Here is a 43,885-nt window from a genome sequence, read left to right as displayed (position 1 = left end):
ACCGCCGGCCGCGGCCCCCGTTCCCGCCCCTTCCGGTGGTCGCCGCCCGTCCCCGTCCCCGGGCGGCGGGTCCGGCGATCCGGACCTCGACGGACGGCTCAGTACGGGCCGTTGACGTTGTCGATCGAGCCGTAGCGGTGGGCGGCGTAGTTGGCCGCCGCCACCAGGTTGGCCACCGGGTCGTACAGGTCGTGGGGGGTGCCCGGCACGTGGTAGGCGTCGAAGGTCGGCTGGATGACCTGGAGCAGGCCGATCGACGGGGTGCCGTTCTGCGCGTTGATGTCCCACAGGTTGATGGCGTTCGGGTTGCCGCTGGACTCGCGCATGATGTTGCGGTGCAGGCCGTCGTAGCTGCCGGGTATGCCGTGGAAGGACATGATGTCCAGCGCCTCGAGGATCCAGCCGTCCAGGTCGTCGGTGTAGACCTTGTAACCGGTGGAGTCGGTGGACACCCCGGTCGGAACGGCGCCGGCGGTTCCGGTCGGGGCGCTCGCCGCGACCGCGGGCACGACCTGCCGCGACGCGGAGCGGTCCGCCGCCCGCTCGGCCTCCTCGGCGGCCCGTGCCTCCTCGGCCTCCTCGGCGGCCCGTGCCTCCTCGGCCTCCCGGTGGTCGGCCGCGTCGGCGTGGGCGATCACCGCGTGCCGCTCGACGGCGTGCTCCCGGACGGCGTCCGTCCACTGCCGTTCCACCGTCTCGCGGTGCTCCGCGATCGCCTCGGCGTCCACCAGGGCCCGGGCGACCGGGGAGGTCGTCGGGGCACCGGGGTCGTTCCCGGTCACCGACAGCAGCGGCACGGTCAGGGCCAGGGCGGCCACGCCGAGGGCGGTCGCGGTCACCCGGCTTCCGACGGACCCGGCCGTGATCGCGGGAACGGTGGGAAGGCCGGGGACGCGGCGGTGTCGCGGGGGGCGATGAGCGGGCATGCGGGGTTACCTCGTGTTCGTCGCGTTCGGGGGCGAGGGGAATCCACGGGGAAGGTCCGGGGACGTCGCGAGGAATTGGTAACAGTGCGTCCAAGAGGTGGTAAAGCGGGCTTTTTACTACGCGTGATAGTCGCGCAGGTGCGTTCGGCGGCATGCCGGGGAAAGTCGGGACGAAGGTCCCGGAGGGTGCGGAATTCCCGTCCGGGGCGGTCCGGGGCGGGGTCGGTCGGCTCCCGCACGGCGCGGCGGCGCCGTGGTCTACGTGCCGACCCCGGCCGGACGGTCACGGGGAATTCCGTCGCGGGGGCCCGGGTCGGCCCGGGGTGGGAGAGGGCGCCGCGTCGAACGGGGGAGGCGCGGCCCCCGGTGCCCCGTGGTCGGCCGGGCGGGCCGGGTCGACGGAGAGGCCCGGGGAAACACCGTGCCGTGGGTCGACCGGGACGCGTGGCGGGCCACTAGGCGCGGTCGTAGGTGACCAAGGTCCCTGTGGTCGGGATCACGGTCCCCCGAGGTGCGCCATGGGAATAAATGCGCTAATAGATGCCCTTATCGGACAAAAATGGTGATGGTGGAACCTTTAGGGACGGATCCCCCGCTGTGCACGGACTGGTTGAAGACCGTGCCGAAGAAGAAGACACGCTGGACCTCCACCTCGAAGCCGGCCTCCTCCAGCACCCGGATCGCCGCGTCCTCCTCCATGCCCCGCACATCGGGAACGACGATCATCTCGGGCCCCTTGGAGATCTCCAGGGTGATCGTGTCGCCCTCGCCCACGCTCTCCCCGACCTCCGGGCTCTGCCCGGCGACCGCCCCCGCCTCCCGCTCCGAGTGCACCCGCTCGCCCTCGACCTCCACCTCGAGGCCGATCTCGCGCAGACGCTGGATCGCGGTCCCCTCGGGCAGGCCGAGCACCTCCGGCACGCTCACCTCGCGTCCCCGGCTGATCGTCAGCGCCACCGCCGAGTCCGGACGCCGCTCGACACCCGCGGCCGGCTCCGTCGAGATCACCGCTCCCCGGGGCACCGTCGGGTGGAACTCGGCGGCGGAGTCCCCGGGGGTCAGCCCCACGTCACGCAGGGCCCCCCGGGCCGTGTCCTCCGGCATCCCGCTCACATCCGGGACCTCGATCACCTCGGGTCCCCGGGACAGGGTCACCGTCACCGTGCCGTTGCGGCGGATGCGGTCCCCGCGCTCGGGCACCGTGGAGATCACATGGTCCGCCGCCACGACGGGCGAGAACTCCTCGCGGAACTCCACCCGCAGCCCGGCGTCCTCGATGAGCTGCTGCGCCTCGGCGCGCGGCAGGTCGTAGACACCCGGCGTGCGCAGGAACTGCCCCGCGTTGACGTACCAGAAGAACGCCCCCAGCCCGAGCACCGCCAGCAGTACCACGGGCAGGGCGAACCGCCCGCGCCGCCCGCGCCCGCGCGGGCGCTCGTACCCGCCGGGTGCCTCGGGCTCCCCGTGCACCGGTCCGCCGCCGTCCCCGGTCGGGGGCAGCTCGATCACCGCGGTCCGCTCGATCCGGTCGGGCGCCTCCGCGCCCAGCACGGAGCGCACCGGCACCACGCTGGTGGGATCCTCGGACCCCACCTTCCGCATGTCGATCCGGGAGGGCCACCGCCCCGGCGGAACGGAGTCCAGCTCCGCGTCGGTCATCCCGGCCCGGATCGAGCGGACCAGGGACAGCAGCACGGCCGCGTCGGCCGGCCGGCGGTTCGGGTCGCGCTCGCACGCCACCGCCACCAGTCGGTCCAGTGCCGGGGGCAGCCCCGGCACCAGCAGGGACGGGGCCGGGATGTCGGCGCGCACGTGGGAGAGCAGCACCTGCGCGGGGGAATCCCCGGGGTGCGGCTTGGTGCCGGTCAGCATCTCGTACAGGGTGATCCCGCAGGCGTACACGTCGCCGCGCGGCTCGACCGTGCCGTGTTCGATCTGCTCGGGCGCCAGGTAGGAGACGGTGCCCAGCAGCGAGCCGGAGCCCCCGGTCCCGCCGACGCCCGTGGAGGTTCCCGCGTCCACGCCGCGCACCAGGCCGAAGTCCGCGACCTTCACCCGGCCGTCGTCCCCGATCAGCACGTTCTCCGGCTTCACGTCGCGGTGCACCAGTCCGGCGCGGTGCGCCGCCCCCAGGCCGGCCAGCATCGGCTCCAGGATGTCCAGCACCGCCCGGGGGGTCAGCGCCCCGCCGTCCCGCAGCACGTCGCGCAGGGTGCAGCCGGGCACGTACTCCATGGCGAGGTAGACCCAGCCCCGGTCCCGACCCTGGTCGGTGACCCCGACCACGTTGGGGTGGTCCAGACGGGCGGCGGCCTTCGCCTCCCGGATGAACCGCTCCACGAAGCCGGAGTCCACGGAGAGGGAGGGGTGCATCACCTTCAGGGCCAGCCGCCGGTCCAGGCGGGTGTCCAGCGCGCGATAGACCGTGGCCATGCCGCCGATCGCCACCCGTGCCTCCACGTGGTAGCGGTCGTCCAGCAGATGCCCGATCAGCGGGTCCCGAACGGTGGTGTCCACAGCGGGAAGTCTACGAGCCGACGCCCGGGTGAGGGGCGTGCGGCCCGAACCGCTCCGGGGTCGGAGCGAAACGGTGACGTGGCGGAGACATCGCCCCGGCCGGATCCGTTCGGCGTGTCCGACCCGGGGCGCGCCCACCGACGTCCGTCGCGCCCGGCGGCGCCGGTCCCTCAACCGAGCACCGAGGGGGTGCCGGTACCGAGGCCCAACGCCTCCCGCAGTTCGACCTCCTCGGCCCCGACGAGGAGGGTGGCCTCCTCGTAGTGCTCCCAGAAGAGGTCGGGGTCCTCCGCCCCGGCGGCCGACTCCCACGCCCCGGACTCCGTCGCGTACCGCTCGGCGAGCGCCTCGGCCGCCTCCGCGACCCCGGCTCCGGTGCCCCACTCGGCGGCCCGGAGGTCCTCGGCGGCCCGCCGGGACCCGTCGGCCATCCGCCCCGCCCAGTCGATCAGCGCCGAGACGTCCGCCTCCTCCTCGGCGGTCGTCGGCACCCCCCACCACAGGTCGTCGTACGGGCCGACGGCGTCGAGGTAGGCCAGCTGCTCGGGGGTGTGGTCGACCCGGAAGCCGCGCATCGAGTCGGTCGTCCCCCCGCCCGGGGTCGCGATGACGCAGGTGACGATGTGGTCGCCGGCCGCCCAGCCGGGTCGGGAGGGGTGGTAGTACTCCAGGATCGCGCTGCCGGCCCACGGGTCGATGGCGTACCGACGGGCCTCCTCGGCGCACCGCTCGTAGGCGGTGGTGTCCCACCATTCCTCGCCCGGGTACTCCTCGAGCTCCCGGCCGACGTCGAGCAGCGCGACCACCTCGGCGTCGTGCGGCTCGGCGCAGGGCACCGTCTCGACATCGGTCACCTCGCCGTCGGCGGAGAGATCCTCCGCGGAGGGGGAGAGGAAGCAGGTGCCGACGGCCAGGTCGGTCATGGCCGTCCCGGAGTTCCCCCACCTCTCGGAGTCGGGGTCGATGAGGACCGGGACCACCACGGCGGTGATCATGACGACGGAGTAGCAGCCCACGACGATCGCGGCGATGGCGAACCCCCGGCCCCGGACCGGGGGTCGGTGGCGCCGCAGTCGCACCAGGGCGACGATGCCCAGGATCAGACCGATCGGCGCCATCGGGAAGGCCAGGACAAGGGCCGCGATCGACAACCGGTCGGTCCTCGGCGGGGCGGGCGGGGCCCACGCTCCGGGCGGACCGTGCCAGGCGCCCGGTGGCGGGGTGTGGGGGCCGGGGCCCGCGTGCGGCGGGTACGGTCCCACCGGCCCGGTCGGGTACGGGCCGGTCGGGTACGGGTCGGTCGGTCCCCCGGACGGGTACGGCCCGGACGTCGGCGGGGGCGCCCCGGTGGAGCCGTGCCCGTACGGGCCGGTCGGGGGATCCTTCCGGCGGGAGTGCGCGGCGGCGGACGGCTCGGTCCCGTCCGGTGACGGTGACGCCGGTGGGTTGGTGGTCAAGACGGGGTCCATCCCGGGTCGGGGCTCCCCGGACGATCGGGGAGCGGTGGGTCCACGGGGCGGGGGGCTCCCGCCCCACCGGGGCGGTGCGGGACGCCCGACCGACCCCGGGGCGGCGGCACCGTGGCGGGGCCGCCGAGGCCCGGTACACGTCGTGTCGACCGGGCATCGGAGCGGGATGCCGGGAGAAGAACGAGAGGGACATCCGGCCGATGATCGTCGGATGGTATACCGCGCTTCCCCCGGAGGCCGGGCACCCCCGGGGGTACACCCCGGAAGGGGACGCGCCGGCCTCCCGCCCGATTTCCCGGCGTTCCCCGAAATCGCTCAGTCCCCGAACGCGGGCCGCTCCGGGTCGAGATCGGCCCGACCGTCCATCGGCGAGGACGCCTCGGCGAAGAACCGCCGCGGGATCCGTCCCGCCCCGGCGGCCAGGAACCCCGCCTCCACCGCCAGCCGCATCGCCCGGGCCATCACGACCGGCCGCTGCGCCCGGGTGACGGCCGAGGCCAGCATCACCCCGTCACACCCCAGCTCCATCGCCAGCGCGGCGTCCGAGGCGGTGCCCGCCCCGGCGTCCAGGATGACCGGCACCCGGACGTGCTCGCGGATCAGCCGGAAGTTGTGCGGGTTGCGGATCCCCAGGCCGGAGCCGATCGGCGAGCCCAGCGGCATCACCGCCGCGCACCCCGCCTCCTCCAGTCGGCGCGCCAGCACCGGGTCGTCGTTGGTGTACGGCAGGACGGTGAACCCGTCCTCCACCAGCGTCTCGGCGGCCTCCAACGTCTCCACCGGATCCGGCAACAGGGTCCGCTCGTCGGCGATGACCTCCAGCTTCACCAGGTCGGTGCCCAGCGCCTCGCGCGCCAGTCGGGCGGTCAGCACGGCCTCGCCGGCGGTGAAGCACCCGGCGGTGTTCGGCAGCACCGCGATGCCCAGATCCTCCAGCACCGACAGCACCGAACCCCGAACCGAGGGGGTCACCCGGCGCATCGCCACGGTGGTCAGCTCCGTGCCGGAGGCCACCAGCGCGTCGCGCAGCACCCGCGGACTGGGGGCGCCGCCGGTGCCCATGATCAGCCGGGAGTCGAAACGGTGTTCGCCCAGTACCAGCGGCTCCGTCGCCGGTGCCGAACCCTTCCCGGAGCGGGCTCCCGGGCCGCTGGCGGGAGTGTGCGCGACCCCGGGAGCCACCCGGGTCGGTCCGTCGGGCCCACCCGGTCCGTCCGTCGTACGGGACGCGTCGGTCATCCGTGATCAGCCTCCCTGCACCGCGGTCAGGACCTCCACGCGGTCGCCGTCCCCCAGGGGGGTCCGCTCCCACGCGGAACGCGGCACCACGTTCTCGTTCAGCGCCGCGGCCACCCCGCGGCCGGTCGGTTCCCCGCCGGGGACGATCGCGGCGACGGCCGCGGCGAGCGTGCTACCCGCCGGCAGGGCGCGCGGCTCCCCGTTCAGGGTGACGGCGACGGGCCGATCGCGGCCCGCGACCCCGTGCGGGGCCGAGGGCCGCCCGGCGGTGTCGCGCCGGTCACGCCGTTCGTTCCGGTCCGTCATACGCCCTCCTCGATCGGCGGCACGGAGTCGTGCGCCGCCCGGCTCCCCGGCACACCCGCCCCGACGGGTGCGAACCGCCCCGGCGAGAAGGGCCGGGCCCGTTCCGGCAACAGGCCGGTGACCAGGTACTCCGCCATCAGATCACCGGTGATCGGGGCCAACAGGACGCCGTTGCGGTAATGGCCGCCGGCGATCAGCAGACCGGGGACGCCGGTCCCGCCGAGCAGCGGCGCGTTGTCGGGTGTGCCGGGTCGCAGCCCGGCCGTCGACTCCACGAGCGGCAGTTCCGTCAGGCCGGGGACCAGTTCGTGGGCGTCGCGCAGGAGTTCGTAGACGCCGCCGGCGGTCACCGTGGTGTCCCAGCCCTGCTCCTCGGAGGTCGCGCCGATCACCAGTTCACCGGAGGCCCGGGGCACCAGGTAGACGTGTGAACCGCGCACCACCGCCCGCACCGTGCGGGAGAGGAACGGGATCCCGCCCGGCATCCGCAGCCGCAACACCTGACCCTTGACCGGGCGCACCGGGGGCAGCAGTCCCTCCGGCACTCCTTCCAGCAGCCCGTTGCGGCTGCCCGCCGCCAGCACCACCCGGCCGGCGGCGAGGAGGGTACCGTCGTCCAACACCGCGCCGACCGCCCGTCCCGAGCGGATCCACGGGCCGCGCGCCTCCCGACGGGTGAACGTCACGCCGGCCCGTTCGGCCGCGACCAGCAGCGCGTCCAGGACCCGTCGGGGATCGACCTGGTGGTCGCCGTCCACCCGCAGACCGCCACGCACCCCCGGCGCCAGCATCGGTTCCAGGCGGCGGCACTCCCGCCCGGTCAACCACCGGGCCTCCAGGCCGCACCGGGTCTGCAGGGCGTGCAGGTCGCGCAGTTCGGCGCGGTCGTCGGCGTCCAGCGCCACCGCCAGCGTCCCGCCGCGCCGGTATCCCAGGGCGGAGCCGTCCGGGAGTCCGGCCGCCTCGGCCAACTCGTCGGCGAAGGCGGGCCACAGGGCCGCCGAGGCGAGATTGAGTTCCAGCAACTCCTCCTCGCCGTGGTGGAGTTCGGTGACGGCCGCCAACATGCCGGCGGCCACCCGGGCGGCACCCCCGGCGGGTTCGGGGTCCAGCACGGTCACCCGCAGGCCGCGTTCGGCGGCCCGTCGGGCGACCACCAGGCCGATGATCCCGCCGCCGATCACCAGGACGTCCGGGGCGTGGCCCGGACCCGGCGGGGTGTCGGCGCGGACGCCGTCACCGGAAGCCGGGACGCCGGGGCGCGGCGGTCGAACGCTCGTCACGAGGGCTGCTCCTCCCTTCGCCGGCATGACCCGGATCAGGTGCGTACGGTCGGGGGCCGGTCAGCCCCCCTCTCAGCCCGGTGCGTCCGGACTCCCGCGGGTGCTCTACGGTCATCAGCGTAGTACGACGGGCCCGTCGGCGGACCGGCGGGGCTTTCCCCGGGTGCGCGCCCCGGGGTGTCCCGGCGAACCGATCGGGCGAGTGACGTGCGAGACGCCAGGAGGCCGCCGTGTCCACCACCCCGTCCGGACCGACACCCGAACCGAAGCCCGGGCCGACGCCGGAACCCGCCCCCTCGCTCGACGGTCGGGTCCTGTTCCCGGTGGCCGATCAGGCCGCCGGACAGGTCGGCACCCGCACCCGGTTCCGCTACCGGGAGCGGGACGGCCGGGTCTGGGCGGAGTACGACGGGGGCGACATTCTGCGCGGACACCTCGTCGGTACCCGCGTCGGTGATCGACTGGACTTCCGCTACGTCCAGTTGCGCGCCGACGGCACCACCGCCTCCGGACACTGCGTCAGCCGGGTGGAGGCCCTGCCCGACGGCCGACTGCGGCTGCACGAGACCTGGCGGTGGGAGTCCGGCCCCGGCTCCGGGAACAGCGTGGTGGAGGAGCCGCCGCGCGGAACGACCCCCACCGCGCCCTAGGCTGAGCCGGGTGAGCGAACAACGGGACCACGGGGTGGACGGGGAACACCGGGGCGGGCCCTCCGGGGGGCGCGTCCTGATCGTCGGGGGTGGGCTGGCGGGCGTCCGCACCGCCGTCGAACTGCGAGAGCGCGGCCACGACGGCCCGATCACCCTGCTGGGCGCCGAGCCCCGTCTCCCGTACGACCGCCCGCCGCTGTCCAAGGCCGCCCTCCTCGGCGAGGCGGACGGCGACGAGCCGCTGGTCCCCGCCGCCGACCTCGCGGCCGCCGGGATCACCGTCCTGACCGGTCGACGCGCGGAGGGCCTGCGCCCGGCCGACCGGGAGGTGGACACCGGGGCGGGCCCGTTGCCCTGGGACCGGCTGGTCATCGCCACCGGCGCCGACCCCGTCCCGCTGCCCGGCCCGGCCGCCGGAGCCCCCGGGGACACCGGCGGGGACGGGGGCGTCCACACGCTGCGCACCGCGGAGGACGCCCGGGCCCTGCGCGCGGTGCTCGACGCCCGTCGACACCTGGTGATCATCGGCGCCGGATGGATCGGCGCCGAGGTGGCCACGGCCGCCCGCCGCACCGGATGCCCGGTCACCGTCCTGGAGGCCGGTCCGCAGCCACTGGCCGGCACCCTCCCCGCCGAGGTCGCCGCCCCCATGCGGGCCTGGTACGCGGAGATCGGCGCCGAGTTGCGCACGGACGCCCGGGTGTCCGGGATCGGGACCGACGCTGTCGTGCTCGCCGACGGCACCACGGTCGCCGCCGGAGCCGTCCTGGTGGGCATCGGGGCCCGCGCCGCGACCGCGTGGACCGCCGGCTCCGGGCTCCCCCTGGGATCGGACGGCACCGTCACCGTCGACCACGCCCTGCGTGCCGGCCTGCCCGACATCTGGGCGGCCGGGGACTGTGCCGCGCACCCCTCGGCCCGGTACGGCCGGCGCATGGCGGTGCAGCACTGGGACGACGCGCTGCGGGCCGCCGCCACGGTGGCCTCCGGGGTGCTCGGGGAGCCGGTCGCACACGATCCCGTGCCGTACTTCTGGTCCGAGCAGTTCGGACGGATGCTCCAGTGGTTGGGGGCGCCGGGTCCCGACGACCGGATCCTGTACCGGGGCGACCCGGCGGACCCGACCCGGACGGTGGTGTGGCTGGATGCCCGGAACGTGCCCACCGCCGTCCTCACCGTGGACCGGCCGCGCGACCTGGCGCAGGCCCGTCGGATCATCGAACGCCGCACCCCGCTGGATCCCGACCGCGCGGCCGACCCGGAACTCCCGTTGAAGGCGGCCGTCCGAGCCCCCTGAACCGCCGGCCGACACCACAGCCCTTCCGATTCGCTTCCGATCCCGTCCCGATCCGCCGATCGGGACGCCCGGCCGGCGGTATCCCGGTGACGGGTGTCGGTCCGGGATGGCAGGCTTGAGGGGTGACCGAGATCGATCCTCGAATTGACGCGCTCATCCCGTCCTGGCTCAACCTCCCCGAGATCGCCGAGCGACTCGACGTGGAGGTGACCCGGGTCCGGCAGTGGGTCAAGGAAGGCCAGCTCATCGCCGTTCGTCGGGGCGAGAACCGCGCCCTGTACGTCCCGGCCGATTTCATCGCCGCCGACCGCATCGTCAAGGGCCTCACCGGCACCCTCACGCTGCTGCGGGACGACGGCTTCACCGACGAGGAGATGTTGGAGTGGCTGTTCACCCCCGATGACAGCCTGCCCGGCACCCCCGCCACGGCGCTGCGCGAGAACCGCGGTACCGAGGTGAAGCGCCGAGCGCAGGCGCTCGCCGTGTGAGCCGGGGCGGGACGCGGCCGGCCGTGACCGACCGCACCCCGCCGTCCCCGGCCGATCCGCCCCCCGGGACCATCACCGGGGCGGCACGACGAACGATCGACACGGGCCCGCCCATCCGCACCGGAACGTCCGGCGCGGGTCGGGCGGGTCCGGCACGTCCGACCGGCACGCGTCCGACGGGGACGCGTGCCGGTCGGAGGCGCCGGACCCGGTGGGACACGGACACGGAGACGACCGATGCAGGGGAGCGGAATGACCGAGCGGGCGGGACACCACGGCGACACGGTGGACGGGACGGCCGCGGACCGGCCCGGCGGGCCCGCCGGGCTCGGGAACGCCCGGCTCTACCTGTGCACCGACGCCCGCGCGGAACGCGGGGACCTGCCCGACTTCCTCGACGCGGTACTGGCCGGCGGCGTGGACATCGTGCAGTTGCGGGACAAGTCCCTCGAGGCACGCGAGGAGCTGGAGGTGCTGGAGGTGTTCGCCGACGCCTGCCGACGACACGGCCGGCTGCTCGCGGTCAACGACCGGGCGGACATCGCCCGGGCCGCCGGCGCCGACGTGCTGCACCTGGGCCAGGGTGACCTGCCGGTGCCGTTCGCCCGGCGGATCGTCGGCCCCCGCGCCGTCATCGGCCGCTCCACGCACGCCCCCGGGGAGGTGGACGCGGCGCTGGCCGACCCGGAGACCGGGTATTTCTGCGTCGGTCCGTGTTGGCCCACCCCCACCAAACCCGGCCGTCCCGCCCCCGGCCTCCCGCTGGTGCGGTACGCGGCCCGCCGCGCGGCCGAGGAGGCGTCCCCGGGCGGGCAGGACCCCGACGGGGTCCCGTGGTTCGCGATCGGCGGCATCGACGCCGACACCATCGACCAGGTGCTCGATGCCGGCGCCCGTCGGGTGGTGGTGGTCCGGGCCCTCACCGGGGCGGAGGACCCCGGCGCCGCCGCCGCCGACCTCGCCGCCCGGCTCCGGGAGGCCGGCGGGGGATGTCCGCCCGCCGGTGACCGTCCGACTGCCGGAATGTGACGTCGCTCCCGTCCCCGCCCGGGTAACCTGCGGACATGGCCCTTGGACTTCCCTCGGTACGAACCGACCGGGCGCGGACGGTGCGCGAGCTGCTCGCCGCCGGTGAGCGCTCGTACTCCTTCGAGTTCGCCGCCCCCCGGACCGAGCGCGGGGAGCAGATCCTGTGGGAGGCGATCCGGCGGGTGGAGGCCGTGGGGCCGACCTTCGTCTCGGTCACCTACGGTGCCGGCGGCACCTCGCGCGACGGCACCATCCGGGCCACCGAGCGGATCACCACCGAGACGACCCTCACCCCGGTCGCGCACCTCACCGCGGTCAACCACTCCGTCGCGGAACTGCGCAACATCATCGGCCGCTACGCCGACGCCGGCATCCGCAACCTCCTCGCCCTGCGCGGCGACCCGCCCGGCGACCCGATGGGCGAGTGGGTGCGTCACCCGGAGGGTGTGACCTACGCGAGCGAGCTGGTCGAACTCATCAAGGACTCCGGTGACTTCTGCGTCGGCGTCGCGGCCTTCCCCGAGATGCACCCCCGCTCCGCCGACCGGGACACCGACATCCGACACCTGGTCGCCAAGTGTCGCGCCGGCGCCGACTACGCGATCACGCAGATGTTCTTCCGCGCCGAGGACTATTTCCGGCTCCGCGACCGGGTCGCGGCGGCCGGCTGCGAGACCCCGATCATCCCCGAGATCATGCCCGTGACCAGCGTCAAACAGATCGAGCGCTTCGCCCGGTTGAGCAACGCCACGTTCCCGTCCGACCTGGAACGCCGCATTCTGGCGGTGGCCGACGATCCGATCGCGGTACGCTCGATCGGAATCGAGTACGCGACCGAGCTGTGCGCCGAGTTGATGGAACAGGACATTCCGGGCCTGCACTTCATCACACTCAACCGCTCGGTGGCCACGCTGGACATCTACCGCAATCTGGGCTTGCATCGGCGATCGCATCGCTGACGAGGCACTCACGAGAGGGCGAACATGGGCTGGACGGTCCTCTACATCGCGTTCGGGATGGTCGCTCTCTGGCTCCTCGGTGAGGTGCTGCTGCAGTACAAGGCGCGGTTGCGCTGGCGGATGTTGGCCTTCTTCGGTTTCCTCGGGGTCGTCTTCGGCGTCCTGCTGCCGTCCGTGCCGGTGATCACGCTGGGCGCGCTGGCCTTCGCGACCGGTCAGACCCTGGTCACCCTCTCCTACCGCAAGGGCTTCTCCACCGGTTGGGCCCTGGGCGGCAATCCCGGCAACAGCGCCCGGCGGCGCGAGGTGCGTCCGATGGACCCGCTGCCCGACGGTTCCGGCGGAGCGGGCGCCGACCACTCCCGCGCCGACGACCTCGATGACGGGTACCCGCCGCGGACCGAGGGGCGTCGCGCGCCGGCGGCGGTCGGCGCGGGTCGGGGCGGGCGGAATCGGGAAACCGCCGACACGACCGTCATCCCCGGAGTCCTCGGCGGCTGGGGCGAGACGCCCGCCGAACCCCATCAGGATCCCCTCGTCCGCCCGTACGGGCAGGACGACAACCACGGTTACGCCGACTGGTCGGACCCCGGCGCGGGCGCCGCCGGGGCGACCGGCTCCGACACGACCTCCGACACGGACACCGGCTGGGACGGTTACGGTGGCCCGGCGACCGCCGATCCGTCGGCGGGCTCCCGTTCCTCCGAGTGGGGCCACGCCGGATACGGCGGCACCGACTGGGCGGGGACCGGCGCGCCGGACCCCGCCCCCGCCTCCTACGGTGTGGACGACCCCTACGAGACCGGCGGCTGGTCCACGGTCGGTTACGGCGGGATCGCCGACACCGGTGCCCAGCCGGTGGCCGGATGGGGCGTCGGCCCCGACCCGGCGACCACCCCGGGCCACGGCTGGGGGACCGGCCCGACCCCGCCCACCGGCGGGCAGGGTATGGACGACACCTTCGTCGGTGGCTATCCCGGCGTTTCCGATACCGGCTCGCAGGGCTACGGCTATCCCGCCCCGGAGCCCGGGTACCCCTGGGCGCAGGCCGTCCCGCCGTCCGGTGGCGCCCCCCGGGCCCCCGAGGGGCAGCAGTACACCGAGACCCCGCCCGGCGGGGTCTGGATGCCGCAGCAGCGTGAGGGAGAGGTCCCGCAGGGCTTCCCGGGGCCGGCCGGCGGCCGGCCGGAGGAGCAGCGGGGCTGGTGAACCGCCGGGTCCGGACCGCCCGGTCCGCGCCCCTCCCGGGGCGCGGCTCAGTACGAGCCGTGCCAGTCGGGTCCCTCCACGATCAGACCGGCCACCATGGCCCCGGTCATCCCGGCTTGCGCGAGCCCCCCGCCCGGGTGGGCGAGGCCGCCCACCCGGTACGTCCCCGGCAGGGGGCCCGGGTTGAGGGCCGCCGAACGCCCGGTGACACCCCCGGCCAGCGCGGGACCGGGGACGGCACCGCCGGGCGCCCCGGTCTCCCGCTCGATCTCCGCCGGGGTGCGGAGTTCCCGCCACACCTCCCGATCGGCCCGGTTCGGTACGACCGCGTCCGCCGCCGCGTCCAACCGCGCCGCCGTCCCGGCCGGCAGCCCACCCCCGGAACCCGCCGGGACGGGCACCGTGACCACGGCGGTGGCGTGTCCCCCGGCCGGCCACAACGACGGGTCGTCCGGTTGCAGCACCGTCACCGGTGGCTCCTCCGGCGACGCCCCGTGCACCACCGTGCGGTGGGGGGTATCGGTCGGCCGCGGACCGCGCAGGGCCAGCAACAGCGTCGCCCGGCTCCAGGCCCGGACCGCGTTCCCGGGCGGCTTCCGACGCGGGTCGCCGCACCCCGCCCCGGTGGTGTCCGTTGCCCTCGTCTCCGCGGGAACCCGGTCCGCCGGGAGCAGTGGGGGTGACCAGCCGCCCACCACCACGTGCTCGGCCGGCAGCACCGTGCCGTCCGTCAGCTCCACTCCCGTGGCCCGTCCCGCCCCCTCGGTGACGGCGATCACCCCGACATCGAACCGGAACTCCACCCGACGCTCGACGCACCGGGCGTGCAGGGCGTCGGCGAGCGCCCGCATCCCGCCGAGCGGATACCAGGTGCCGAAGGTCTGCTCGACGTAGGGGAGCACCAGCGCGCCGGCCGGGGCGCCCACGGGGTGGACCCCCCAGTCCCACAGGCCGGCGGTCAACAGCGCCACCAGACGCGGGTCCCCCAGTTCCCGACCGGCCGTCGCGAGCAGGTCCTCCGGCGGGGCGGGACGGCGCAACAGCCCCCGGCGCCGGGGCACCGCCGGATAGGGGTCGCGCCGCAGCGGGCCGGTATCGGTCCCGGCGGTCAGCGGCTCCTCCATCAGCGGGCGGCGGGAGACCTCCCACGCCTCCCGGGCCCGGCCCAGTACGGCGGTCCACCGCTCGACGCCCCTGTCGCCGAACGCCTCACGGACCGCTCGCACCGTCCCGCCCCGGGAGAGGCCCGGCAGCCGCACGCGGCTCCCGTCCGGCAGACGGTGCTCCACCACCGGATCGGCGGGTCGGACCAGGTCGACGCACTCCTCCAGGGAGCGCTTCCCGGTCTTGACGAACAGGTCGCGCCAGACGGCCGGCAGGTACAGCAGACCGGGACCGGTGTCGAAGCGGAAGCCGTCCCGGACACGGCTGCCCACCGCGCCGCCGTGGGTTTCCCGGCGTTCCACCACCGTCACCGAGTGCCCCGCCACGGCGAGCCGGGCGGCCGCCGCCATCGCGCCGACGCCGGCGCCCACCACCACGATCCGTGCCATGGCCCAGCACCCTACCCGGGCCGGTACGGGCGGGGAGGACCGGGACGGAACCACTCCCGGGGACGGGATGAGTACATCGTCTGAGTACCCGGACGGATGGGTCGACGGCCGACCCCGGGGCACCGTGGTGAACGACGCGGGCGCCGCGACACCGCCGGCACGGGGCGGCGGAACGCGGTGGCCCGGGTTCGACCCGGGCCGGGTGACCACCGGTCCGGGGCAGGGGGTACGGGGGCAGGGGGAATCGGGCGGGTCGTCGTCGGGGGGCGGCCCGCCCGGCCCCGTCGGCCCCTCCCGCGGGGAGGGGGAATCCCCGCGGGAGGGGCCGTCCGCCCGGGGCGGGGAAGCGGGGACCGGCCGGGGTGTGCCCCGGGCGGCGCGGCCGGCGAACGGTGCCGCGTACCGGTGCTTCCCGTGTTCACGGTGCCCCCGGCGAATCCCGCGCGCCGTGACGGGCGGCGCCGCACGACCGGACCGCGTCGCGGCGCGGCGCGACTAACCGTCGCGCAGCGTCGGCAACAGCGCCCCCAGGGTCCTCTCCACCTCCTCCGCGGGCACCTCGGGCGCGAAGGACCGCCAGTCCAGCGCGGCCACCAGCAGGGCCCCGGCCAGTGCCGAGGCGGCCAGCCGGACATCCGTTCCCATCCGCAGTTCCCCGGCCTCGGCACCGATCCGCAGTTGCTCCTCGATCGCGGCGTGCGCCCGACGTCGCACCGCCAGAACCGTGGGGTGCCAGACGCTGTGGGTGCGCCACACCTCCCCCAGGTACAGCCGTACGAGGGCCGGATGGTCGCGGGTGAACCGCACCCCGGCCCGCACGATCGCGTTCAGCGCCGCCCGGGTGTCGCCGCCGGAGGCCCGGCATTCCGAGGCGGCGCCGCGCAGCGCAGAGGCGAGCATTCCGACGTTGTGCCGCAGTAGTTCCTCGTACAGCTCGGTCTTGCCGGTGAAGTTGTAATAGACCGTCCCCTTGGAAACGCCGGCGCGTTCGGCGATCCCGTCCACGGTGGTGGCGGAGAAGCCCTGCTCGGCGATCAGGTCGACGGCCGCGTCGAAGAGTTTCAGCCTCGTGGCGCGCCGCCTCGGGCTGTCGGTGGATTTCATCGGTGGAGTCGCCCCCCAATAGGCGTGGTTTCGCGTCATTGTGCCCCTGCCGTACCCCTCACCCGCCACGTTCGTCCCCCGGGCCCGTCCCTTTGCGTCCATTACCGCCGCCGGGGAGGGAAACGGGCCGGCCCGGTGCCGATTGTCAGTGGTATGCGTCAGCATGAGTTCCGGATGCGAAGACACGCACGGATTCGCACGAATCACGAGGAGGCTCGCCATGGTCGGACCCCCCGCCGATGTGCACCCCGTGCTCCGCCGTGCCCCCGCCCCGCCGGCGGCGCTCGACCTTCTGGCCCAGGCGGAGCGGGGGCTGGAGGAGGCGGAGACCCGGGAGGACCCGGGGGACGCGTACATCGCCGCCCACATGGCGGCGCTGCGCACCGCGGCGGCCGTGCTGGCCGTGCACGGACGCCCCGAGACGACCGCTCGCGGTCGGCGTCGGATCCGCAGCGTGTGGGACATGCTCCCGGAGATAGCCCCGGAGTTGGGGGAGTGGAGTGTCCTCTTCGCGGCCAGTGGTGCCCGGCGTGCCAGGCTGGAGGCGGGCATCCGTCGGGAGGTCGGTCGGGACGACGCCGAGGAACTGGCGAAGTCGGTCGGGATGTTCCTGCGCCTGGTCCGGGCGCGGATCGCCCCCCAGCCGGTGCTGCCGCGCGACCCCAACCGGCCCGGGCCCGGCGAGCGCACGGCCTGATCGCGGTCGGGGCACCGGCTCGGCACTCCCCCGGGGGGCCGTGGTAGGCGGTCGAGGCCGTTTTCGGCGTGCCCGCCCCGCTGCCCGCCCGTCCGACCCCGCGGGTTTTCCCCCTCCGCGTCTCTCGGTTCCCTTTCGCCCCCTCCCCGCTCTCCCCGCTCTCCTCGCACCCCCGCCCGCCCGCTCGCCCATCCGCCCGCTCACCGGACGGGGTCCGGGCCCCACAGGCCATAAGCTGGGTCGCGCGCCCGACCGGTCACCCCGACCACCGTGGTCGGGCCGTCGCGCCCGTCGCACGAGTCCCGAGGAGCCGTCCCGGATGTCCCCCGAACCGAGCACGCCCGGCCCGCACACCACGCTGCGCACCGGGGTGGTCTGGGAACTGCTCGAAGAGGCGATGACCCGGCGCGTCGCCGCGACCGGCCGGCCCGGGCTGACCGTCCTCGACGCGGGGGGCGGCAGTGGCAGCCTGGCCGTGCGGGTGGCTGCGGCCGGCCACCGGGTGACGGTCGTGGACCCCAGCCCGGACGCGCTGTTCGCCCTCGAGCGCCGTGCGGCGGAGAAGGGTGTCGCCGAGCGGATCCGTGGTGTCCAGGGCGATACCGGTGACCTGTTGGAGGTCGCCGGTGACGGCTACGACCTGGTCCTGTGCCACGGCGTCCTGGAGCACGTGGAGGACCCCGCCGCCGGGATGCGCGCGGTCGCCCGGGCACTGGCACCGGAGGGGATCGCCAGCCTGCTGGTCGCGGGTATGGGCGGCGCGGTCTTCGCGCGGGCCCTGATCGGCCGCTTCGCCGAGGCCCGCGCGCTGTTCGCCGAGACCCCCCGGGAGCCGGTGACCGGGGCCGGTGGATCCGTGCCGCACCGGTTCACCGAGCCGGGCCTGACCGGACTGGCGAAGGCCGCCGGCCTGCTCCCGGCGACGGTGCACGGCGTGCGGATCTTCGCCGACCTGGTGCCGGGCACGCTGGTGGACAGCGAGCCCGACGCCCTGCGCGAACTGTCCCGCCTGGAGCGGGAGGCGGCCTCCCACCCGGCCTTCCGGGCCGTCGCCGCGCATCTTCACCTGCTGGCCGCGAATCCCGCCGGGTGACCGCTTTCACGTCCCCCCGCGAACGCCCTTCCCGCCCCGTATGATCGGAGAAAGCCCCCGGCATGAGGCGGGCGGAGCGCGGGAAGGAGCACTTCACCCCTCGAAACCGGAGGCCGACGGCGCGTCGGATCGAACCGGCCCGAAGGGGTGGGTGTCGCCGTGAGAAATCCCCACCTATCCTTGGAAGAGTCGGATCCGGTCGCCACCGCGACCGACGAGTAGGAGGACTCCGTGCCGCTCTCGGAGCACGAGCAGCGCATGCTCGAGCAGATGGAGCGAGCGCTGTACGCCGAAGACCCCAAGTTCGCGACAGCGCTCGAGGGAAGTGAGCTGCGCACGTACACCCGCAAGCGGGTCTACCAAGCGGCTGTAGGTTTTCTGGTGGGCATCGCGCTCCTCATGGGTGGCATGGTCGCCCAACAGGTCTGGCTCAGCGTCGTCGGCTTCCTGATCATGCTGGGCTGCGCGGTGCTCGCCGTGACCGGATGGAAGAAGCCGGTGGCGGGCCCCGCCCCCCGGCAGGGGCGCGGTGGACCGCAGCCCTCGGCCGGTCCGGGGCATGATGCCAAGCGATCGATGATGAACCGCATCGAGGACCGTTGGCAGCGACGACGGGACGAGCGCGAGCGCTGATCCCCCGAGGTGTCGCACCGGCGTCGTGACGGTGACGCCGGGCCGCGCGGTGTCCGTCCGGGGGTGGGGAGCGGCGGCCCGGGAACGGGCTCCTTCCTCTCCTGCGGCCCTCCCCGGGCCGGTGGGTGGGGCCTACCGATCACCCGGGCCCCCGACCCGATTCCGTCCGCCCCCCGATCCCGACTTCTCCCCGGTTCCGCGAACCCGTGACGGCGCGGTTCCGGGGCCGACCCCGGGCGGGGTCGGCCCCGGAACCGCGCCGTCGTCACGTGTCGTCACCCCCGGACGCGCGGGGTGCCACCGGCGGCCCCGCCGCCGGTGCGGCACACCCGTCGGGCGGGCGTCCCCGGCCCGATTTCCCCGGGGCCGAGCAGGACCTCAGGGCCGGATGGGGCGGGGGAGGCGCCGCAGGCGTTCGACCGTCGCCCGGCGCAGCCGCTCGCCCCATCCGGCGAGGCGTGCCGCGAGCACCCGGTGCGGTCGGGGCGTCGAGGCGGGGAACACGGCGGCCCGCAGTCGCAGCCATCGGCCGGCCCCGGCGGTCAGGCCGGCCCGGACCGTGTGCGCGAGGCGGGCCCGCTCGCCCTCCTCGCCCTCCGTCCCGGGGGCGGGGGAGTACAGCGCCCGCTCCACGTCGTCCACCAGGCGGCGCACCGCCGACGCGGACGCGTCGTCCAGGCCGCCGAGCCGGACGATCCGCTCCCCGGCCCGTCGTGGGGTGTCCCCGGGCAGCGGAGGGATGCCCAGGTCACGGGCGCTGTCCACCACCTCCCGCCACGCGGCGGCCGGCCCCGCTCCGGGCGACAGCCGGCGGGCCCGCAGCCGGGCGCGCAACAGGCGCGGCACGGCGGCCGCGGCCAGTAGGAGCAGGGCGATCGCGCCACCCCGCAGGGCGGGGCCGTCCACCGCGGTCCCCCCGGTGTCGCCGGGGCCGGACCCGACCGCGGTCGGGTCCTGGCAGGCACCGGGATCGGCCACGGGGTCGCACTCCGTCGGGTCGGTCGCGTTCTCCTCGGGCCGGGTCGGGTCCTCTCCCGCTTCGGTGCGGTCCGGGGCCTCCCGGTCGGGGTCCGAGCGGTCGGCGCCCGCCTCCCGCTCCGGACGGGTGTAGTCGGGCGCGCTGCCCTGACCGGGGGTCGGTTCGAACCGGGTCCAGCCCACCCCCTCGAAGTACAGTTCGGGCCAGGCGTGGGCGTTGTGCAGCCCGACGGTGTGGGTGCCGTTCGCGGCCCGGGTGCCGGGAGTGAAGCCCACCGCGACCCGACTCGGGATGTCCAGGGACCGGGTCATCGCGGCCATGGTGAAGGCGAAGTGCACGCAGAAGCCCTCACGTGCCTCCAGGAACGCGGCGATCGCCTCGTTCCCGCTGCCCGACGCCACCCGGGTGTCGTAGCGGAATCCGCCGTCCCGGGTGAACCAGTTCTGCAGGGCCAGCGCGCGCTGGTAGTCGTTGCCCGCCCCGGCCGTGACGGTCGCCGCGGTCTCCCGCACCACCTCGGGGAGGTCGTCGGGCAGGGCGGTGTACCGCTGCCGCAGTTCCTCGTCGGCGGCCGGGGGCGCGGAGGAGAGCTGTTCGGTGCCGGGGGAGAGGTCCCAGTGCTCCACCCGGTAGGTCAGGTTGGCGGAGGTCTGTCCCCGCCGGGCGGAGACCAGGGTGGAGGATTGCGGGTCGTACGCCCACTCGCCCTCCGCCTCGATGGCCGCCGGCGGGACGGGTACCGGCAGCGCGGACTGGGTGTAGCCGGGTTCGGTGGTGATCCGGGTGGACACGGGTTCGGCCGGCACGCCCGGGGAGAGACCCTCCACCGGCCAGGGGGTGGGTGGGAGGTCCGGCTCCGGCTCGGCGGAGGAGGTCCAGCGCTCCCCGTCGAAGGCGTCCAGGGCCACCAACCGCAGGTACATGTCGGCATCGCGCTCGGCGGTGGTCTCGTAACGCAGCACGGTCCGGTTGCGGGGGCGGTTGAGCTGGTCCTGCAGGGCCACCACGGGATTGACCGAACCGAAGTCCTCCCCGCCGACGGAACCGCCGCTGCCGCCGGCGGCCCGGGCCGGGTCCAGCAGACCGGGCCCCGGGGCGGGCAGCAGCAACGGCAGCGCCACGGCGGCGCCCAGCGTCATCGCGCCGATCCGTCGACCGGCCTCCGGGCGGGGCGGACGCCGGGCCTCCCCGCTCCCGGCGCCCCGGGTGCCGAAGAAGCGGCCCCACCGACCCACCCGGTCCCGACTCTCGGTGAGCAGCAGCACCAGGAAACCGGCGGCGGCCAACAGGAAGTGGTCGATGCCGCCACCGTCACGGGCCACCCCGGAGGCGACGGAGTACAGGGCCAGCAGCGGCAGGCCCGCCGCGGCGGCGGAGCGCAGGGTCACCGCCAGCAGGTCCACCAGCAGTCCGACGAGGAGCACCCCGGTCAGCAGGATCAGCCGGATGCCCTCGGTGAGCGGGGCGGGCGCCGTGTAGTGGCCGATGTCCCCGCCGCCCGTGGCGAACAGGGTCCCGAGCCGCTCGAGGGCTTCCGGGCCGGGCAGTATCCCCAGCGTCGCGTGGTCGGGAACGGTCACTGCGGTCAGCGCCGGGAGCGTGACCGCGAGTTGGCACAGCACGACGGCGGGACCGCCGAAACCGAGACGGCGGGCCAGCATCCCGGTGCCCGTCTGCACCGCCAGCAGCAGCGCGATCGTGAACAGCCAGTCGGCGCCCAGGATCAGGGGCAGCAGCGCGGCGGAGGTCGCCAGGGTCGTGACCCAGGCGGCGATCGCCATCCGGCTCGATGCTGCCATCCGGGGCCCCTTCCGGCCGGTGGACCGCCGTTCGGGGCGGGTCACCGGGAACTGTCGCTCGTGTGCTCGGTCGTGTCATGGGTCACGTGCCGGACCGCGCCCGGCCGTCGGCTCCGGGCCCGTCGGACCGGGGGCCGCGCCGGCGGGCGGCGGACGGGAACGGTACCCCGCTCCATGGTCCCGGGTCGTCCGGCGCCGGAGGCGTCGGCGCTCAGCCGGTGGCCGCCGCGGGCGGGGCACCGGCGGCCCGCAACCAGTCGTCCGCCAACGGCGTCCCGGCCTCCCGGGGCATCACCGTCCAACCGGCCTCCGCCAGTTCGCGGTACTGCCGTCGCTCCACCATCTCCTCGCGCCGACCGGCGGACACGAAGGCCACGGCGGAGGAGTGGCGGGAGCGCAGGCGCTCCAGGGCCTGGTTCCGACCGACGCGGACCGCGCCGAGGAAGCCGATCAGCAGGCCGCCCCCGGAGGGGGCCGCCACCCCGACCGATTCGGCGAAGTCCTCGAGCCCGGAGCGATCGACGCGGGCGAGGGCGTCCATGATCAGCGCGCCGGTCTCCGCCGCGCCGCCCGCCGATCGCACGCCCGGAGCGGGCAACTCCAGCCCGGTGTCGGTGATCAGCCGCACCGACCAGCCGCGTTCCAGCAGGTGGGCGACCACCGACGCGGCACCGCTCACCGCGGTCTCGAACGGTGAGGCGGGTCCGGCGCCCTCCCGGGCGTTCCCCCGGGTGTCGAGCAGGACGGTGCACCGTTCGCGGTGCGGCTGTTCCTCGCGCCGCACCATCAGCGTCCCGTGGCGGGCCGTGGCCCGCCAGTGCACCCGGCGCAGGTCGTCGCCGTGCCGGTAGCCGCGCGGGATGACGTCGTCGTCCCCGGCGAACGAGGCGGTGGCGCGCACCGGCGCGCCGAGCCCACCGCCGTCGCCGCCCGGTCGGATGTCGGGCAGCGACTCGATCGGCGGCAGCACCGTCATCGTGTCGCGGGCCGTGAAGGAACGGCTCAACTCGACCATCCCGAAGGGGTCGGTCAGGCGCAGCTGCAGCGGCCCCAGGGGGTACTCGCCGCGCAGGTCGGAACGCACCCGGTAGGAGACCTCCCGGTGTCCGCCGGGTTCGATGCGGTCCAGCACGAACCTCGGCCGGGGCCCCAGCACGTAGGGCACCCGGTCCTCCAGCAGCAGCACACCGGTGCGCGCGCCGCGTCCGGTGTTCTCCACCCGCAGGTGCACCCGGGACTCCTCGCCCGCCACGACCCGTTCCGGGGTCAGCAGCCGGGCGGCGGCCACCCGGCTGCGCCCCAGGTGCAGCACCAGCACCGACAGGACCGGCAGCACGGCCAGCAGCGCCCCCACCCGCAGCAGCTCGGCCTGGCCCAGCAGGTGGGCGCAGCCCGCCGCCGCGAGCCCCGCGGCCAGAAAGGACCGGCCACGGGTGGTCAGGCCGGAGAACGCAGTCCGCAGCGAACCGCGTTCCTCGGTCCCGCCGGCCCGCATCACAACCCCCGTGCCCGCGCGGAGCCGGTGGACGGCAGGTGTTCGCTGGGGCGGAGCGGCCGATGCGTCTGCGGCCGGGGTGGTTCCGGCACCGGTGTGTGGCGCACCAGTTCCGCCATCAGCTGTTCCACTCCGTGGCGGCCGAGTTGGGATCGGGCGGTGGGCATCAGCCGGTGGGCCAGTACGGGAACGGCGAGGTCCTGCACGTCGTCCGGGAGGACGAAGTCGCGCCCGGCGATGGCGGCGGAGGCCCGGGCGGCGCGCAGCAGGTGGATGGTGGCCCGGGGGGAGGCGCCCAGTCGCAGTTGGGGGTGGTCCCGGGTGGTGCCGACCAGGTGGACGGCGTATCGGCCGACGGCCTCGGAGACGTGGACGCCCCGTACCACCCGGATCAGCTCCAGGATCTCGTCGGTCCCGGCGACCGGCCGCAGTTCCTCCAGCGGACCGGAGCCGCCGCGGGCGTGCAGCATTCGCCACTCGGAGTCGGGGTCCGGGTAACCGACCGAGGCACGGGCCATGAAACGGTCCCGCTGCGCCTCCGGCAGCGGGTAGGTGCCCTCCATCTCGACCGGGTTCTGGGTGGCGATGACCATGAACGGCTCGGGCAGCGCCCTGGTGGTGCCGTCGGTGGTGACCTGCCGCTCCTCCATCGCCTCGAGGAGGGCCGACTGGGTCTTGGGCGAGGCCCGGTTGATCTCGTCGCCGATCACGATCTGCGCGAAGACGGCCCCGGGCTTGAACTCGAAGTCCCGCTCCCGCTGGTCGAAGATGCTCACCCCGGTGATGTCCGAGGGCAGCAGGTCGGGGGTGAACTGGATACGACTCACCGAACAGTCGACGGACCCGGCCAGGGCCTTGGCGAGGACGGTCTTGCCGACGCCGGGGACGTCCTCCAGCAGCAGGTGGCCCTCGGCGAGGAGGACGATCAGGGCGAGCCGGACGACCTCCGGCTTGCCCTCGATGACACTCTCCATCGACAGCCGCACCCGCTGGGCCGTGGCGCTCGCCTCTTCCGGGCCGGGCGGACCCCCGGGACGCCCGGCGCCCCCGGTCACACCGTTGGATCCCCCGTCGCCGGGGAATCCGCGCTCCCGGTGCTCGATCCGCCGCCCCGGCACCGGGTGCCCCGGATGGTCCTCATAGGTCGTCACCGACCCTCCTCGCCTGCCTCGCCCCCGGCCGGTGCGGGTCGACCGGGCCGGATGCCTCGAAACGCCCGGCACCCGCGCGGCACCGGGCGGATGCCCTCCGACAGGCATTCTTCACACATTCGCTCCGTCACGTCACGGGGTGGCCGGCGGATCGATCTCCCGCAGCAGGCCCGTGGTCACGTCGAAGACGAACCCGCGCACATCATCAGTGTGCAGGAGGAACGGAGAGGTGCGAACCCGCACCATGGACTGCCGCACGTCCTGGTCGAGGTCCTTGAAACACTCCACCGCCCAGCTCGGACGCTGCCCCACCTCCATCTCCAGCTCGTGCCGGAAGTCCTCGGTGAGGTTCAGCAGCCCGCACCCGGTGTGGTGGATGAGGGCCACCGACCGGGTGCCCAGGGCGCGCTGGCTGATCGTCAGGGAGCGGATGATGTCGTCCGTGACCACGCCGCCCGCGTTGCGGATGGTGTGGCAGTCGCCCAATTCCAGACCGAGCGCGGCGTGCAGGTCCAGGCGGGCGTCCATGCAGGCGACGATCGCCACCCGCCGCACGGGACGGGCGTCCATGCCGGGATCGCGGAAGTCCTCCGCGTAACCGCGGTTGGCGGCCAACAGGTCGTCGATGACGTGCTCCTCGGATGAGCCGGCCCCGGGGGCGCGGTCGGCGGTGTTCGGCTGGGTCGTGACCTTCTGCGTCATGGCTCGACCGTAGTACGGGGACGGATCACGGGGGAGGAGGCGCCACTCCCCGGGATCCCGGGGGTGAAGGGGCGTACCGGGCCGAAAACCGGCTCCCGGCCGGCCGGTTGACCACCCCTGCGGAGGCGTGGAGTGACGTGGTTCACACCCGGGCGTGCTCCCGGCCCCCGGTCCGGCGCGACCCGCCGGGGGAGCGGGCGGGTGCGCGGTCCGCCGGGGAACGGTGGACTAGGGTTGGCCGCGCCCCGACCCGCAGGCGGGGCGCGGCGGTCCGGGGGCCGACAAGCGCCCCCGCGCGTCGCCCACCACCCGTCCGCCGTCGAGGCGGGAGCCCCATCGGAAGGCCCATGTCCCCGAGCAACGAGCGGCCGACGGCCGAACGACACCGTCCCGTGATGCTCCGGCGCTGTCTGGAACTGCTCGCCCCCGTGCTCCGGGAGCCGGGCGCGTCGGTGGTGGACTGCACGCTGGGTCTGGGCGGGCACGCCGAGGCCCTGCTCACCGCCCACCCCGACCTGCGGTTGATCGGACTCGACCGTGATCCGGACGCGCTGGCCCTGGCCTCGGAGCGACTCGCCCCCTTCGGGGACCGCTTCGAGGCGGTGCACGCGGTCTACGACCGACTGCCGGAGGTGCTGGCGCGGCTCGATGTCCCGGCCCCGGCCGGCATCCTCTTCGACCTGGGCGTGTCCTCCATGCAACTGGACGAACCGGAGCGGGGCTTCGCCTACTCCCGGGACGCCCCGCTGGACATGCGGATGGACCGCAGCCGGGGGCCGAGCGCCGCCGACGTGCTGAACACCTATCCCCCCGGTGACCTGGTCCGGATCCTGCGGAACTACGGCGAGGAGCGCAACGCCCGCCGCATCGTCGAGGCGGTGGTGCGCGAGCGCGCCACGACGCCGCTGAACTCCAGCGCCCGACTGGTCGAACTGATCCGGGCCTCCCTGCCGCAGGCCGCGATGCGGACCGGCGGCAACCCCGCCAAGCGCACCTTCCAGGCGCTGCGCATCGAGGTCAACGGCGAGTTGGAGGTGCTCGAGCGGGCGGTGCCGGCGGCCGTGGGGGCGCTGGGAGTGGGCGGGCGGATCGTCGTGCTGTCCTACCAGTCCCTGGAGGACCGGCTGGTCAAGCGCGTTCTGGCGGAGGGGGCGCGCTCCACCGCGCCGCGGGGCCTACCGGTGGTGCCCGAGGAGTACCAGCCGCGACTGCGACTGCTCACCAGGGGGGCCGAACTGCCCGACGACGAGGAGACGGCGGGCAACCGACGGGCCGCGCCGGCCCGACTGCGGGCCGCCGAACGGATCCGCCCGGCCCTGTGACGGGGACGGGCGGGGGCCCGGGGCGCACCGGGGAGGCCGGGCGCGCCCGACACGTCGAGGAGGAACGACCGGGATGACCGCGCAACAACGTCTCGCGAGGCTGGCGGGGCTGGTGCCCACCGGTTCGTCCTCGGCCGCCCGCACCCCCTTCGTGCTGCTCGTCGTGGTCCTGCTGGGCACCGGGATGCTGGCCCTGCTGCTGCTGAACGCCGCCCTCAATCAGGGCTCGTTCGAGCTGAGCGAGTTGCGTCGGGAGACCTCGGAGCTGACCGACGAGCAGCAGGCGCTCCAAGCCGAGGTGGACGCCTTCTCCGCCCCCCACTCCCTGGCCGAACGGGCCCGGGAGCTGGGGCTGGTGCCCGGTGGCCCCCCGGTCTTCCTGCTCCCGGACGGCGGCGTCCTCGGGGTGCCCGAACCCGCGCCGGAGCCGGAGCCGGAGCCCGATCCGGAGCCCGTGCCGCGACCGGACCCCGATCCGGACTCCCCGCCCGCCGTCCCCGAGGGCGACACCCCCAACGGTCGGTCGTCCGACGGGACCGAGGACCCCGACGCCGAGGCGACCGGCGGCTCCACCGACCCCGCATCCGAGGAGACGCCGTGAGCGGCCCGTCACCGCGGCCCGATCGGCCGCGCGCCCCCCGTCCCCCGCGCCCCCGCCCGGCGGGACGCCCGGCCGGCGGCGAACAGTTGCGGCTGACCAACCACCGTCCCCGCCTGCGGCTCATCGGGATCGGCCTGACCCTGGTCACCCTGGTCTTCACCGTCCGGCTGGTGCAGGTACAGGTGGTGGACGCGGCCTCCTACACCGAACAGGCCGTGGTCAACCGGTACCTCACCCTCCCCATCGCGGCCCGCCGGGGCGACATCACCGACCGCAACGGCACCTCCCTGGCCACCACCGTCGACGCCTACGACATCGTCGCCGACCCCTCGCTGTTCACCACCGGGCAGACCGGTGTCCCGGACGCCCCCCGTCAGGCGGCCGCGCTCCTCGCGCCGATCCTGGGGGAGGACGAGGACCGCCTCGCCGAACTGCTGGACAATCCCGACTCCCAGTACGCGCTCCTGGCCCGGCAGCAGACGCCGCAGGCGTGGCGGCAGATCCTGGACCTGCGCGGCGCGCTGGCCGAGCGCAGCCGGCAGGGGACCGGTCACCAGGTGCTCACCGGTGTCTTCCGGGAGAAGAACCCCCGGCGGGTCTACCCGGGGGGCGAGCTGGCCGCCGCGCTGTTGGGTTTCGTCAACGCCGAGGGCGACGGCGCCGGCGGTCTGGAGGCGATACTGAATCCGCAGTTGGCCGGCCGGGACGGCACCATCCGCTACGCCCAGTCCGGCGGCCGCCGGGTGCCGACCGCCGGGTCCAGCGAGCAGCCGGCGGAGCCCGGCACCGACATCGAGCTGACCATCGACCGGGACATCCAGTGGGCGGCGGCGGCCGCGATCGCCCGGCAGGTGGAGGACTCCGCCGCCGACGGCGGCTACGTCATCGTCCAGGACGTCCGCAGCGGCGAGATCCTGGCCATGGCCTCCGCCCCCGGCTTCGACCCCAACCGCTACGGCGTCACGGAGCCGGCGCTGCTCGGCAACCCCGCCCTGCAGGACGCCTACGAGCCCGGATCCACCAGCAAGCTCGTCTCGATGGCGGCGGTGCTCGAGGAGGGCGTGGCCACCCCGGAGACGCACGTCACGGTGCCCGGTCGGTTGCCTCGCGCGGGTCGGGCCTTCTTCGACGACCACGACCACGACACCTACCACCTGACCCTGGCCGGGGTCATGGCCCGCTCCAGCAACATCGGCACCATCCTGGCCACCGAGCGGCTGGGGGAGACGCAGGAGGAGGCCAACGAGGTCCTCCACGCCTACCTGCGGGCCTTCGGGTTCGGTCGCCCCACGGGTCTGGGCTTCCCCGGCGAGACGGCGGGCATCCTCGCCCCGCCCGGGAAGTGGGACTCCGCCCAGCAGTACACGATCCCGTTCGGTCAGGGGGTGTCGGTCAACGCACTCCAGGCCACCGGGGTCTTCTCCACGGTCGCCAACGGCGGGGAACGGATCACCCCCTCCGTGGTGCGGGGCACGGTCGGCCCCGACGGGCGCTGGGAGGCGGCCCCGAAGCCGGAGCGCGAGCGGGTGATCGGCGAGGACACCGCCCGGCGGCTCACCGAGATGCTGGAGACGGTGGTGGTCGACGAGGACTGGGGCACCGGCCACGCGGCCCGCATCCCCGGTTACCGGGTGGCGGGCAAGACCGGCACCTCCAATCGGGTGGATCCGGAGACCGGCCGTTACAACGGCTACACGGCCTCCTTCGCGGGATTCGCGCCGGCCGACGAACCGCGGGTCACCGTCTACTGCGCCATCCAGAACCCCACCGGCGAGCAGTACTACGGCGGGCAGTTGTGCGGTCCGGTCTTCCGCGAGGTGATGACCTTCGCCCTCAAGGCGCTGTCCGTGCCGCCCTCGGGGGAGGAGCCCCGCGGTCTGCCCACCACCTTCGACCCCGGGGAGTGACCCGGCGCCCGACCGGGGGCCGGACCCACCCGGGAGGGTTGTCCCACACCGGCCGGCCGGCCCCCTCGCTTCGCGACACCCCCCGCCCGCCGGGTACGCTCACCGCCGTGCCCCCAGCAGACCGGAATCACACCTCGCCGCCCAGGCCGGAGAACGTCCGCCCCGTCCCGACGGCCGAGCTGGCCGCCCTGGCGGGAGTCGAGCCGCCCGACGACGCCGCGTCGATCACCGGCATCACCCACGACTCGCGCGCCGTGCGCCCCGGCGATCTGTACGCGGCCCTGCCCGGTGCCCGCTTCCACGGCGCGGACTTCGCGGAACAGGCCGCCCGACGCGGCGCGGCCGCCGTGCTGACCGATCCCGACGGCGTCGGGCGCGCCGCCGCGACCGGGCTGCCGGTGATCGTCGTGTCCGACCCGCGCGCCCGGATGGGCGAACTGGCCGTCCGGATCCACGGCGATCCCGGCGCGGACCTGCTGTCCGTCGGCATCACCGGCACCTCCGGCAAGACCACCACCGCCTATCTGATCGAGGGCGGCCTGCGCAAGGCCTCGCCGCGCGGCGGGGGCGTGGGCCTGATCGGCACGGTGGAGACCCGGATCGGCGACGACCGGATCAGGTCCGAGCGCACCACGCCGGAGGCGACCGACCTGCAGGCCCTGCTCGCGGTGATGCGCGAGCAGGGTGTCGGCTCGCTGGTCATGGAGGTTTCCAGCCACGCACTGGTGCTGGGGCGGGTGGACGGCTGCGTCTACGACGTGGCGGTCTTCACCAACCTCAGCGCCGAGCACCTGGACTTCCACCCGGACATGGAGGACTACTACCGGGCCAAGGCGCAGCTGTTCACCCCCGCCCGTTCCCGGGCCGCCGTGGTCAACATCGACGACGCGCACGGTCGGCGCCTGGTGGGCGACGCGACCGCCGCGGGCCTGCCGGTGACGACCTACTCGGCCGAGGGCCACCCGGACGCCGACTGGCGCGCCGACGGGGTGGAGGTCGGTCCGCTGGGCTCGACCTTCGTCGCGCACGGTCCCGACGGGGTCCGGGTGCGCGCCTCGGCGCCGCTGCCGGGCGCCTTCAATGTCGCCAACACCCTGGCCGCGATCGTCGCCCTGGCGGTGGCGGGCGCCGACCCGCGGGCCGCCGCCGACGGGGTGGCCTCGGTGCCGGGCGTCCCCGGCCGGTTGGAGCGGGTGGACGCCGGACAGCCCTACCTGGCGGTGGTGGACTACGCCCACAAGCCGGACGCCGTGGAGTCGGTGCTCCGGGCGCTGCGTCGGGTCACCGAGGGCCGGGTGCACGCGGTGCTGGGCTGTGGCGGCGACCGCGACCCGCACAAACGTCCGGCGATGGGTGAGGCGCTGGCCCGTCTCGCCGACACCGCCGTGCTGACCAGTGACAACCCCCGCGGCGAGGATCCGCTGGCGATCCTCGCCACCATGCTGGCCGGCGCCGCCCGGGTGCCGGTCCACGAACGGGGCACCGTTCTGGTCGAGGAGGACCGCGCCGCCGCGATCGCCGCGGCGGTGGCCCGGGCCGAGCCCGGGGACACCGTCATCGTCGCGGGAAAGGGCCACGAGACCGGTCAGGACATCGCCGGTGTGGTCCGCCCCTTCGACGACCGCCTCGAACTGCGCGCCGCCATCGGGCGCGCGGGTCACGCCGCCCGCACTTCGGGGAAGGACCTGAACCCCGCATGATCCCCCTTTCCGCAGCCGAGCTCGTCGCCGTCACCGGTGGAACGGGGCACGGCATACCGGAACCGCCGCCGCTCGTCACCGGGCCGGTGGTCATCGATTCCCGTCTCGTGGAACCGGGTGCCCTGTTCGCCGCCTTGCGCGGTGACCGGGTGGACGGCCACGAATTCGCCGCCGGGGCGGTCGCCGGGGGCGCCGCCTGCGTGCTGGCGAACCGCCCGATCGACGGCGTGCCGACCGTCGTGGTCCCGGACGTCACGGCCGCCCTGGGGGCCCTGGCGCGCCATGTGGTGGGTGAACTGGGCGCCACCGTGGTGGCGTTGACCGGTTCGGCCGGGAAGACCTCCACGAAGGACCTGATCGCCCGGTTGCTGGAGCGGATCGCGCCGACGGTGTGGCCACCGGAGTCCTTCAACAACGAGATCGGCCTGCCGCTGACCGCGCTGCGCGCCACCGCCGAGACCCGGCACCTGGTGCTGGAGATGGGCGCCCGGGGTGTGGGTCACATCCGGTACCTGGCGGGGTTGACCCCGCCGCGGATCGGGGTGGTGCTCAACGTCGGGACCGCGCACCTGGGCGAGTTCGGCAGCCGGGAGACCATCGCCCAGGCCAAGGGGGAACTGGTCGAGGAGCTGCCGTCGGCCGAGGAGGGCGGGGTGGCGGTGCTCAACGCCGACGACCCGCTGGTGCGGGCGATGGCCTCGCGCACCCGGGCCCGGACGGTGTTCTTCGGGGAGTCCGCGGAAGCCGACATCCGGGCCGAGAACGTGCGTCTGACCGATGACGGACGACCCGCCTTCCGGCTCATCACCCCCTCCGGGTACGCCGATCTGACGATGCGACTGTACGGTGAGCACCACGTGTCGAACGCGCTGGCCGCCGCGGCCGTGGCCCACGAGTTGGGTCTGCCCGCCGCCGCCCTCGCCGAGGCACTGGCGGAGGCGGGACCGCTCTCGCGGTGGCGGATGGAGGTCACCGAGCGGGCGGACGGAGTGACGATCGTCAACGACGCCTACAACGCCAACCCCGATTCCACGCGGGCCGCCCTGCGCGCGCTCGCCGCGATGGGCCGTGGCCGCCGCACCTGGGCGGTGCTGGGCACCATGGCGGAGCTGGGGGAGGCGTCGCAGGTCGAACACGACGCCGTCGGTCGGCTCGTCGTCCGGCTCAATGTCGGCAAGCTCGTGGCGGTCGGCGGCCCTGAGGCCGCCTGGCTCGACATGGGCGCGAAGAACGAGGGTTCGTGGGGTGAGGAGTCGGTGCACGTGTCCGACGCCCGAACGGCACTGGAACTGTTGCGCGCGGAGTTGCGACCCGGGGACGTGGTCCTGGTGAAGGCTTCCCGTGCGGTGGGATTGGAGAAGGTCGCGCTCGGTCTGATCGCCGATGGGGCGAACGCCGCGGACGCCGAAGGCGGGGTCGCCGCCCGATGAGGCAGATCCTCGTATCCGGGGTCCTCGGACTCTTCCTGACCCTGGTGGGCACCCCGTTGCTCATCAAGCTGCTGGCCCGCAAGGGCTACGGCCAGTTCATCCGGGACGACGGCCCGCGCGATCACCACAGCAAGCGCGGCACGCCGACCATGGGCGGCATCGCCTTCATCCTGGCGACGCTCATCGCCTACTTCACGACCAAGATCATCGGTGGTAGTTCGCCGTCGGTCTCCGGTCTGTTGGTCCTTTTCCTCTTCGCGGGGATGGGCCTGGTCGGCTTCCTGGACGACTACATCAAGATCGTCAAGCAGCGCAGCCTCGGTCTGCGGGCCAAGGCGAAGATGCTCGGCCAGCTCATCGTCGGTGTCGCCTTCGCGATACTGGCCCTGAACTTCGCGGACGCCCGGGGCCAGACCCCGGCCTCCACCCACCTGTCCTTCACCCAGGACTTCGGTTGGTCCATCGGCCCGGTGCTCTTCGTACTGTGGGCGCTGTTCATGATCCTGGCCATGTCCAACGGCGTGAACCTCACCGACGGCCTGGACGGCCTGGCCACCGGTGCCTCGGTGATGGTCTTCGGCGCCTACGTCTTCATCGGTGTCTGGCAGTACGGGCAGAGCTGCGCCAACGAGCTCACCGCTGGACCGGGTTGCTACGAGGTCCGTGACCCGCTGGACCTGGCGATCGTCGCCTCCGCCCTGATGGGAGCCCTCTTCGGCTTCCTGTGGTGGAACACCTCGCCCGCCAAGATCTTCATGGGTGACACCGGCTCCCTCGCCCTGGGCGGGGCGCTGGCCGGCCTGGCCATCGTCTCCCGCACCGAGCTGCTGCTCGCCATCCTCGGTGGCCTGTTCGTCCTGATCACCATGTCCGTGGTGATCCAGGTCGGCTCCTTCCGGCTCACCGGCAAACGCGTCTTCAAGATGGCCCCGCTCCAACACCACTTCGAGTTGCAGGGGTGGAGCGAGGTACTGGTCGTGGTCCGGTTCTGGATCATCCAGGGCATCTGCGTCATCGTCGGCATCGGCCTGTTCTACGGCAGTTGGGTGGCCGGCTGGTGAGCGCCGACCCGCGGCCGCAGGAGGGCCCCGCCGGGGCCCCGGACGCCCTCCCGCCGGGCGCCGAGCCGGACGCCGCCTGGGCCGGACGACGGGTGACCGTCGCCGGCCTGGGCGTCACCGGCGGGAGCGCCGCCCGGGTACTCGCCGAACTCGGCTGCCGGGTGGTCGTGGTGGACGGTGGCGACGGCGAGCGACAGCGGACCCGCGCCGAGGCGCTGCGCGCCGCCGTCCCCGACGGGGACCTCACGGTCCGCCTCGGGGACGGGGCGACCCTGCCCGAAGGCACCGAACTCGTGGTCACCTCACCGGGCTGGCCCCCCTCCGCCCCGCTGTTCGCGGCGGCGGCGGGGGCCGGCGTCCCGGTGATCGGGGACATCGAGCTGGCCCGTCGGCTGCGCCGCCCCGCCGCCGACGGCACCCCGCCCGCCGAGTGGTTGGCGATCACGGGTACCAACGGCAAGACCACCACGGTGCGGATGCTCGCGGCGATGCTGGAGGCCGCCGGTCTGCGCACCGCCGCCGTCGGCAACGTCGGCACCCCGCTGCTGGACGTGGTCCGCTCCGCCGAGCCGTACGACGTGCTCGCACTGGAGTTGTCCAGCTACCAACTGCACTGGTCCCCGAACATCGCGGCGCACTCGGGGGCGATCCTCAACATCGCCCCCGACCACCTGGACTGGCACGGTGGTCCGGAGTCGTACGCCGCCGCCAAGGCCCGGGTGTACGAGGGCAACCGGGTCGCCTGCGTGTACAACGCCGACAGCGCCGACGGGGAGACCCCGGTGCGGGAGGCCGAGGTCGAGGAGGGTTGCCGGGCGATCGGCTTCACCCTCGGCGTCCCCGCCCCCTCCCAACTGGGTGTCGTGGACGACCTGCTGGTGGACCGGGCCTTCGGGCCCGACCGCCGACGGGCCGCCCGGGAGTTGGCGTCGGTGTCCGACGTGCGCCCGCCCGCACCGCACAACGTGGCCAACGCCCTGGCCGCCGCCGCCCTGGCGCTGGCCCACGGGGTGGAGCCGAGAGCCGTCCGGGACGGGCTGCGCGCCTTCCGCCCCGACGCCCACCGCATCTCCACGATCGCCCACCGGGCCGGGGTGGAGTGGGTGGACGACTCCAAGGCCACCAATCCGCACGCCGCCGCCGCCTCGCTCGCCGCCTACCACCCGATCGTGTGGATCGCCGGTGGCCTGGCCAAGGGCGCGACCTTCGACGACCTGGTGCGCGACGCGGCGCCCCGGCTGCGGGCGGTGGTCCTGTTGGGCGCCGAACGCGGGCTGATCGCCGAAGCGCTTCGGCGACACGCCCCGGATGTGCCGGTCGTCGACCTGGCGCGGACCGACACTGGGGCGATGGCGGAGGCCGTGCGCGAGGCGGACCGGCTGGCCCGCCCCGGTGACACGGTGCTGCTGGCACCCGCCTGCGCCTCCATGGACATGTTCACCCACTACATGGAGCGCGGCGAGCTCTTCGCCGGGGCCGTGCGCGCACTCCCGGACCCGGACACCGGGAACGAACCGGGGTAACGACGGGAAGCGCGCCCGGGCCCCGACCCGCCCGCACCCGCGGGGCGGCGGATCGGGGCCCGGGCGCGTCCCGCCCTTCCCGGACCCGGCGCGCGGCCCCGGGAGCGGGGGACGAGAACCGGAGGGGGACACCATGCAGGTCGACCGAAACGGTGCGAACCGGATCGCCGGCACCGGCCGGCCCCGATCACCCCGTCCCGCCGGCTCCCGCGCGGCCCCCCCGTCCCCGGCCGCCCGCCGGCCGGCCGGCCCCCGGGACGGCGCCGAACGGGCGCCCCGCCAACCGGCCCCCGCGCCGCGTCCACCCCGCCGGCCGCGCCGCGGCGGCCCCGGGCGCCCCCTGGCACGGCTGCGACGGTCCTGGGACCGCCCGCTGACCGCCTACTACGTGGTCCTGGGCACCTCGCTGCTGATCGTCATGATGGGCCTGGTGATGGTCTTCTCGGCCTCCCAGATCCAGGCGCTGCGTCAGGGCCTGCCGGCGACCTTCTACTTCCGCAAGCAGCTGGTGGCGGCCCTCCTGGGAGCCGTGCTGATGTTGATCGCCGCCCGGACCCCGGTGCGACTGCTGCGCGCCCTCACCTACCCCTTCCTGCTGGCCTCGGTGGTCCTGCTGGTGTTGGTGCAGGTGCCCGGCGTGGGCGTCACGGTCAACGGCTCCACCAACTGGATCCCGCTCGTGGGGCCCTTCATGCTCCAGCCCAGTGAGATCGCCAAACTGGCGCTGGTGCTGTGGGGGGCCGACCTGCTGGCGCGCAAGGGGGAGCGCCGGCTGCTGGTGCAGTGGCGCCACCTGCTGATCCCCCTGGTGCCCGGCGCCATGCTCATCTGCGGGCTGGTCCTGCTGGGTGGCGACATGGGCACGGTGATGATCCTCGCCGCGGTCCTCTTCGCGCTGTTGTGGCTGGCGGGCGCCCCCACCCGGCTGTTCGCCGGCGCGATCGGGATCGCCGCCGTGCTGGGCGCGCTGCTGATCGCGAGCGCTCCCCACCGCACCGGTCGGCTCACCTGCGTGTTGGCGACCGATCCGGGCCCGGAGGACCGCTGCTGGCAGGCCGTGCACGGCATCTACGCCCTCGCCTCCGGGGGATGGTTCGGCTCCGGACTGGGGGCGAGCGTGGAGAAATGGGGCGAGCTGCCCGAGCCGCACACCGATTTCATCTTCGCGATCGCGGGTGAGGAGCTGGGTCTGGCGGGGACGCTGTCGATCCTCGGTCTCTTCGCCGCTCTAGGCTATGCGGGTATCCGCGTGGCCGGACGTACGGAGGATCCCTTCGTCAGGTATGCCGCGGGGGGTGTGACGGCGTGGTTGATGGCCCAGTTCGTCATCAACATCGGCGCGGTCCTCGGATTGCTGCCGATCGCCGGGGTACCCCTCCCGCTGTTCTCCTACGGGGGGTCCGCCCTGCTGCCCACCATGTTCGCCGTGGGACTGCTGATCGCCTTCGCGCGCAGCGAGCCCGCGGCGCGTGCCGCCCTGGCCATGCGGCGACGACCCGGCGGGAAGGGACCGGCCGGGTCCAGATGGTCGTCGATGCGACGGCGCGTCGCCCGCGCGCCGTCCGGAGAGCGGTGAAATCGGTGCATGTCGTACTTGCCGGCGGCGGGACCGCCGGACACATCGAGCCCGCGCTCGCCCTCGCGGACGCCCTGCGCAGGCAGGACCCGGGGACGGGCATCACGGCGCTCGGTACCGAACGCGGCCTGGAGACCCGCCTGGTGCCCGAGCGCGGGTACGAGCTGGCCCTCATTCCGGCGGTTCCGCTGCCCCGCAAGCCGACCCCCGAACTGATCACCGTGCCCGGCCGACTGCGCGGGACGGTGAAGGCCGCCGAGCAGATCCTGGAGCGCACGAAGGCGGACTGTCTGGTGGGCTTCGGCGGTTACGTGGCGCTGCCCGGTTACCTGGCCGCGAAGCGGCTCGGGGTGCCGATCGTCGTCCACGAGGCCAACGCGCGTCCCGGACTGGCCAACAAGATCGGCGCCCGGTACACCTCCTACGTGGCGGTCTCCACGCCGGACAGCAAGTTGCGCAACGCCCGGTACGTGGGCATCCCGTTGCGACGCTCGATCGCGGCGTTGAACCGGGCGGAGATGCGGGACCAGGCGCGGGCCGCCTTCGGGCTCGACCCGCGGGTGCCGACCCTCCTGGTGACCGGCGGCTCGCAGGGGGCGCGGCGGATCAACGAGGTCGTGGAGGCGGTGGCGCCGGCGCTCCAGCGCTCCGGCGTCCAGGTGCTGCACGCGGTGGGTCCGAAGAACGAACTGCCGCAGATCGACAACATGCCGGGGATGCCGCCCTATGTCCCGGTGTCGTACCTGGATCGAATGGATCTCGCCTACGCCGCCGCCGACATGATGCTCTGCCGGGCCGGCGCGATGACCGTCGCCGAGCTCGCCGCCGTCGGGCTGCCCGCCGCCTACGTCCCGCTGCCCATCGGCAACGGCGAACAGCGGCTCAACGCCCAGCCGGTGGTCCGCGCGGGTGGCGGACTCCTCGTGGACGACGCCGAGCTGACCCCGGAGTGGATCCGCTCGGAGGTCATCCCGGTGCTCACCGATCCCGGACGGCTGGCCGTGATGTCCCGCGCCGCCTCCGAGTTCGGTCGCCGGGACGCCGACGATCTGTTGGTCGGCATGGTGCACGAGGCGATCGCGGAGCGCCGGGGGCAGCGCTGAGCCGTGTCCCCGGTCCGCTCCGGTGCCCGGCCCGCGGGCCGGGCACCGGAGCGGACCGTCGGGGGAGCGGTGGCGGGGGAGAGGGGCCGGAACAGGGAGTGTGACGCGGCCGGCGGTCGCCGAGGAACGGAGCGGGAGCATGGGCGGATCGGCAGGAACCGCGCGACCGGCGCGGAACGCGGGGCGCGGGCCCCGGCCCTCCGCAGCCGACCACGCCGTCCCGGGCTCCCCGCCCGGGACGGCCGGGGACGGTCCCCGGCGTCCACGCCGGGGGTTGCGCCGCCCGGTGGTGCTCCTCACCCTCCTCGTGCTGCTGCCGGCCCTCACCGGGTTCGCGCTGTGGGCCCTTTACGGCTCGAACTGGTTGCGGATCGAGCGGGTTTCGGTCGAGTGGACCGACGGTCCCCGCGAGCTGGCGGTGGAGGAGGTCGAGCGGGTGGCCGCCGTGCCGATCGGCGCGCCGCTGGCCTCGTTGGACACCTCCGGCATCCGCGATCGCCTGTTGGCCGAACTGCCCCGCCTCGCCGACGCGAGGGTCTCCCCCTCCTGGCCACACGGGGTGGAGCTCGAGATCACCGAACGGGTGGCCGTCCTCCAGGAGCGCGACACCGCCGGGTTCACCGAGATCGACGCCACGGGAACCGCGTTCGGCGAGGTCCCCGAGGCGCTGCCGGGCGTTCCGCTGCTGGAGATGGAACCCGTCGACGGCGCGAGCCTGCGCCGCTTCGGCGAGGAGGGGTTGCGTGCCGGGGCGGTGGCGGTGGCCGCCGCGCTGCCGGACGCGGTGGCGGGCGAAACCGCGGCGATCCGGGTAGGCTCGTACGACTCGATCACCCTTGAACTCTCCGACGGTCGAACGGTGCTGTGGGGAAGTTCGGAGGACCCCGGGGCCAAGTCGACGGCGCTCACCGCGTTGATGACGGCGGCACCGGGGGCCGACCGGTTCGACGTGTCGGTTCCCGGCACACCGGCCGCCGACGGGGTCTCCTCCGAGGAGGGGGAGGAGGGGTGATCCGGGGGTGGCGTCGGGGACCGATGCGTTGCCCCCACCGTCGCGGACGGGCCGGACACCCGGCTTGACCAGCACGGAGGGTGATCACATAGGGTGAAAAGAAAACCGGGACGTCCGGCGTGTTCGTTGAACCGCCGGTGCCCGGCGACTTAGTGTCCGTTCAGGGGAATCCCGGGAACGACAAGCACGGTTAACCCTAAACTTCACGGTTGGGGTCCGGGTCGGCCTGTCCAACCGTCCCAACGACATCAGGCACCGCTCAACGGGATCCGGAGAGCGGCGGCACGTAACTCGAGGCGAGAGGCCTTCGACGTGGCAGCACCGCAGAACTACCTCGCAGTCATCAAGGTCGTCGGCATCGGCGGCGGTGGCGTCAACGCCATCAATCGGATGATCGAGGTCGGTCTCAAGGGCGTCGAGTTCATCGCGATCAACACCGATGCGCAGGCCCTCCTGATGAGCGACGCCGACGTCAAACTCGATGTCGGTCGCGAACTCACCCGTGGTCTCGGCGCGGGTGCCGACCCCGATGTGGGCCGCAAGGCCGCCGAGGACCACCGCGAGGAGATCGAGGAGGTCCTCAAGGGGGCCGACATGGTCTTCGTGACGGCGGGCGAGGGCGGCGGCACCGGTACCGGCGGCGCCCCCGTGGTCGCGAACATCGCGCGCTCCCTGGGCGCCCTCACCATCGGGGTCGTCACCCGTCCCTTCACCTTCGAGGGACGCCGGCGCGCCAACCAGGCGGAGGACGGCATCGCCCAGCTCCGCGACGAGGTCGACACCCTCATCGTCATCCCCAACGACCGGCTGCTGTCCATCTCGGACCGTCAGGTCAGCGTGCTGGACGCCTTCAAGTCCGCCGACCAGGTGCTGCTCTCCGGCGTCCAGGGCATCACCGACCTGATCACCACCCCCGGTCTGATCAACCTCGACTTCGCCGACGTCAAGTCGGTGATGTCGGAGGCCGGTTCGGCACTGATGGGGATCGGTTCGGCGCGCGGCGACGACCGCGCGGTGGCGGCGGCCGAGATGGCCATCTCCTCACCGCTGCTGGAGGCATCCATCGACGGTGCCCGCGGCGTGCTGCTCTCCATCTCCGGTGGTTCCGATCTCGGTCTCTTCGAGATCAACGAGGCCGCCCAGTTGGTCAGCGAGGCCGCGCACCCCGAGGCGAACATCATCTTCGGCGCGGTCATCGACGACGCCCTCGGCGACGAGGTGCGGGTCACGGTCATCGCGGCCGGCTTCGACGGCGGCCAGCCGCCCTCCCGCAGCCGGGACAAGGTGCTGGGTTCCTACAGCGGTCGGGAGGAGTCCCCGGCGCCCGCCGCTCCGGAGCGCGCCCCCGAGCCCGAGCCCGAGCGCCCGTCCTTCGGGGTCGGCGCGCTGCCGGTCCGCGAGGAGGAGAGGGCACCCGAGCCGCTCGCCGACGACCCGTCGGACGACCCGTTCCCCGGCCACCGTCAGGTGCCCTCCGCCCGCCCCTACGACGGCGGTCCGGCGGAGGAGCTGGACGTACCGGACTTCCTGAAGTGAGGACCGGGAACACGCCCGTCGCGCGTTCGGCCCCGGGGGGTCGGACGCGATGAGCGGGACCGCCCCGGATCTCGGCGCGCCCGGCGCGCGGAGGTCCGACGGGGCGTGGCGGGAGAACACGGCCTTCACCGATCGGTGGGGTGTCACCGGCGCGGCACGTCGGATCGGCCCCGGTCCGAGGGGTGTCGGGAGGCCCGACCTCCCGACGGACATCGGCCCTTCGACGGAGACCGGTCCCCCCGGGGGGACCGAGGGCTCCGACCCCTTCGGTTTCACGATGTCGCCGGTCCCCGGCCAGGGGCCCGGCCCCGCGGCGCGCAACCGCGCCCGGGCCGCCGCCGACCTGGGCATCGCCCCCGACACGCCGGTCTGGATGCACCAGGTGCACGGCGCCCGGGTCGCGGTCTCCGACGGTCCGTGGTCCGGACCCCCGCCGGAGGTGGACGGGGTGGTGACCGCGCGTCCCGGTGCGGTGTTGGCCGTGCTGACCGCCGACTGCGTGCCGGTGCTGCTCTTCGACCCCGTCACCGGGGTCGCGGGGGCCGCTCACGCCGGGCGACCGGGGCTGATCGCCGGTGTCGTCCCGGCCACCGTGGCCGCCATGGTGGAGCTGGGGGCCGACCCGACCCGGCTGGTGGCCCGTACCGGACCGGCGGTGTGCGGCCGTTGTTACGAGGTGCCGGCCGCGATGCGCGCCGACGCCGAGCGGGCCGTGCCGGGGTGCGGGACGGTCACCGCCGCGGACACCCCTGCCATCGACATCCCCGGCGGGGTCCGTCGGCAACTCCTCGACCTGGGGGTGCGCGACGTGCGGCTCTCGTCGGTGTGCACCCTGGAATCGGTCGACCACTTCTCCTACCGGCGCGAGGGCGTCACCGGCAGATTGGCCTCTTTCGTCCGCTGCCCCCCGGGGGCCGTCGGCGGCACGGTCGGTCGCCGATGAGGTCCGGGGCCGGAACGCGGGGTCGAGCGGGTCGAACAGGTCGGACAGAGGGTCGAGTACAGGGCGGAACGCATGGGGGACGGAAACGTGGGGCGCCGGACCGGGGATGACGCCGGTGGACATCCGGCGCGATCCCCGAAGGTGGAAGGCGGCACGCACGGCAGCGCGCACCGGGAGCGTGAACTCGCGGACGCGCTCGCCCGGGTGGAGGAGCGCGTGGCGCGGGCGTGCGCCTCCGCCGGTCGCGCGCGCCGGGAGGTGACCCTGATCGTGGTGACCAAGACCCACCCGGCCGAGGACGTGCGTCTCCTGGCCGGGCTGGGGGTCCGCGACATCGCCGAGAACCGTGTGCGGGAGGCGGTGGGGAAGATCCCGGTGGAAGACGGTGGGGAACCGCCGCTGCCGCTGCGCCGTCATTTCGTCGGCCAGGTGCAGACGAACAAGGCCCGGACGGTCGCCGGATGGGCCGATGTCGTGCACGCGGTGGACCGACCGCGCCTGGTTCGCGCCCTGGACGCGGCGGTGACCTCCTCGGGACGGCCGCAGCCGTTGGACTGCCTGATCCAGGTCGCACTCGACCGGGACGGCGCGAGTGATCTCTCCGACCCGGTGGCCGCGGGCGGTGACCGCGGCGGAGTCGCGCCGGAGCGGGTCCCGGAGCTCGCCGAAGCCCTCGACGACGCCTCCGGCCTGCGGCTCGCCGGTGTGATGGCGGTGGCGCCGCTGCGAGGGGCGTACGCGGGGCGGCCGGCCGCCGCCTTCGAACGGTTGGCGGAAATCTCGAGGGACCTGCGTGCGACGCGCCCGACTGCCACCATGGTCTCGGCGGGTATGAGCGGGGATCTCGAGGAGGCGATCGCCGCCGGAGCGACACACATCCGTGTCGGAAGCGCGGTGCTCGGAGTGCGACGGACCCTCCGGTAACGTCGCCAAACAAAGTCGGGCCACGGCCGAAAATATGGTCATACCCGGACAAGCGGGCGGAGTATGTGGAACGGCCCCGAGAGTCGGAGCCGGTCCATCACTGAGCGGAGGACGCAGTCGATGGCTGGCGCGATGCGCAAGATGGCGGTCTATCTCGGCCTCGTGGAGGACGATGGATACGACCGCCAGGGGTACGGCCCCGATGACGATTTCGAGCCCGAGTCCGAGCCGGAGCGCGGTCGCAGGCAGCGGGACCACGACCCCGAGCCGGTACCGGTGCCGCGAGACCACGCCCGGGAGTCGCTGCGGGACCGCTTTCCCGAGCCGGCCGACGAGCCGGTGATCACGCAGCCCCCCGCCCCCCGGGAGCCGGAGCCGGTCCCGGCGGCCGTGGTGGTGGAGAGTCGCCGTCCGCCGCGCATCGCACCCGTGTCTTCCATCACATCCGACCGTCCCAGCCTGGAGAAGAGCGCACCGGTGATCATGCCCAAGGTCGTGTCCGAGCGGGAGCCCTACCGGATCACCACTCTCCACCCCCGAACCTACAACGAGGCCCGTACCATCGGGGAACACTTCCGTGAGGGTACGCCGGTGATCATGAATCTGACCGAGATGGACGACGGTGATGCGAAGCGACTTGTCGACTTCGCGGCTGGCCTCGTCTTCGGTCTCCATGGGAGCATCGAGCGGGTGACGCAGAAGGTCTTCCTTCTGTCTCCTGCTAACGTCGATGTAACGGCGGAGGACAAGGCCCGTATCGCCGAGGGCGGGTTCTTCAACCAAAGCTGATGTTGTGAGGACACCGGAAGAGGGCACCGGTCGTGAGGGACGGTCGGGACACAGGGGAGAGGGTCAGCCAGGATGGGCATCGTGCAGCAGGTGGTCTTGATTGCCTTGTACTGCCTGTTGGGGCTGTTGCTCTTCCGGTTGGTGATGGACTACGTCTTCATGTTCGCCCGGTCCTGGCAGCCGGGCAGGGCGATGGTCGTGGCCCTGGAGGCCGCCTACACTGTCACCGATCCGCCACTGAAGGCGCTGCGGAAGGTCATCCCGCCGCTGCGCTTCGGGGGTGTGGCGCTTGATCTGTCCTTCTTCGTACTGATGATCATCGTTTACGTTGCGATCAACGTCGTGGCCCAGCTGTGAACGAGTACGGTCCAGTCGATGTGCCGCCGACTTACGTTGAGGTGAAGAGATGCCGCTGACCCCCGAGGACGTGCGGAACAAACAGTTCACGACCGTCCGACTTCGAGAAGGCTACGACGAGGACGAGGTCGATGCCTTCCTCGACGAGGTCGAGGGCGAACTGACCCGCTTGCTCCGCGAGAACGAGGATCTGCGCGCCAAGCTCGCCGCCGCCACCCGTGCCGCGGCGCAGAACCAGCAGAACATGCGCAAGCCCGAACAGCAGGAGCGCCCCGGTGGCCCGCCGGCCATATCGGGCCCCGGTGGCCCGATGGGTCAGCAGGGACACCCGGGCCAGCAGGGTCACCCCGGTCAGCAGGGACATCCCGGTCAGCAGGGTCACCCCGGCGGACAGGGCGGCCCCGGTGGCCCGATGGGTCAGCAGGGACACCCCGGTCAGCAGGGACATCCCGGTGGTCCGATGGGCGGTCCCCCGCAGCTCCCGGCCCTTCCCGGCGGCGGCCCCATGGGTCAGCAGGGTCACCCCGGTCAGCAGGGACATCCCGGTGGTCCGATGGGTCATCCCGGTCAGCAGGGTCACCCCGGTGGTCCGATGGGCGGTCCCATGGGCGGTCCCGGCGGGCACATGCCCCAGCAGATGGGCGGTGGCAACGACAGCGCCGCCCGGGTGCTCTCGCTGGCCCAGCAGACCGCCGACCAGGCGATCGCCGAGGCCCGGTCCGAGGCCAACAAGATCGTCGGTGAGGCCCGCAGCCGCGCCGAGGGTCTGGAGCGCGACGCGCGTTCCAAGGCCGACGCCCTGGAACGGGACGCGCAGGAGAAGCACCGTGTCGCGATGGGCTCCCTGGAGTCCGCCCGCGCCACCCTCGAGCGCAAGGTCGAGGACCTCCGGGGCTTCGAGCGCGAGTACCGCACCCGTCTGAAGTCCTACCTGGAGAGCCAGCTGCGCCAACTGGAGAGCCAGTCCGACGACTCGCTCGCCCCGCCGCGCACGCCCTCCGCGCCGTCGCTTCCCGCCTCGCCGTCGCCCTCCATGGCCTCGGCGGGTGCCCCCGGCGGCATGGGTGGACACCAGTCCATGGGCGGACCCCCCTCGATGGGGTCCGGCCCGGGTGGTCCGGGTTCCCAGCCGAACTACGGTGGGCAGCAGCAGATGTCCCCGACGATGACCCAGCCGATGGCGCCGGTGCGTCCGCAGGGCCCCCAGCCCATGCAGCAGACCCCGTCGCCGATGAGGGGCTTCCTCATCGACGAGGACGACAACTGAGCCGACCTCCGTGACGCCCGGGCACCGGCCGGGTGATCCGAGGAGTCGGGGCCGACCGGATCGACGGGGTCGGCCGACGAAAGTCCGTACCGGCGGGGGGGGGGGGGGCGCCCTCGTCCGGCCGGGGGGGCCCCGGGCGGGCGGGGGGGTGGCGCCACCCCCCGGACGGGATCGGTGACGAGCCGCCCGACCGGCCGCCCGACCGGCCCCTCGACCGGCCCCTCGACCTGTCGGTGGCCGGTCGGCGCCGACCGGC

37 protein-coding genes and 1 riboswitch are annotated in these 43,885 nt (G+C 74.2%); of the genes, 25 read left to right on the top strand and 12 right to left on the bottom strand.

From position 1 onward, the window contains the following. Positions 1-98: 98 nt before the first annotated feature. The 6 genes from LZF96_RS24165 to thiO form a co-directional block, all read right to left on the bottom strand. Entirely contained in the window at positions 99-926 is an 828-nt protein-coding gene (locus tag LZF96_RS24165) for a transglycosylase SLT domain-containing protein (protein ID WP_267941311.1), read from the bottom strand. Positions 927-1,472: 546 nt separating this feature from the next. Beyond that, complete coding sequence (gene pknB / locus LZF96_RS24160; protein ID WP_233876576.1) at positions 1,473-3,443, bottom strand: Stk1 family PASTA domain-containing Ser/Thr kinase; 1,971 nt, start codon at positions 3,441-3,443, stop codon at positions 1,473-1,475. A 170-nt stretch (positions 3,444-3,613) separates the two neighbouring features. Next, positions 3,614-4,594: a DUF4190 domain-containing protein gene (locus LZF96_RS24155; RefSeq protein ID WP_233876574.1), complete on the bottom strand. Its 981-nt coding sequence runs from the start codon at positions 4,592-4,594 to the stop codon at positions 3,614-3,616. A gap of 633 nt (positions 4,595-5,227) precedes the next feature. Continuing rightward, a complete protein-coding gene (locus LZF96_RS24150) occupies positions 5,228-6,151 on the bottom strand; it encodes a thiazole synthase (RefSeq protein ID WP_267941310.1) in 924 nt (307 codons plus the stop codon). A 6-nt stretch (positions 6,152-6,157) separates the two neighbouring features. After that, a complete protein-coding gene (thiS, locus tag LZF96_RS24145) occupies positions 6,158-6,457 on the bottom strand; it encodes a sulfur carrier protein ThiS (RefSeq protein ID WP_374203322.1) in 300 nt (99 codons plus the stop codon). Further along, entirely contained in the window at positions 6,454-7,767 is a 1,314-nt protein-coding gene (gene thiO, locus LZF96_RS24140; protein WP_374203321.1) for a glycine oxidase ThiO, read from the bottom strand. The genes thiS and thiO overlap by 4 nt, the downstream gene beginning before the upstream one ends. Next, positions 7,736-7,848, bottom strand: a riboswitch (TPP riboswitch). (Overlaps the previous gene by 32 nt.) Positions 7,849-8,054: 206 nt before the next feature. On the opposite strand from thiO, the gene LZF96_RS24135 reads away from it, so the two are divergent. From LZF96_RS24135 to LZF96_RS24110, 6 genes are all read left to right on the top strand, one after another. After that, positions 8,055-8,390 carry a hypothetical protein gene (locus tag LZF96_RS24135; RefSeq protein ID WP_233876589.1) on the top strand — a complete coding sequence of 112 codons (336 nt, stop codon included), beginning with the start codon at positions 8,055-8,057 and terminating at the stop codon, positions 8,388-8,390. 10 nt (positions 8,391-8,400) lie between these two features. Next, positions 8,401-9,687 (top strand): FAD-dependent oxidoreductase, encoded by a 1,287-nt coding sequence (locus tag LZF96_RS24130; RefSeq protein WP_233876571.1) that lies wholly within the window; start codon positions 8,401-8,403, stop codon positions 9,685-9,687. Between the two features lie 122 nt (positions 9,688-9,809). Further along, on the top strand, positions 9,810-10,175 hold the full coding sequence (locus tag LZF96_RS24125; protein WP_233876569.1) for an Rv2175c family DNA-binding protein: 366 nt from the start codon (positions 9,810-9,812) through the stop codon (positions 10,173-10,175). A 237-nt stretch (positions 10,176-10,412) separates the two neighbouring features. Next, the gene (thiE, locus tag LZF96_RS24120; RefSeq protein WP_233876567.1) at positions 10,413-11,204 is read left to right on the top strand and encodes a thiamine phosphate synthase; all 792 of its coding nucleotides are present in this window, start codon (positions 10,413-10,415) and stop codon (positions 11,202-11,204) included. Positions 11,205-11,239: 35 nt separating this feature from the next. Continuing rightward, on the top strand, positions 11,240-12,163 hold the full coding sequence (gene metF / locus LZF96_RS24115) for a methylenetetrahydrofolate reductase [NAD(P)H] (RefSeq protein WP_233876565.1): 924 nt from the start codon (positions 11,240-11,242) through the stop codon (positions 12,161-12,163). Between the two features lie 24 nt (positions 12,164-12,187). Further along, positions 12,188-13,372 (top strand): hypothetical protein, encoded by a 1,185-nt coding sequence (locus LZF96_RS24110; RefSeq protein WP_233876563.1) that lies wholly within the window; start codon positions 12,188-12,190, stop codon positions 13,370-13,372. 47 nt (positions 13,373-13,419) lie between these two features. Here the strand turns inward: LZF96_RS24110 and LZF96_RS24105 are convergent, their stop codons facing one another. Beyond that, the gene (locus LZF96_RS24105) at positions 13,420-14,925 is read right to left on the bottom strand and encodes an NAD(P)/FAD-dependent oxidoreductase (RefSeq protein WP_233876561.1); all 1,506 of its coding nucleotides are present in this window, start codon (positions 14,923-14,925) and stop codon (positions 13,420-13,422) included. A 495-nt stretch (positions 14,926-15,420) separates the two neighbouring features. Then, on the bottom strand, positions 15,421-16,029 hold the full coding sequence (locus LZF96_RS24100) for a TetR/AcrR family transcriptional regulator (RefSeq protein ID WP_233876559.1): 609 nt from the start codon (positions 16,027-16,029) through the stop codon (positions 15,421-15,423). Between the two features lie 220 nt (positions 16,030-16,249). On the opposite strand from LZF96_RS24100, the gene LZF96_RS24095 reads away from it, so the two are divergent. The 3 genes from LZF96_RS24095 to LZF96_RS24085 all read left to right on the top strand — a co-directional run bounded on the left by LZF96_RS24095 (position 16,250) and on the right by LZF96_RS24085 (position 18,452). Further along, a complete protein-coding gene (locus tag LZF96_RS24095; RefSeq protein ID WP_233876557.1) occupies positions 16,250-16,726 on the top strand; it encodes an SAV_6107 family HEPN domain-containing protein in 477 nt (158 codons plus the stop codon). Positions 16,727-17,045: 319 nt separating this feature from the next. After that, on the top strand, positions 17,046-17,819 hold the full coding sequence (locus tag LZF96_RS24090; RefSeq protein ID WP_233876555.1) for a bifunctional 2-polyprenyl-6-hydroxyphenol methylase/3-demethylubiquinol 3-O-methyltransferase UbiG: 774 nt from the start codon (positions 17,046-17,048) through the stop codon (positions 17,817-17,819). 231 nt (positions 17,820-18,050) lie between these two features. Continuing rightward, positions 18,051-18,452 (top strand): DUF3040 domain-containing protein, encoded by a 402-nt coding sequence (locus LZF96_RS24085; RefSeq protein ID WP_233876553.1) that lies wholly within the window; start codon positions 18,051-18,053, stop codon positions 18,450-18,452. 378 nt (positions 18,453-18,830) lie between these two features. On the opposite strand, the gene LZF96_RS24080 is transcribed toward LZF96_RS24085, so the two are convergent. From LZF96_RS24080 to LZF96_RS24065, 4 genes are all read right to left on the bottom strand, one after another. Then, positions 18,831-21,230, bottom strand: coding sequence for a DUF3488 and transglutaminase-like domain-containing protein (locus LZF96_RS24080; RefSeq protein ID WP_233876550.1), 2,400 nt, complete (start codon positions 21,228-21,230; stop codon positions 18,831-18,833). 211 nt (positions 21,231-21,441) lie between these two features. After that, positions 21,442-22,725 carry a DUF58 domain-containing protein gene (locus tag LZF96_RS24075; protein ID WP_233876548.1) on the bottom strand — a complete coding sequence of 428 codons (1,284 nt, stop codon included), beginning with the start codon at positions 22,723-22,725 and terminating at the stop codon, positions 21,442-21,444. Then, positions 22,725-23,780: an AAA family ATPase gene (locus LZF96_RS24070; RefSeq protein ID WP_374203323.1), complete on the bottom strand. Its 1,056-nt coding sequence runs from the start codon at positions 23,778-23,780 to the stop codon at positions 22,725-22,727. The genes LZF96_RS24075 and LZF96_RS24070 overlap by 1 nt, the downstream gene beginning before the upstream one ends. Positions 23,781-24,008: 228 nt before the next feature. After that, positions 24,009-24,578, bottom strand: coding sequence for a beta-class carbonic anhydrase (locus tag LZF96_RS24065; RefSeq protein WP_374203320.1), 570 nt, complete (start codon positions 24,576-24,578; stop codon positions 24,009-24,011). A 347-nt stretch (positions 24,579-24,925) separates the two neighbouring features. On the opposite strand from LZF96_RS24065, the gene rsmH reads away from it, so the two are divergent. The 16 genes from rsmH to LZF96_RS23985 all read left to right on the top strand — a co-directional run bounded on the left by rsmH (position 24,926) and on the right by LZF96_RS23985 (position 43,629). Continuing rightward, positions 24,926-25,900, top strand: a complete 975-nt coding sequence (rsmH, locus tag LZF96_RS24060) for a 16S rRNA (cytosine(1402)-N(4))-methyltransferase RsmH (protein ID WP_233876546.1) — start codon at positions 24,926-24,928, stop codon at positions 25,898-25,900. Positions 25,901-25,973: 73 nt separating this feature from the next. Beyond that, positions 25,974-26,501, top strand: a complete 528-nt coding sequence (locus LZF96_RS24055) for a septum formation initiator family protein (RefSeq protein ID WP_233876544.1) — start codon at positions 25,974-25,976, stop codon at positions 26,499-26,501. After that, on the top strand, positions 26,498-28,408 hold the full coding sequence (locus LZF96_RS24050) for a penicillin-binding protein 2 (protein ID WP_308294277.1): 1,911 nt from the start codon (positions 26,498-26,500) through the stop codon (positions 28,406-28,408). Before LZF96_RS24055 ends, LZF96_RS24050 begins: the two co-directional genes overlap by 4 nt. A gap of 107 nt (positions 28,409-28,515) precedes the next feature. Further along, complete coding sequence (locus LZF96_RS24045; RefSeq protein ID WP_374203319.1) at positions 28,516-30,108, top strand: UDP-N-acetylmuramoyl-L-alanyl-D-glutamate--2,6-diaminopimelate ligase; 1,593 nt, start codon at positions 28,516-28,518, stop codon at positions 30,106-30,108. Beyond that, positions 30,105-31,538: a UDP-N-acetylmuramoyl-tripeptide--D-alanyl-D-alanine ligase gene (gene murF, locus LZF96_RS24040; RefSeq protein WP_233876540.1), complete on the top strand. Its 1,434-nt coding sequence runs from the start codon at positions 30,105-30,107 to the stop codon at positions 31,536-31,538. The genes LZF96_RS24045 and murF overlap by 4 nt, the downstream gene beginning before the upstream one ends. After that, positions 31,535-32,599, top strand: coding sequence for a phospho-N-acetylmuramoyl-pentapeptide-transferase (gene mraY, locus LZF96_RS24035; protein ID WP_233876538.1), 1,065 nt, complete (start codon positions 31,535-31,537; stop codon positions 32,597-32,599). Before murF ends, mraY begins: the two co-directional genes overlap by 4 nt. Before the next feature lie 92 nt (positions 32,600-32,691). Then, complete coding sequence (gene murD / locus LZF96_RS24030; RefSeq protein WP_233876580.1) at positions 32,692-34,122, top strand: UDP-N-acetylmuramoyl-L-alanine--D-glutamate ligase; 1,431 nt, start codon at positions 32,692-32,694, stop codon at positions 34,120-34,122. Positions 34,123-34,255: 133 nt separating this feature from the next. Next, positions 34,256-35,698 carry a putative lipid II flippase FtsW gene (ftsW, locus tag LZF96_RS24025; protein WP_233876536.1) on the top strand — a complete coding sequence of 481 codons (1,443 nt, stop codon included), beginning with the start codon at positions 34,256-34,258 and terminating at the stop codon, positions 35,696-35,698. 5 nt (positions 35,699-35,703) lie between these two features. Beyond that, positions 35,704-36,801: an undecaprenyldiphospho-muramoylpentapeptide beta-N-acetylglucosaminyltransferase gene (gene murG, locus LZF96_RS24020; protein ID WP_233876534.1), complete on the top strand. Its 1,098-nt coding sequence runs from the start codon at positions 35,704-35,706 to the stop codon at positions 36,799-36,801. A gap of 286 nt (positions 36,802-37,087) precedes the next feature. Further along, a complete protein-coding gene (locus LZF96_RS24015; protein WP_233876532.1) occupies positions 37,088-37,813 on the top strand; it encodes an FtsQ-type POTRA domain-containing protein in 726 nt (241 codons plus the stop codon). 312 nt (positions 37,814-38,125) lie between these two features. Next, on the top strand, positions 38,126-39,349 hold the full coding sequence (ftsZ, locus tag LZF96_RS24010) for a cell division protein FtsZ (protein WP_233876530.1): 1,224 nt from the start codon (positions 38,126-38,128) through the stop codon (positions 39,347-39,349). Between the two features lie 277 nt (positions 39,350-39,626). Then, positions 39,627-40,292, top strand: a complete 666-nt coding sequence (locus tag LZF96_RS24005) for a polyphenol oxidase family protein (protein ID WP_233876528.1) — start codon at positions 39,627-39,629, stop codon at positions 40,290-40,292. 141 nt (positions 40,293-40,433) lie between these two features. After that, the gene (locus LZF96_RS24000) at positions 40,434-41,216 is read left to right on the top strand and encodes a YggS family pyridoxal phosphate-dependent enzyme (RefSeq protein WP_233876525.1); all 783 of its coding nucleotides are present in this window, start codon (positions 40,434-40,436) and stop codon (positions 41,214-41,216) included. Positions 41,217-41,336: 120 nt separating this feature from the next. After that, positions 41,337-42,005: a cell division protein SepF gene (sepF, locus tag LZF96_RS23995; RefSeq protein ID WP_233876523.1), complete on the top strand. Its 669-nt coding sequence runs from the start codon at positions 41,337-41,339 to the stop codon at positions 42,003-42,005. 72 nt (positions 42,006-42,077) lie between these two features. Continuing rightward, positions 42,078-42,362 carry a YggT family protein gene (locus LZF96_RS23990; RefSeq protein WP_182604397.1) on the top strand — a complete coding sequence of 95 codons (285 nt, stop codon included), beginning with the start codon at positions 42,078-42,080 and terminating at the stop codon, positions 42,360-42,362. Positions 42,363-42,411: 49 nt separating this feature from the next. Continuing rightward, positions 42,412-43,629: a DivIVA domain-containing protein gene (locus tag LZF96_RS23985; RefSeq protein ID WP_233876521.1), complete on the top strand. Its 1,218-nt coding sequence runs from the start codon at positions 42,412-42,414 to the stop codon at positions 43,627-43,629. The last annotated feature ends 256 nt before the right edge of the window (positions 43,630-43,885 follow it).

It is taken from the genome of Streptomyces sp. ST2-7A (genome assembly GCF_021390475.1).
Classification (GTDB): domain Bacteria; phylum Actinomycetota; class Actinomycetes; order Streptomycetales; family Streptomycetaceae; genus Streptomyces.
This window is presented reverse-complemented; position numbering and strand designations above follow the sequence as displayed.

Coding starts and splice junctions, on each gene's coding strand:
- LZF96_RS24165 (WP_267941311.1), bottom strand. CDS start 926: ATGCCCGCTCATCGCCCCCCGCGACACCGCCGCGTCCCCGGCCTTCCC.
- LZF96_RS24150 (WP_267941310.1), bottom strand. CDS start 6,151: ATGACCGACGCGTCCCGTACGACGGACGGACCGGGTGGGCCCGACGGA.
- thiS (WP_374203322.1), bottom strand. CDS start 6,457: ATGACGGACCGGAACGAACGGCGTGACCGGCGCGACACCGCCGGGCGG.
- thiO (WP_374203321.1), bottom strand. CDS start 7,767: ATGCCGGCGAAGGGAGGAGCAGCCCTCGTGACGAGCGTTCGACCGCCG.
- thiE (WP_233876567.1), top strand. CDS start 10,413: ATGCAGGGGAGCGGAATGACCGAGCGGGCGGGACACCACGGCGACACG.
- metF (WP_233876565.1), top strand. CDS start 11,240: ATGGCCCTTGGACTTCCCTCGGTACGAACCGACCGGGCGCGGACGGTG.
- LZF96_RS24110 (WP_233876563.1), top strand. CDS start 12,188: ATGGGCTGGACGGTCCTCTACATCGCGTTCGGGATGGTCGCTCTCTGG.
- LZF96_RS24105 (WP_233876561.1), bottom strand. CDS start 14,925: ATGGCACGGATCGTGGTGGTGGGCGCCGGCGTCGGCGCGATGGCGGCG.
- LZF96_RS24100 (WP_233876559.1), bottom strand. CDS start 16,029: ATGAAATCCACCGACAGCCCGAGGCGGCGCGCCACGAGGCTGAAACTC.
- LZF96_RS24095 (WP_233876557.1), top strand. CDS start 16,250: ATGGTCGGACCCCCCGCCGATGTGCACCCCGTGCTCCGCCGTGCCCCC.
- LZF96_RS24090 (WP_233876555.1), top strand. CDS start 17,046: ATGTCCCCCGAACCGAGCACGCCCGGCCCGCACACCACGCTGCGCACC.
- LZF96_RS24080 (WP_233876550.1), bottom strand. CDS start 21,230: ATGGCAGCATCGAGCCGGATGGCGATCGCCGCCTGGGTCACGACCCTG.
- LZF96_RS24075 (WP_233876548.1), bottom strand. CDS start 22,725: ATGCGGGCCGGCGGGACCGAGGAACGCGGTTCGCTGCGGACTGCGTTC.
- LZF96_RS24065 (WP_374203320.1), bottom strand. CDS start 24,578: ATGACGCAGAAGGTCACGACCCAGCCGAACACCGCCGACCGCGCCCCC.
- rsmH (WP_233876546.1), top strand. CDS start 24,926: ATGTCCCCGAGCAACGAGCGGCCGACGGCCGAACGACACCGTCCCGTG.
- LZF96_RS24055 (WP_233876544.1), top strand. CDS start 25,974: ATGACCGCGCAACAACGTCTCGCGAGGCTGGCGGGGCTGGTGCCCACC.
- murF (WP_233876540.1), top strand. CDS start 30,105: ATGATCCCCCTTTCCGCAGCCGAGCTCGTCGCCGTCACCGGTGGAACG.
- mraY (WP_233876538.1), top strand. CDS start 31,535: ATGAGGCAGATCCTCGTATCCGGGGTCCTCGGACTCTTCCTGACCCTG.
- ftsW (WP_233876536.1), top strand. CDS start 34,256: ATGCAGGTCGACCGAAACGGTGCGAACCGGATCGCCGGCACCGGCCGG.
- LZF96_RS24005 (WP_233876528.1), top strand. CDS start 39,627: ATGTCGCCGGTCCCCGGCCAGGGGCCCGGCCCCGCGGCGCGCAACCGC.
- sepF (WP_233876523.1), top strand. CDS start 41,337: ATGGCTGGCGCGATGCGCAAGATGGCGGTCTATCTCGGCCTCGTGGAG.
- LZF96_RS23990 (WP_182604397.1), top strand. CDS start 42,078: ATGGGCATCGTGCAGCAGGTGGTCTTGATTGCCTTGTACTGCCTGTTG.
- LZF96_RS23985 (WP_233876521.1), top strand. CDS start 42,412: ATGCCGCTGACCCCCGAGGACGTGCGGAACAAACAGTTCACGACCGTC.